Here is a 56,642-nt window from a genome sequence, read left to right as displayed (position 1 = left end):
CTCATTCGTGTCACTCAGCTTGTAGTAATTGACTCCAAAAGCTGCGTCATTCAGAAACCCGTCATGGGGGACAAACGCCTTCATGCCCACCTGGTACTGCACAGACTTTTGCGGCTGAAGTGACGAGGCAAGCAGATGTGCATACGTTCCCGTGGCCCCGGCCGGCGCCTTGTAAGCTGTCGAGTAATTGGCGTACAAAGCGATGCCTTTAGCCACCCTCCAATTTATCCCTATGGACGGCTCTACTTCTCTAAACGTTGTTGAGGAATTTGGCTGATTATTGCCCCCTTTTCCGTCACCATTCGTGCCAATTTGGTCGGCCACGTTAATCGGGAACAGTGTCGAGGCGTTATTGACGAAGTTAGTTTGGAAACTCACGAACCTGATGCCTGGGGTGACCCGTATCGACCGGATAGGCTGAATATTATCTTGAATGAAAGCCGCCAGATTGGTCATGTAAAGATAGGAATCATGGTAGTGACTGGGCAATGCCAAGCTATAATTGACTGGCTGCCCGTTGATGGTCGCATTGTTGCCCGCGTTCGGGCCGTACGCATATTGCGCAGGTAACCCAAGATTATAAAATTCCAATAAACTGGCGTACTTGCTATTGAGATAATATGCGCCGACAGACACATCGTTGAATGGCAGACGAATGCCAAAGTACATCTTGTCGCCGTAGGTTGAACTTGTGGTGTAGTAGTACTGGTTTAAGACATTGGCTTCGTAGCCAATGTTGTCATAATGCAGGTGCTGACGATGCCCGTAGCGATACCAGACCAAATTATGCAACGTCACGTTTCGAGAAATTTGGTTGACAAAGTTTGAATACAGAAGATTAGTATCAACAACAGATTGTTTCGAATATAGCGAGTAGGGCAGTGTAGTATAAAATCCAGTCGTCTGCTGGCTATACAAAGGGCCCGGGTTGGGAGTTAAGGTATTGGGATTCGTCCCATTAACTGTGACGTTGGCATTCGGTGTGACAGGGATCGGCACCGGTCTATACGCATATGCACTCTCACTGTACGCCCCGAAACTTACGTGACCACCATTGAATAGTTTTATTAACTTGCCATAGTATGCGTAATCTTTTGATGGATTATTGGCGCCGTAACCATGCAAGTAATTGCTGCTGCTTTGGGTAACGCCACCCGCCAAGATGCCGGACCATCCATCACCTATGTCGCCGGTGCGCACATTAAAATTTTCACCATGGGTGCCGAAGCTACCGATAAACGTGCCAATACTCCCGCCCGCCTTTGCAGTCGGCTGCAAAGGTATGAAGTTGATGGCGCCACCAATGTTATTGTACCAACGGTTGATGGCATAGCCTGGTCCGTACGTTACGGATATTCCTTTAATCATGGATAATTGGGGAACTTCGGACCCGTGCCATACTCCATAGGCAGGATCTGCCATCGGAACTCCGTCAAAAGTTACCATCACAGTTCCATCGTTGGCGTTGCCAGCAATGTTTCCCCAGCCGGTCTTCATACCATTAATACTGATAGACGCTCTCGGAGCACCAGTCTGGCCTTCGGTCATGATATTGACGCCGGGAGCGACCGCCAAGGCCTGGGCTGCACCGCCCGCAGGGCCAGCAACCGCCATCTGCTTTTTACCGATGACCTTCACAGATTGGGTCGATTCAAAGACATGTTTCTTGGAGGGCAGTTCGGTTAGAGTGTTGAGCGGCTTCGCCGTCACAGAAACTACGCCAAGAGTGACGACGGAACTAGCAGACGCGAGCCCGCTGGACGGTGGCGCGCCCTGCGCCAAAACCACAATAGGGACACAAGTCAGCACCAGCAATACCGCGATGGTGATGCGCCTCGGGGAACCCAGCGCATACTCATGGCGCCTGTTGGCAACGGAACCTCGATGCTGATTCATATTTGAATACAGGTTGCGCGGGATTTTTCCTCTTTGTTGAATGCTGAACTGTCGAGACATAGCCTTCTCACAGAAGTGGAGTGCTTGGCTACGGTGCGCCCGACATGTTTACGAATTGTTGCGCTCTCCAAGCAGTTACATATCTCTGCCCTTACTTTTCGGTAAGGCTAAAATGTGAGAGAGATCCTGCGGCGCGATTATCCATGTTGCCGTCGCCAAGGCGCGGCATAATGCCTACGTGCAAGAGGATACGTAGCATGACCACCGAGCGCATCACGATTGAACCCGGCAAGCGGGGTGGCCGGCCTTGCATCCGCGGGCTGCGCATCAGCGTGTACGACGTCCTGTCGCAATTCGCCAGCGGCGCGATGGAGCGGGATGTGCTCGACGACTTCCCCGGGTTGCGGCACGCGGACGTCCTGGCGTGCTTTGCGTTCGCGGCCAAGCGCGAACACGGCAGCGCTCGCATTGCTTGTTGAATTTGCGAACGATTATTGACGCCCCGCGCCGCATCCTTGTCACGCGCAACGCCTCGCTCTGCCCGCACTCACTCCCCACTGGACACTGTCACGCACGCCCTCGCGCATATCGCTGCTGGCAAGGTGCAGTGGGAGGTTGGCGTCATCACGCATGCACCCCCGAAGTAAACGCCCACAGCACGATGATGCACATGATCACCACGTAGATGCGCAGCACCCAGAACACACCCTGTTGCCAGGGCTTGAGCTGCTGCCGGTGCACCGGCGCCAGCGGTATATCCCAGCCCTCGTCGGCGAGCAGGGCCTTGAGTTCATCGGGGCTGTATTGATCGAGATCTTTCATGGCTCAGGCTCCAAACAGGGCGGGAAACACGGTGACCAGGCCGTACAGGACATTGCACAGGATCAGCGCCAGCATGATGGCGATCGACACGCCGTTGCGCAGCGGGCCGTTGACGTAATCGCCCATCAGTTCCTTGTCGTTGAGCAGCATCAGCAGGAACAGCATCGCCGCCGGCATGAACACGGTGGCGATCACCTGCACGCTGAGGTTGAGAAAGCCCAGCGGCAGGTTGGGAAACAACACCACGCCGGCGGCCAGCACCGTGCCCATCACCGCGGGCGCGTAAAAGCGCCAGGCCTGCGCCGGCTTGGCGTTGAGCGAGCGCGGCAAATCGAGTGCTTCGCCGATGGCCCAGGCGGTGCTGGCGGTGATCACCACGGCGGCGATCAGCCCGGCCTCGATCAGCCCCAGCGCGAACAGCTTCATCGCCGTGTCGCCCAGGTGCAGGCGCAACGCATGCAGCACCGCGCCGGCGGTCATGTCGCGGGCATCGGGCAAGCCGGACAGCACCACCGCGCCGATGATGATCACCGCCATCGCCACCACCACCATGCCCAGCACACCCAGCATCAGGTCGCGGCGGCTGGCCGGGATGTCCTTGGGCAGCAGACCCTTGTCGACCACGCAGGACTGCTGGAAAAACAACTGCCACGGCGCGATGCTGGTGCCGATGTTGGCCGACAGCAGGATCAGGAACGTGGCCGAGAGCAGGCCACCCGGCAGCACCCAACCACCGCCGGAAAAGGCCTGCGCCACCTCGCTCCAGTCGGGCTTGGCCATCAGCACCAGCGGCACGAACACCAGATTGAACGCGGCGATCACCAGCGCCACGCGCTCCCACGCCCAGTAGCGCAGGAACACCAGCGTCGCCACCACGAAGGCCAGGGTCAGCGGCACCGTCACCACATAGGAAATGCCGAACGCCAGCCCACCGACGCGAATGCCGATGAACTCGGTCACCAGCGTCAGGATGTTGGCCAGCACCAGGTCGACCAGCGAGAACAGGCCCCAGAACGGCCCGTAGCGTTTCCAGATCAACTCGGCGTGGCCGCGGCGCGTCACCGCGCCCAGGCGGATAGTCATCTCCTGCACGATGTAGGCGACGAAACCCAGCACCAGCATCATCGGCAGAAAAATGCCGAGGCCGTAGGCGGCGCCGGTCTGCGCGTAGGTGAGCACGCCGCCGGCATCGTTGTCGCCCAGCATCACCAACAGGCCGGGGCCGACCAGGGCCAGCACCAGCAGCAGGCGATTGCTCGGCGTGCGTGGTCGCGCGCGCAGATCGGCGATGTACAGGCGATCGCGCAGGCGCTGGTTGAAGCCGGCGCGCGTGCCTTGATCGAGATTCGGGTCGTGCGCTGCGTGCGGATGGGCGCTCATGATCGTGGCTCGTGGCTGGGTTGCGGGTGGAAGTAGAACGTCGTGGGTCGGGGTGAATGGCGCATCAGATCGCGACGTGCACGCGCACGCCGATCACGCGCGCCGGGCCGCGCGTGCGGTTGTAGCCGGGGTTGGCGATCCATTGCAGGTCGGGACTCACTCGCAGGTACCGCGCCAATTGCGCGCGGTAATAAGCCTCGATGACGCGCTCGTGGCCATCGTCCAGCGCGCCATCGCAGAGCATGAAGCCGCAGCCGCCGGCCGCCGCCGCGGCGCGCGCACGGCACCGCCAGCCAACACGGAAAGATCGAACAACAGCATGGCTCACCTCCAGTCCACAGACCGGAGGCGAGCGGGACGTTACGAGTGCCCGCCCGCGCTCGCGGCGCGGTCTGTCTTCAGGGCAGCGAGACACGCGTGGAGCACGCTCGCTGCGGGGGTACTCGGATAACTGTCCATGGTCTTCTTGCGAAAACAGGGAAGCGCCTCGGGGCGACCCGCGAGGCGCGCGCACTGTAGGCGCGGCGAAAGACCGCGTCAACACGAATTTGCCGCGTTGCGCAGCGCGCGCTCAGCACCCGGCGAAGTGCGCCTGGCGCCGCACGAGAACGCGCGCGTGCCCTCGCGCACTCGCTGCCCTCGATCACGCTGGCGAGACGGATGCCTTGTTGGAGTAGGGGAGGTGCTCTGCGTCAAGCGTGGACGCTGGCTTGTATTGATGCCGCAACAGTCGGTGCCGGCCATTGGCCCGAACAACACGCCACGCTGTACGCCCGCGGCGCGAATGTTAAACGGCGGGGAACCTTTGCGCCGCGCGCGACTCTACGCTCCGACCGGCCCCGCCGGTCTCGTATTCACCTTCAGCCGAGAGATACGCATGCGCAAGCTTGCCCCGATGGCCGTGCTGGCCCTGATTTCCTTCCTGCCGCTGGTCGTGGCGGCGCAGCAAACGCCGGCCCCGGCCAATGGCGCGTCCGTGCCCGCGGCGGCGCCGGTTCCGATCAATCGCGATCAACTGTCCTACGCGATCGGCTTCGAGGTCGGCAGCAACCTCGCCGGCAACAAGGTCGATGTCGACATCAAGCGCGTGATGCAGGGCCTGCAGGATGCTTACGCCAAGGAGACGCCCGCGGTGCCGGTGGCCGACATGCGTGCGCAGTTGGCCGGTCTGCAACAGCGCCTGCGCGCGCAGGCGCTGGCCAACTACAAGAAGGTGGCCGCCAACAATTTGCAGCAAAGCGAAGCCTTCATGGCCGCCAACAAGGCCAAGCCGGGCGTGATCACGCTGCCGGACGGCATCGAGTACCGCGTGCTGGAGTCGGGTACCGGCACGCAGCATCCCATCGGTACCTCGAAGGTCACCCTGCATTACCGGGCCTCGCTGCCCAACGGCAGCGAGTTCGCCAGCTCGTATGCCACCGGCAAGCCGATCACCTTCCAGGTGGACAAGATGATCCGCGGCTGGCAGGCGATCCTGCCGAGGATGGTGGTGGGTGATCGCTGGCAGGTGTTCGTGCCGCCGCAACTGGCCTTTGGCCCGGTCGGCCAGCCGCCGCGCGTCGGCCCCAACATGGCCGTGGTGTTCGAGCTGAAGCTGCTGAAGATCGACAACAGCGGCAAGTAGGCGCGGCTGCAAATGCAAGGGTGTGGCCTGGCCGCGCCCTTGCTGCGCTGCATTGCGGCGCGAAGTTTCGCTGCAACGATGCCACGCGCGGAAGTAGCCGATTCGTGATGTTTCCGCTTTGGTCGCCCGGGCACCCGCGATGCTGCCCTGCAAAATAAAGTGTTGACAAGCGTGCACGCCGCGTTTTAGTTTCGGCCCATGTTCACGCGCACCGCCTCCCATGCCCACGTCCGCAGCGCTCAAGCCGCTGCCGTGCGCGTGCTGTCCGCGCCGCGCATCACGTCCGCTGATTTTGCCCGCGCCGCGAGCCTGCTCGCGCCGGCGCTTTACCTTCTCGCGATTCTTCTCATTAGCCACGGAGCAGCGGGATAGGTCGCGCGTCGCATAACAAGCAGACGAACCACCAGAACCCCGCTCCCTGACCAGAGCGGGGTTTTTTTTCGCCCCCGGTTCGCCTGCCGCCGCAGCACCAGCACTTGCAATCCAGCGGAGCAGACATGAGCACCAGCCTCCACACACCAGCATGCAACGATCCCGCGCACGCCGCGCCGCCCGCGCGCGAGCGCGTGCTGATCTTCGACACCACCCTGCGCGATGGCGAGCAGGCACCGGGCTGCAGCATGACGCGCGTGCAAAAGCTGCGCATGGCGCGCGTGCTCGAGGAACTCGGCGTGGACATCATCGAGGCCGGCTTCCCCGCCGCCTCCGAGGTGGATGCCGCGGCGGTGGCCGCGGTCGCCGCCACCATGCGCCGCGCGCGTATCGGCGCGCTGGCGCGCTGCCAGGTGGGCGACATCGTGACGGCCGCGCGCGCGCTGGAATCTGCTACGCAGGCGCGCATCCATTTGTTCCTGGCCACCAGTCCCATCCATCGCGAGCACAAGCTGCACATGAGCAAGGCGCAGGTGCTGGATACCGCCGTGGCCGCCGTGCGCCGCGCCTGCGCGCTGTGCGGCGACGTTGAATTCTCGGCCGAGGACGCGCTGCGCACCGAGCCCGAGTTTCTGATCGAGGTGTTCAACGCGGTCATCGCCGCCGGCGCGCGCACCATCAACGTGCCTGACACCGTGGGCTACACCACGCCGGCCGAGATCGCGGCGCTGTTCGCGCGTCTGCGCCGCGAGGTGGTGGGCATCGAGCGCGCGGTGCTGAGCACGCACTGCCACGATGATCTGGGCATGGGCGTGGCCAACAGTCTGGCCGCGATCGAGGCCGGCGCGCGTCAGGTCGAATGCACCGTCAACGGCATCGGCGAGCGCGCCGGCAACGCCGCGCTGGAGGAAGTGGTGATGGCGCTGCGCACGCGCGCCGATCGTTACGCGCTGGACACCGGCATCGACAGCACGCGCCTGTACGCGGCCTCGCGCGCGCTGAGCGGCACCATCGGTCTGGAGGTGGCGCGCAACAAGGCCATCGTCGGCGACAACGCTTTCGCGCACGAGGCCGGCATCCACCAGCACGGCATGCTGGCCAACCGCGCCACCTACGAAATCATGCGCCCCGAGGACGTGGGTTTCCCGCACACGCGTCTGGTGCTGGGCCGCCACAGCGGCCGTCACGCGCTGCGCGAGCGCATCAGCACGCTGGGCCTGGGCATCGATGACGCGCGTTTCGAGACCGTGTTCAGCGAGTTCAAGACGCTGGCCGAGAGCAAGCGTGAAGTGCTCGATGCCGACGTCGAGGCACTGGTGCTGGGCGCCGCCGTGCACGCGCGCGGGCCGTGGATGCTGGCCGCGCTGCACGTCGGCACCTACGTCGGCGGCGCCTCGATCGCATCCCTGCACCTGCGCCACGTTGATGGCCGCGAGGCGCGTGAAACCGCCACCGGCAGCGGCCCGGTGCACGCCGTCACCGCGGCGCTGGTGCGCGCCTCCGGGTTGGCGCTGGAGATCATCGAGCTGCGCGTGCGCAGCATCGGCCTCGGTGCCGGCGCGCAGGGCGAGGCGGTGCTGCGTGTGCAGCACGACGCGCAGGAACTGCGTGGCCGCGGCACCAGCACCGATATCGTCGAGGCCGCCGCGCTGGCCATGCTGGAAGTCGTCAATCGCATCGAGCGCACGCAGTCGCGCGCGCGCGCCAATCCCACCCATCCCCACGACGGAAATTCACACCATGACGATGAAGCCCGGCACGTATCTGTGGCATGACGGCCGCATCAAACCCTGGCACGAGGCCACCGTTCACGTCGGCGCGCACGTGCTGCATTACGGCTCCTCGGTGTTCGAGGGCGAGCGCGTGTACGCCACGCCGGATGGTCCGCGTTATTTCCGTCTGGCCGAGCACACCGCGCGCCTGTTCCGCTCGGCGCGCATCCACGATCTGCACATCCGCCATACCCCGGCCGAGATCGATCAGGCCTGCGCCGATGTGGTGCTGGCCAACGGTCTGGACAGCGCCTACGTGCGCCCGCTGGCGTACCGCGCCGGCTTCACCTTCAGCCTCGCGCCCGATCCCGAGGTGCCGGTGGAAGTGGCGATCATGGCGCTGCCGTGGGGCAATCTGCACGGCGCCGACGGCGTGCGCGAGGGCATCGATGTGTGCGTGTCCTCGTGGCACCGGCCCGCGCCCAACACCCTGCCCAGTGGCGCCAAGGCCGGTGGTAATTATCTGTCCAGCCAGTTGATCGCGCAGGAAGCCAAGCGCGGCGGTTATGCCGAGGGCATCGCGTTGGCGCCCAATGGTCTGCTCAGCGAAGGCGCCGGCGAGAATCTGTTTCTGCTGCAACGCGGACGCCTGTACACGCCGCCAGTCGCCGCCGGCATTCTGGCCGGCATCACCCGCGACAGCGTGCTGACCCTAGCCGCCGAGCTCGGCATCGAAGTGGTCGAATGCGATCTGCCGCGCGAGCTGCTGTATGTCGCCGACGAGGTATTTCTCACCGGCACCGCGGCCGAGATCACGCCGGTGCGCTCGGTCGATCGCAAGCAGGTCGGCACCGGTCGCCCCGGGCCGATCACGCGCGCGCTGCAGGATGCGTTCTTCGGTCTGTTCGACGGACGCCACGCCGACCGCCACGGTTGGCTGACGCCGCTGCGCGCCAGCACCGCAGCGGCACCCGCGCCCGCGGCGCAGCGCAGCGCGCGCGAGGTGGCGTGATGGCGCCGCGCACGCTGCTCGACAAACTCTGGGACGCGCATCAGGTCACCGCGGAAACGCCGGACACACCGGCGATTCTGTATGTCGACCTGCATCTGCTGCACGAGGTGACCTCGCCGCAGGCCTTCAGCGAGTTGCGCGCGCGCGGATTGCGCGTACGCCGCCCCGCGCGCACCCTGGCCACGCTGGATCACTCCACGCCGACGCTGCCGGCCGACGCCGCCGGTAGTCTGCCGTTCGTGACGCCGGCGGCGGCGGCGCAGGTGGACATGCTGCGCGGCAACTGCCGCGAGTTCGGCATCGAACTGCTGGATCTGGCGCATGCGCAGCGCGGCATCGTGCATGTGATCGGCCCCGAGCTGGGCGCCACCCAGCCGGGCATGACCATCGTCTGCGGCGACAGCCACACCAGCACGCACGGCGCGTTCGGCGCGCTGGCCTTCGGCATCGGCACCAGCGAGGTCGGTCATGTGCTGGCCAGCCAGTGCCTGCTGCAGCGCAAGCCGCGCGCCATGGCCATCGAGGTGCGCGGGCATTTGCAGCCCGGCGTCACGGCCAAGGATCTGGTGTTGCACATCATCGGCCACATCGGCGTCGACGGCGGTACCGGCTGCGTCATCGAGTACCGTGGCGAGGCCATCCGCGCGCTGTCCATGGACGAGCGCATGACCGTGTGCAACATGTCGATCGAGGCCGGCGCGCGCGCCGGCATGATCGCGCCGGATGAGGTCACTTTCGCCTGGCTGCACGGACGCCCGCGCGCGCCGCAGGGCGCCGCCTGGGAGCGCGCCGTGGCGCACTGGAAAACGCTGCGCAGCGATCCCGATGCGCGGTTCGAGCGCAGCGTCAGCATCGACGCCAGCGCGATCCGTCCGACGCTGAGTTACGGCACGCATCCGGGCATGGTGCTGGACATCGATGCCGTGGTGCCGACACCAACCGATGCGCAAACGCAGCGCGCGCTGGACTACATGGGCTTGCGCACCGGCGCGCGCTTGGCCGGCACGCCGGTGGACGTGGTGTTCGTCGGCAGTTGCACCAACGGACGCCTGTCGGATCTGCGCGCCGCGGCCACGGTGCTGCGCGGGCGCCGCGTCGCCAGCAGCGTGCGCATGCTGGTGGTGCCGGGCTCGGCGGCGGTCAAGCGCGCCGCCGAGCAGGAAGGTCTGGACGCGGTATTCCGCGCCGCTGGCGCCGAGTGGCGCGAGCCGGGCTGCTCGATGTGCATCGCCATGAATGGCGACGTGGTGGCGCCGGGGCAGCTCGCGGTGAGTACCAGCAATCGCAACTTCGAGGGCCGTCAGGGGCCGGGCGCGCGCACCGTGCTGGCCAGCCCGGCCAGCGCCGCCGCGGCCGCGGTGGCCGGGTGCATCGCCGACCCGCGCGCGTATCGGGTCGAGGAGGCCGTGGCATGAATCCGATCCGGCAATTGCATGCGCGCACCGTGGTGCTGGCGCACGAGAACATCGATACCGACCGCATCATTCCGGCGCGCTTTCTTACCACCACCGCGCGCAGCGGTCTCGGGCGCCACGCGTTTCAGGACTGGCGCTATCGCAGCGACGGCACGCCCGATCCGGCGTTCGTGCTCAACCAGCCCGAGGCGCAGGGCTGCGAAATCCTGGTCGCGGGGCGCAACTTCGGCTGCGGCTCCTCGCGCGAGCACGCGCCGTGGGCGTTGCTCGATGCCGGCCTGCGCGCGGTGATCAGCAGCGAGATCGCGGACATCTTCCGCAGCAACGCGCTCAAGAACGGCCTGCTGGCGATCACCGTCGACGCCGCCGCGCACCGCTATCTGCTGCGCCATCCCGGCATCGAACTGCACATCGATGTGGTCGCCGGACACATCACCCTGCCCGATGGCGGGCGCTTCGATTTCGCGCTGGACGCCTTCGCGCGTCATTGCCTGATCGAGGGCATCGACCAACTCGGCTTCCTGCTGCGCGAGGACGCCGCCATCCGTCACTACGAGGAGCAGCACGCCGCATGAATACTCATCACGCATCCACGCATATCGCGCTGCTACCCGGCGACGGCATCGGCCCCGAGGTCACCGCCGCGGCGGTGAGCTGCCTCGAAGCCGTGGCCGAAATCCACGGCTACCAGTTCCACTTCAGTGAGCACGCCATTGGCGGCGGTGCCATCGACGCCTGCGGCACGGCACTGCCGGAGACCACGCGCGCGGCCTGCCTGGCTAGCGATGCGGTGCTGCTGGGCGCGGTCGGCGGGCCGAAGTGGTCCGATCCGCGCATGCCGGTGCGCCCCGAGCAGGGCCTGCTGGCGCTGCGCGCGGCGTTGGGCGTGTACGCCAACCTGCGCCCGGTGCAAGTGCATCCGCGCGCGGCGCAGCTCTCGCCGCTACGCACGGAAAAACTGCGCAACGTCGATCTGCTGTTCGTGCGCGAGCTGACCGGCGGCATTTACTTCGGCACCAAGACACGTGACGCCGCCGGCGCATCGGACCTGTGCAGCTACAGCGTGGTCGAGATCGAACGCGTGCTGCGTCGCGGCTTCGTGCTGGCGCGCGCGCGCCGGCGCAAGCTGACCTCGGTGGACAAGGCCAACGTCATGGAAACCTCGCGGTTGTGGCGCGAGACCGCGCAGCGCCTCGCCGCCGAATATCCCGACGTGCAGCTCGAACACCAACTGGTCGATTCCATGGCCATGCTGCTGCTGACGCGCCCGGCCGATTTCGACGTGATCGTCAGCGAGAACCTGTTCGGCGACATCCTTACCGACGAGGCCGCGGCGCTGGCCGGATCCTTGGGTCTGCTGCCCTCGGCGTCGCTGGGCGACGGCCCGCGCGGGCTGTACGAACCGATCCACGGTTCGGCGCCGGACATCGCCGGGCGCGGCATCGCCAACCCGGCTGGCGCCATCGCCAGCGCCGCGCTGCTGCTGCGTCATTCGCTCGGTTTCGAGGCCGCGGCCGGCGCGCTGGAAAGCGCGCTGTGGCTGGCCCTGGACGAAGGCGTGCTGACCCCCGATCTGGGCGGTCATCACGGCACCGCCGCGCGCACCGATGCGGTGATCGGCCACCTGTGGTCGCAATCGGCGGTGGATGCCGCCGTGGTGGCGCGCGCATGAGCGGCGCATGCAAACCCCTGCGCAGCGACGCGATCAAGACCGGCCCCGATCGTGCCCCGGCGCGCGCCATGCTGCGCGCCACCGGGCTCGACGACGCGGCGCTGGCGCGGCCGCTGGTGGCGGTGGTGCACACCTGGTCGAACGTGTCGCCGTGCAACCTCAATCTGCGCGATCTGGCCACCGCCGCCGCCGAGGGCATCCGCGCCGCGGGCGGCACGCCGGTCGAGTTCAACACCATCGCCGTGACCGACGGCATCGCCATGGGCAGCAGCGGCATGCGCGCCTCGCTGGTGTCGCGCGAGGTGATCACCGATTCCATCGAGTTGGTGGTCGAGGGCCATTGCCTGGACGCGGCGCTGATCCTGTGCGGCTGCGACAAGACCATCCCGGCCGCGGCCATGGCGCTGGCGCGCATGAATCTTCCCGGTCTGGTGTTGTACGGCGGCAGCATCGCGCATGGCGTGCTCGGCGGGCGCCACCTCACCGTGCAGGACGTGTTCGAGGCGGTCGGCGCGCACGGTGCCGGCAAGCTGGACGATGCCGGCTTGCGCGCGGTCGAAACCCACGCCTGTCCCGGTGCCGGTGCCTGCGGCGGTCAGTTCACCGCCAACACCATGGCCATGGTGCTGACCGCGCTGGGTCTGTCGCTGTTGGGGACGAACGACGTGCCGGCCACCGATCCGGCCAAACTCGACGCCGCGCGTCGCTGCGGCGCGCAGTTGATGCAACTGCTGGCGCACGGGCCGCTGCCGCGTGAGGTGCTGACCGCGGCCGCGTTCCGCAACGCCGCGCGCATGGTCGCGGCCACCGCCGGATCGACCAACGCCGTGCTGCACATGCTGGCGATCGCGCACGAGGCCGAGGTGCCGTTCACGCTGGAGGACTTCGAGGAGGCCTCGCGCAGCACGCCGGTGATCGCCGATCTCAAGCCCGCCGGCCGTTACACCGCGGTCGAACTGGCGGCGGCGGGCGGCACCACCACGGTGGCGCAGGCGCTGCACGTGGCTGGCATGCTGGAGGACGCGCCCACGGTCAGCGGCCGCCACCTGTTCGCCGAACTCGCCGCCGCGCCCGCGGCGCCGGCCGGGCAGAACGTGGTGCACCCGGTCGGCGCGCCGCTGAAAGCACGCGGCGGTTTCACCATCCTCTACGGCAACCTCGCCCCCGAGGGCTGCATCCTCAAGCTGGCCGGCGAAGGGCGCACGCATTTCAGCGGACCGGCGCGCGTGTTCGAGAACGAAATCGAAGCCTTCGCCGCGGTGCAGGCCGGCGCCATCCACGCCGGCGACGTGGTGGTGATCCGCAACGAAGGGCCGGCCGGTGGCCCCGGCATGCGCGAGATGCTGGCGGTGACCGCGGCCCTGGTCGGGCGTGGTCTGGGCGGCGCGGTGGCGCTGATCACCGATGGCCGTTTCAGCGGCGCCACGCACGGCGTCATGGTCGGCCACATCGCCCCGGAAGCCGCGCGCGGCGGACCCATTGCCTTGCTGCGCGAAGGCGACGCGGTGCTGATCGACGGCGACGCGCGGCGCATCGACGGCCCCGAGGATCTGGAATCACGCCGCGTCGCGTGGGTGCCGCGCGATCCACCAGTCAAGCGCGGCGCGCTGGCCAAGTACGCGCACATGGTCGGCTCGGCCGCGCGTGGCGCCATCACCGAATCGTTTTGAGCCCATCCCTTTCCGCCCCACTTTCCAACGGAGACACGCACCATGAACCCCACCCAGGAAGCCAACATCGACGCCCTGAAGAGCCAGCGCATCGGCGTGCTCGGCTACGGCAGTCAAGGCCGCGCGCACGCGCTCAATCTGCGCGATTCCGGGCTCGATGTGCGCATCGGCCTGCGCCCCGGCGGCGCCACCACGGCGCAGGCGCGCGCCGATGGTTTCGCGGTCGCCGCGCCGGCCGAGGTGGTCGGCAGCAGCGATCTGGTCGCCGTGCTCACCCCGGACATGGTGCAGCCGCAGTTGTACCGCGAGGCCATCGCCCCACATCTGCGCCGCCACGGCGCGTTGCTGTTCGCGCACGGGCTCAACGTGCACTACGGCATGATCGAGCCGCGCGCCGATATCGACGTGATCCTGGTCGCGCCGAAAGGCCCCGGCGCGCTGGTGCGCCGCGAATTCGAACGCGGTGCCGGCGTGCCGTGCCTGTTCGCGGTGCAACAGGACGCCAGCGGCCACGCGCGGCAGCGCGTGCTGGCCTACGCGGCCGGCATCGGTGGCGCGCGCACGCAGCTCATCGAAACCTCGTTTCGCGAGGAAACCGAAACCGATTTGTTCGGCGAGCAGGCGGTGTTGTGCGGCGGCGCCACCGAACTCGTCGTGCAGGGCTTCGAGACCCTGGTCGAGGCCGGCTACCAGCCCGAGGTGGCGTATTACGAGTGCATGCACGAGCTGAAACTCATCGTCGATCTGCTGTACGAGGGCGGCCTCGCGCAAATGCACAAGTACGTTTCGGAAACCGCGCAGTACGGCGATCTGACCCGCGGTCCGCGCGTGATCAACAGCGAGACCCGCGCGCGCATGCGCGAGGTGCTGGCCGAGATCCAGGACGGCCGCTTCGCGCGCGAGTGGGTGGCCGAGTACGCCGCCGGCAATCCCCACTATCGCGCGCTCAAGCAGCGCGATCTGGATCATCCGATCGAGAAAGTCGGCGCCGCGCTGCGCGCGCAAATGGGCTGGCTGCAAGCGCCCAAGCCAGTGGCGAAGCGCGCGCCCAGAAGCCCCATCAAGAGCACCGGCACCGGGGGTTGAGATGGCCGATACCGGAGCAATCCAGAGCACCGTGCGCAGCGGCGCGCAGTGGCTGGTGGCGGCGCTGGAAGCCGAAGGCATCGACATCCTCTTCGGCTATCCCGGCGGCGCCATCATGCCGGTGTACGACGCGCTGGTGGACAGCAAACTGCGCCACATTCTGGTGCGCCACGAGCAGGGCGCGGCACTGGCCGCCGACGGCTACGCCCGCGCCAGCGGACGCATCGGCGTGTGTCTGGCCACCTCGGGCCCGGGCGCGACCAACCTGCTCACCGGCATCGCCAACGCGTATCTGGATTCGGTGCCGATGCTGGCCATCACCGGGCAGGTCGCCAGCGGGCTGATGGGCACCGACGCGTTCCAGGAAGTCGATATCTTCGGCATGAGCCTGCCGGTGGTGAAGCACAGCTTCATCGTGCGCCGCGCCGAGGACGTGGCCGCGACCGTGCACCAGGCCTGCGCCATCGCGCGCAGCGGGCGGCCGGGACCGGTGCTGATCGATCTGCCCAAGGACATCGCGCTGGCGCGCGCGGCCGCGCGCGCGGCGCAGCCGCATCCCGCACTCGTGCCGCTGGCCCCAAACGCCGCCGCGCTGGCCGCCGCGCACGCGCTGTTGACGCACAGCGAGCGCCCGTTGCTGTATGTCGGCGGCGGCGTTGGCATGGCGCGCGCCGAGGCCGCGTTGCGCGCCTTCGCGGCCACCACCGGCATACCCTCGGTATGCACGCTCAAGGGGCTGGGCGCGATCGATCCCGATGCGCCCGGACACCTCGGCATGCTCGGCATGCACGGCAGCCCGGCGGCCAATCACGCGGTGCAGTCCTGCGATCTGCTGCTGGTGGTCGGCGCGCGTTTCGATGATCGCGCCACCGGCAAGCTGGATACCTTCGCGCCCGGTGCGCGCGTGGTGCACATCGACGTCGATGCCGCCGAGATCGGCAAGCTGCGCAGCGCGCAGATCGCACTGGCCGGCTCCATGCCGCTGGCGCTGGCGGCACTGGCGCAGCCGCTGCCGATCGCGCCGTGGCGCGAGCACTGCGCGGCGCTGCGCGCGCTGTACGCCAACCGCTACGATGCGCCGGGCGCCGACATCTACGCGCCGGCGCTGCTGCGCGATCTTTCACTGGCCGCAGGCGATCAGGCCATCGTCAGTTGCGATGTCGGCCAGCACCAGATGTGGGTGGCGCAGCACTGGCACATCCATTCACCGCACGCGCACCTGACCAGCGGTGGCCTCGGCGCCATGGGCTACGGACTGCCCGCGGCGCTGGGCGCGCAGTTGGCCCAGCCCGAGGCGCGCGTGATCTGCGTGACCGGCGACGGCTCGATCATGATGAACATCCAGGAGCTGGCCACCGCGCGCCGCTACGGCATCCCGGTGAAGATCGTGCTGCTCGACAACGCCTGTCTGGGCATGGTGCGGCAGTGGCAGGAACTGTTTTTCGAGGAGCGCTACAGCGAGGTCGATCTGTCCGACAACCCCGACTTCGTGGCGCTGGCGCAGGCCTTCGGCATCGAGGCCTTCGGCATCGACACGCGCGCGCAGGTGCCCGGCGCGATCCAGCGCCTGCTCGCCGCGCGCGGCCCGATCCTGTGCCACGTGCGCATCGACCCGCGCGCCAACGTCTGGCCGCTGGTGCCGCCGGGCAAGTCCAACGGTGAAATGATGGATTCCGCCGCATGATCCAGCGCCTGCACGTCACCCTGCTGGATGTCGAGGGCGCGCTGCAGCGCCTGCTGGGCACCGCCGAACGCCGCGGCTTCCACGTGCTGCAACTGCGCGCCGAGGTGGGTGCCGGCGCCGTGTGCACGGTGACGCTGACGCTCGAGGGCACGCGCGACGCCGAGCTGCTGCGGCGCCAGCTTGAGCGCCTGCACGAGGTGCGCGAGGTGAGCCTCGCAGCGGGCTGAGGCGACTGTCCCTGCGCGGCCGCGTGGCGTGCGCATGATCACTTGCTTGTTTCCCCTCTCCACGCGGGAGTGGGCGATGGGTGATGGTTCGCGCTTGCGCGATTGCACGCCGTGCATGAACGACCGCTCCTGCCTTGGGCTTGGCGAGGTTCCCTTGTTCCGTGCCGCTGCCGCGGCGCGGGTTCCTTTCTTTGATCGGCAAAGAAAGGAAGCAAAGAAAGCCGACCCCGACGGCAGCGCCCGCTGCGCGGGTGCGCGTGCCTGCGCGGGGCGCGCCGATGGCCATCCCTGGCCTGCGGCGCGTGAGCGCGATCTCGGCCTGTGCATCCTGCACGGGCCGGATCGCCCGGCCCGCAACATCCCGATGCGGGTGTTCGGCAGCTTGAGCTGCCTCACCCCTCGCGCTCACACTTCGTGCTTTTCCCGCGCAGTCCCGCCGCTGCCGAAGGGGGATTGAAGATCAAGAGCACGCGCTGTTGCCTTTGACGTTGCCTTTGACGTTCGTAGCGTTGGCCAGCGCCGAGCAGCACAGGGCACCGTGCGCAGCACGGCGCAGGCCGCCGCGTGGATGGCTTTGGCTACTTTCCCCGAAAGGAAAGTAGCCCGCGCCGCGGCAGCGGCACGGAACAAGGGAACCTTGCGAGGCTCCACGCAAGAACAATCGCTCACGTGCGGTGTGCGGCGGCAGCTGCACGGAACAGAGCAACCTCGCCAAGCCCAATGCAAGAACCATCGTTCATGCACTACACGCGACGATGCAAGAGCGCATCTTCACTCGTCGCTGCGTGTCACCCTTCCGCAGTGAGTGGGGAAAGCGTGCGCGCCGTTCAAACGCGCCGGCATCAACGCCAAGTCAAGCCAAGCCAAAATCCACCGCGAAGACCAGTGCAAGCGCAGCGCGATCGTGCGTCAGCCCCTGGCAAGGTGCGCGCCGCGCGCCGGGACTAGACTGCACGAATGTCCGTGGAAACGCTGCCCGTTACCTCGACGCCGTGCATCGGCGTGTGTCGCCTCGATCGCGACAACCTGTGCATGGGTTGCCGGCGCACCTTGGGCGAGATCGCGGCGTGGTCGCGCCTCGATGAACACGAGCGCCTGCGCCTGATGCGCGAGGTGCTGCCGCTGCGCCGGATTCGCCATGTCCGCGCCTGACGCCGCCGCACTGCGCGCGCCCGAGTCCGCCTGCACGCTGGACGCCGAGTTGTGCGCGCCGCAGTCGCTTCTGCGCGCGGCGCTGCATCCACTGCATGCGCCACCGCGGGCACCGGGCTGGAACCGCGCCCAACTCAGCGACGTGATCGGCGCTGCCGTGCTGGCCCCGGCCGCCGTGCTGGTGCCGCTGTGCGCGCGCGCCGAAGGCCTCAACGTGCTGTTCACGCGCCGTGTCGCCGGCCTGCGCCAGCACGCCGGGCAGGTAAGTTTTCCCGGTGGGCGCAGCGATGCCGACGACCGCGACGCGCTGGCCACCGCGCTGCGCGAGAGCGCCGAGGAAATCGGCCTGCACGCCGCCAGTGCCGAGCCGCTGGGTTATCTGGATTGCTTCGACACCATCAGCGGCTACAGCGTGACGCCGGTGGTGGCGCGCATCGCCGGTGATTTCGTGGCACGGCCCAATCCCGATGAGGTGGCCGAGGTGTTCGAGATCCCGCTGGCCTGGCTCAGCGATCCGCTGAATCTGCACACGCGCCAAGTCGACTATCGCGGTCGCGCGCGCACCATTTACGAGTTCAAGCCCGCGGGCCACCTGATCTGGGGTGCCACCGCCGGCATTCTGGTCAACCTGCTGGCGCGCATGAGGACGTGATGACGATTCCCGAAACCTTGATTGATGCCGCCACGCTGGCGGCCTTGCCCGCGGGCGCGGTGCTGGTGGTCGATTGCCGCTTCGAGCTGGCCGATGTCGAGGCCGGCGCGCGCGCGTATCGCGCCGCTCACGTGCCCGGCGCGGTGTACGCGAATCTCGATCGCGACCTGTCCGATCAGTCGCGCACGGCGCAGGGCCTGGGCCGGCATCCGCTGCCGTCCGCCGCCGCGTTTCGCGCCACGCTGCTGCGCTGGGGCTGGCGCCGCGGCCTGCCGGTGGTGGCCTACGACGGCCACGCCGGCGCGATTGGCGCCGCGCGCCTGTGGTGGATGCTGCGCACGCTCGGCCAGCCCGCGGCGGTGCTCGATGGCGGCTGGCAGGCGTGGGTCGCGGCGGGCCTGCCGCAGGCATCGGGCGATGCGCCCGGCGCCGTGTTCTCGGATGCCGCAGCATCGGGCCGACATTTTGACGCTGCCGCGTCGGGTCAGGACTTCGACGCCGCCGCCATCGTCTACACCGATGCGCTGCAACGGCAACTGGCTGCGGGCAGCGTGTGCCTGATCGACGCGCGCGCCCCCGAGCGCTATCGCGGCGAGGTCGAGCCCCTCGACCCGGTGGCGGGCCACATTCCCGGCGCCGGCAACCGTCCCTATGCGCAGAATCTGCAGGCCGACGGCCGCTTCAAACCCGCTGATCAACTGCGCGCCGAATGGCTGGCGCTGCTCGGCGCGGCCACGTCGGCCAGCGTGGTGCATTCCTGCGGCTCCGGCGTCTCCGCCTGCCACAACCTGCTGGCCATGGAGCACGCCGGCCTGCGCGGCTCGCGCCTGTACGCGCCCTCGTGGAGCGGCTGGGTCAGCGATCCCAAGCGGCCGGTGGCGAAGGGGTGAGGTTGCCGTCGGCGACACAACAAGCCGGCCTTGCGTGGTGAAACCGGCGCGCCGAACGCTACTCGGTGCTTGCGGTATGCTGATTTGCAGTTGCTTCGGTGCGAATCAGGGGAGGTATAGAACATGACCCAGGCACTCACATCCGCTGTGGCAGAGGCCACGAAGCTTCCGCTCGACGAGCAAGACATTCTTGCCGCGATCCCGCTCGAGGAAATTGCTTCCGAGCAGCGCAGGTCGCGGCTGTTCGCCAAGTCAGAACATGTTCTCGAGGCCCTGGCCGCGGAAGCGCTGGCTGACTTCAAGGCGGGCAAGAACCAGCCACTCGACGACCTCCCATGAAGTCGGTTACTGCCCTACAACCGCAAAGTGGTGTCACCCATTTACGTTCTCGAATCGGCCTTGCTTCTGATTGTCGGTACCGTGTTGCTCACGTTCACGGGGATCGCGTTCGCGCTGTTCGATCGCTCGCTCGGCCTGGGCGGTTCCAGCCTGTTCCTGGAAGCAGTGCTTGTTGCAGGTGCGGTGTTCGCGGCCATGGGCGTGCGCAGGTTGTACCGCGTGCATCGGACCCTGTTGGGCAACGGCCCGACTTCCTCGCGTCACCGCGCGGCGGCCTAAAACCTGTCTCAACGCGCCCGCGCTCTACTTGCCTGCGCGCCGCCGCTGCACTGTGGCCTCGCCAATGCGGGGCTGAATCACATCGGCGATGACGGCGCTGCGTGCCCAGCTACAACGTCGCATCCCGAAAAGCTTTCAGGACAGCGTTCATGCGGGTCTGCCAGCCGCTGCCCTGCGCGCGATACCAGGCCAGTACTTCCTTGTCCACGCGCAGCGCAATCTGCTCTTTGCGATCTGCGGCTGTCTTGGCGGGTCGTCCGCGCTTGGCACGCAACTCGGCCAGGCCCTCGTGGGCGGTGGCGTCAGCCCAATAGGCCAGGGTTGCTGCCTTGCTGGCGCGGTCGTAGGGCACGTCAGGCTTGCGGGTGCGCGCGGAAGTACGCTTCTCGTTCATGGGCTGTGGCTACTCGGCAGGAAATCAATCGCGGACCATCCTCGCGGTCGGTCCACACCACGACAACGACACGCCCGTGGGTCCATCCCAGACTCACCAGTCGTTGCTCTGCGTAGGCTTCGCGGTCGTCTTCGCGGGTGGGCATGGGGCCGTCAAAAGCCGCCATGCAATCGGGCAGATCGATCTTGTGCTTGCGCAGGTTCTCTTGACGCTTGGCCGGGTCGTGGCTCATCCGCGATTTAATGTATATGCATGAAGTGCGCTGCGCAAGCCCAGTCAACCCGGGCTCTTGATGCGCAGATTTCCCGACTCGCGACGCGCCGGCGCATTTACGATTTCGCCAAGCGCGTCATGTAACGCGCTGTAACGCGAACCGCAGCGCGTGTCGGGGCCAGGTTTGAACAACGTTCCGATCTTCGCCAAGCCGGGGATGGCTTGCCGCACAAGCAAGCCCCAGTGCTTGTTGCAGGTTTCCCAGTGGCACACTGCGCGCGCCGCACGTCGCGGCTGCGGTCGAGCCAAGGGGCTGCTCATGTACGTGCTTATTCTTCCCGGCCTGTGGAACTCCGGCCCGCAGCACTGGCAAACGCAGTGGGAGGCCAGGCATGCGGAATGGAAGCGGGTGCTGCAGCGCGATTGGGCGACGCCGGATCGCGCGGAGTGGGTGGAAACGCTGCGTCTGAACATCGCCGCGTGCCGGCACCCGCCGGTTCTTGTCGCGCACAGCCTGGGCTGCGCGCTGGTTGCGCACTGGGCGTGCGCGGCCCATCGCGGCGCGATCGCGGGCGCTTTCCTGGTCGCCCCGAGCGATGTCGATGCGCCCAGTTATCCGCCGGGCACGACGGGTTTCATGCCCATGCCGATGCACCGGCTGCACTTTCCGTCGCGGGTCGTGGCCAGTCGCAACGACCCGTACTGTTCCGTGACGCGGGCCGCTGCGTTCAGTTCCGCCTGGGGCAGCGACATCGCCTGGGTGGACGAGGCCGGACACATCAACGCCGACGCCGGCTTCGGTCCGTGGCCTGAGGGCGAACGCATGCTGCTGGAATTCTGCGCCCGCGTGCAGGGCTGAGCGGTGCGGGGAAAGCGGGTTTTGCGCTAGCGCGCGACGCCGCACTCAACGCCGCGCACGCCGCTGCCACCAGCGCGCGCTGCGCTGCCGCTGACGCAGCGCGGCGCGCAGTTCGGCGTCGGGGTACCGCGCCAATTGCGCGCGCTGCGCGGGGGTGAGGGTGATGTCGGCGCCGAGGCCGGCGCGCAGCAGCAAGATGTCCATGCGCGGCAGGCGCGACGGTCGCGCGTGCGCGGCGTGGGTGATCAGCGCCGCGCCCAGCCACGCCAGCGTGCCGCGCGGCAGCGCGTGGTGGTCGCCGTAGATATCGGGCACGCCGCGCGCCAGCGCATTGCCGACGCGCAGCGTGCGCAGCGGCCACGCGGCGTGCGCGGCGAGCACGTCGCGACAGGCTTGCGCAAGATCGGCTTCGGGCAGCACCGCGCCGTGCAGCAGCGCGGGAATCAGCGCGGTGCGTGGCCGTTGCGCCCAGGCCACGCAGGCGGCGGCGGCGCGCAGCGCGGGATGTGTCTCGCGCCAGGCTTGCTGCCACGCCGCGGGCTGCGGGCATCGCCGCGCCTGCGCCAGACACAGCAACGCACGCACCGCGCCCAGCCGTGCGCGTGCGGTGTCGCGCTGCAGCCAGTCGGCCAGCGGCGCGCGCAGCGCATCGTCCAGCACCTCGGGCATGGCCAGCAGCGCAGTAGCCGCGGGCGCGCCCAGTACATCGTCATCCAGCGCGCGCGCCAGTGCCGGCGCCAGCGCATGCACGCGCTGCGTACCGGCGCAGTGCGTGGCCGCGGGCAGACGCGCGACGTTGAACGCCCATGCGATGTCGTCGGCGCGCTCGGGATAATCGCGCGCGGCCAGTGCCGTCAACGCCGCGGATTTGACCGCGCGCTCGGCTTCGGCCACCACCGGCGCAAGGCGATCCAGCGGCGGCTGGTACAGGGTTTCGCGCAGCGCCGAATGCGCGGCGTGCGCGTCGATGCGCGCCAGCATCTGCAGCGCGAACAATCGCGCGGCGTTGACCACCTCGGGCGGCTCGGCCAGCAGCGCGCGCAGGCCGGGGATGGCGGCGCTGCCGAGTGCGGCGATGCGCGGCTCGATGCTGGCGTGCTCGGCCAGATCGTGGCACCAGCGCGCGATCTGCGCGGCGTCGGTGTGCGTGCCGGGTAATGCCTGCGCCGCGCTGCGCACGGCGTGCGCCGGGTGCGCCAGCAGCGCGCTGCGTGCCGCCTCACGCTGTGCATCGGCCGGCATGCGCGCCAGCGCGCGCAGGATTTCCAGCGCTTGCACCACATCGCTGGGATGCGCCAGCGCGCACGCCGCCAGCGCCGACGCGGCGGCGGAATCGCCGCGCTTGCCCAGCGCGATGATCGCGCTCATGCGTGCCTCGGACAGCGGATGTTGCAAGGCCAGGATCAGGCGCTCGCCGTAAGGCCGCGCGGCCCAGATGTCGAAATCGGCGCCGCAATGCGGGCAGCGCGTGTCCTGCGCGCCGACCTCGGCGTGGCACTCGGGGCAGAACCAGGTGGGCTGCTCGCTCATGACGTCGTGGGTGAACTGCTGCCCAGCGCGGCGGCGAGGCGCGCGATGTCCTGTGCCAGTTGCGCGGGATCGGCGGCACCGGCGCTCTGACCGGCGCGCAACTGGCGCTGGCGCGCGGCGACGTGGACCTCCAGCCAGGCGTGCAGCGCCGCGGCATAAGCGCGGCAGGCTTGTTCCAGCGCCGGGCCGAACATCGATTGCAGACGCTGGTGTTGCCACGCGCGGCCCAGCGCGCCCAGCGCGCGCGGCGGCGATGCGGGCAGGGGCGTGGCCTGCCAGTCGAAGGCGGGCAGGGCGGCGTTGTCCTCGCTGGCATCCGGCGCCAGCACGGTGCGTGTCTGCTGCGCCAACTGGTGCGCGACGTCCGCCGCCAGCGTGCCCAGCGCGGCGGCATCCATGCGTGCCTGCGCGGCGCGCTGCAGCAGCGCGGCGGGCGCGCGTTCGGAAAACTCGGCGATGGCGCGATGCTGCGTGCGCGCGGCGGCGTCCAGCGCCAGCAGCGGCGCGCTGTCCAGCGTCGCGGTGCCACCCGGGTTTTGCTCGCGCGCGGCCAGACGCAAGCTGGACAACACCTGACGCGCCAGATTCAAACTGCGCGTCTGGCTGCGTGCGGCGGCATCCACATGCAGGCTGGCCAGCAGCGGCTGCAGTTCGCGCTCGCGCCACGCGCGCAGTGCGTCGCGCCGCGCCGGCACGCTGCTCAGCGCATCGATTTGCACCGTGGTGTTCAGCGCGGCGCCGAGCTGGCTGGTGAGGTAGTCGCACTGCTCGCGCACGGCTGCGCTGTCGACCAGATCGGATTTGGTCAGCAGCACGCGCAGCGCTGCCCCGCTGTCGAGCACGGCTTGCGCCAGATCGCGCTCCAGCTCGGTCAGCGTGGCGCTGGCGTCGATCAGCAACAAGCCCAGATCGCTGCGCGGCAGATAGTCCAGCGCGGCGGCGCGGGCGTGGCCCTGCAGCGCGCCGAGGCCAGGTGTGTCGGTGAACACCGCTTGCGCCGCCCACGGCAGCGCGCCGAGGCCGACGCGCACCTCGGCCAGACGCTCGCGATTGCCGGGATTACCCTGCTCGCTGATGTGCTGCGCCAGCTCTGCCAGCGGGCGCTGCTCGCGCCGGCCATCCAGATAACTCAGCTCCAGACTCTGTTCCGCATCAGCCAGCAGGCGCGTGGTGACGGCGGTGACCGGCACCACGCCCACCGGCAGCAGCGGGCGCTCGATCAGCGCATTCAGCAGCGAGGACTTGCCGCTGCTGACGCGACCAACCACGGCCACCTCGACGCGCCCGCTGCGTGCGGCCAGCGCGGCAACGCGCGCGCGGTACTCGCCGAGGCGATAGCGCTGCACCAGCTCCAGCAGCAGCGCGCCGAGCGCGTCGTCGGGTGCCGGCTGCGTAGGATTGTCCTGCATGCGCAGCCCGTCCTGCATGCCTTCGAGCAGGGCGCCGATTTCCGCGGCCAGCGCGCGGCAGGCGGCGGCGCCGTCCTCGTCCAGCGCGCCGAAGCCGGCCAGATGCGCGGGACGCAGTTCCAGCGCGACGTTGCGCAACAGGGTGATCTGCGTGTCCAGCGCCCAGCGCGGATCGAGCTCGCCGTGGCGCGGCGTGGCGATGTTCTGCGCGCGCATGAAGCGCCGCAGGCTGCCGCGCAGGCGTCGCAGCGCGGCCTGCAGCGCGGCGGCATCAGCCACGGGCAGCGGTGCCTGATAGCGCGGAAACACCTCGTCGCCGCGTGCTTGCGCGGTCAGCAGCAACGCGTCGGTCAGCGTCTGCTCGATGTGCGCCAGACTTTGCGCGAGGTGACGGTGTTGGTTGTCGCTGAGCACGAAAGCCTCCTGCGGCGTGCATCATCGCAGTCTTTGCGACCCTCGCGACGTAAACTTGCTGCTGCTTGCAGTCTCGGCAAGGCCCTGGGTTCCACGATTCTGCGTGCGCCGCACGCGCGATCGCCACACGCATCTTCCTCAGGAACGCGCATGCCCGGTTTGTATGTGTATCGCGCCAGCCGTCTCGAAGCGCTGGCCGACCAACTCGCGCAGCAACTTGCGGCGCAGCCGCCGGCCTCGGTGCTGACACCGCAGGCCGTGGTGGTGGCGCACCTGGGCATGAAGCGCTGGTTGCTGGGCACGCTGGCGCAGCGGCGCGGCAGTGATGGCAGCCCCGGCATCGCCGCCAATCTGCACTTGCTGCTGCCCGGCGAATGGTGGCTGCGACTGGGCGATGCGCTGCTGGGCAGTGATGGCAGCCCGGCGTGGCAGCGCGAGGTGCTGCGCTGGCGCATTCTCGATCTGCTCGATGCGCGCAGCGACGATGCCGCGCTGCGGCGCTTTCTCGACGCCGCGCCGCCGCGCCGGCGCTGGCAACTGGCCGAACATCTGGCGCGGCTGTACGGCGAGTATCAAATTTATCGCCCCGACTGGCTGCTGGCCTGGGTCGTGGGCAACAACACGCCGCGCGATGCCGACTGGCAGGCGGCATTGTGGCGCCGCCTGCTCGCCGGCAGCGCAACGCAACCGCGCGTGCAGCGCAGCCAGCGCGTGCTGGAACTGTTGGCGGCGGCGCGCGACACGCACGCCGAGCCGGTGCATGTGTTTGGCGTCAGCCATCTGCCGCCGGTGCTGCTGCAGGCGCTGCAATTGGCGGCGCGCACGCGCGCGGTGCATGTGTATTTTCCCGATCCCTGCCGCGAGCTGTGGGATTACCTGCGCAGCCAGCGCGCGCTGCTGCGCGCCGGCAACGAGGCCGCGGTGCAGCACTACGAGATTGGCCATCCGCTGCTGGCCAGCCTCGGCCGCATCGGCCAGGACTTCACCATGGCCCTGAACGCCGACGACAGCGCGCAGCACTGGCGCGATGCGGCCGACGACAGCGACGCCATTGATGCGCAGGCGCCGTTGCTGCAACGCGTGCAGGACAGCCTGCGCCGACTCGCGCCCGGGGTCGCTGCCGCGCCTCTGACCGCGCATGCGCGCCTTGATTCCAGCCTGCGCGTGCACGCCTGCCACGGCCGCCTGCGCGAGCTGGAAGTCCTGCGCGATGCGCTGCTGGCGCTGCGCGTGCAGCACGCCGATCTGGAGCCGCGCCAGATCGTGGTCATGGCGCCCGACATCCAGGCCTACGCGCCGCTGCTGCCGGCGGTGTTCGGCACGCCAGGGCAGTGGCACGACGCGGCTTTGCCGTGGCATCTCGCCGATGTGCCGCTGGCCGCCACGCACGCGGTGTACGCGGCATGGCGGCAACTGCTGCGCCTGGCGCAGGCGCGCTGCACACTGGCCGAGGTGCTGGACTTGCTCGATGTGCCGGCGTTGGCGCGGCGTTTCGGGTTGGATGGCACCGCGCGCGCACGCTTGGCACACTGGCTGCGCGAGGCGCACGTGGCGTGGGCGCTGGACGCGGCGATGAAGCCCGCGTTCGGCGCGCCGGCCGAGGACTTGCACAGCTTCGCCTTCGGTCTGGATCGGCTCATCGCCGGCTGGCTGCTGGGCAGCGACGAGCCGGGTCGTGTGCTGCACGCCGCGACCGCGACCGGGCAGGCGATCGTGCCGCTGCTTGCCGCCAGCGGCAGCGAGTTGCCGCTGCTGGCCGGGTTGGCGCAACTGCTGGATGAGCTGGTGCGCTGGCGCGCCGCGGCGCGGACGCAGTACGACGGTGCCGGCTGGAGCGCCTGGCTGGCGCAGCGCATCGAGGCGTGTTTCAGCGCCGATGACGAGGATGTCGCCGAGCAGGCCGCGCTCGAGCAACTGCGCCGGCTGGCGGCGCAGCCCGTAGCCGAACTGGCCGCGGCGGGCGTGGCACGCGCCCTCGCGTGGGAGGTGATCAGCGCGCAGCAGCGCGCGGCGCTGGACGAGATTCCCGCGCGCCAGCCCTTCGTCGCCAACGGCATCGCGTTTTGCGGCATGGTCCCGCAGCGCACGATTCCCTACCGCGTGGTCGCGGTGCTGGGATTGAACGAGGGCGCGTATCCGCGCAGCAGCCCGCCCTCGTCGCTGGACCTGATCCTGCGTTATCCGCGCGCGGGTGATCGCAGCGCGCTACAGGAAGACCGCTATCTGTTTCTGGAAGCGCTGATGGCCGCGCGCATCGCGCTGCATTTGAGCTATGTCGCCGAGGAGGCCGCGCAGGGCAGCGCGCGCAATCCCGCCGCGCCGCTGGCCGAGCTGCTGGCGTTTCTGGATGACGTGCATGGTCTGACGGGTAGTGAAGTGTCGCGTCCGTGGTACGTGCAACACGCGCTGCAACCGTTCGCCGCGGTGTACTTCGAGCAAGCCGATGCCACATGGCAACCCGATCCGGCGCTGCGCTCGTTCGCAGCGGCGTACGCCGAGATCGCCGGCGCCGGCCGCGCACCGCCCGGCGCGGCGCCGCTGCTGCCGCGCGCGGGATTGCCCGCGCCGGCGCTGGATGCGGATGCATCCAGCCTCGCGCAACTGCGCGCGTTTCTGCGCAAGCCGGCGCAGGCCACGGCGCGGCAGATGCTGGGCATCGCGCTGCCCGACAGCGACGACGATGTCGGCGCGGACGAACCGCTGGCGCCGCGCACTGAGCCACGTCAACGCGTGCCCGCGCAATTGTTGGACTACGCGCTGCTGCAGGGGCATGCCGCGCTGCCCGTGCACGCGCCGGACTGGCTGGCGCGCAGCGGCCTGCTGCCCGCGGGCGCGATCGGCGCGCTGGTCTGGCGCGATCTGCGCGCGTCGGTCGAAGCCGCGCTGGCCTTGCTGCACGCGCATCCCTGCGCGCGTGCGCCGGTCGTGGAAGTCGACTGCACGTTGTGGCTGGATGACGGCAGCGTGCTCAGCGGCAGCGTGGCGGCACGGCGCGATGCCGAGGATCGGCACTGGCTGCTGCGCGTGGAAACGCGCAAGACCCTCGACTTCAGCGTGCGCCTGCCATTGTGGCTGGACTGGGCCGCGCTGGCGCTGACCCTGCCTGCCGCGCAGCTTGGCGGCTGCGTGTTGCTGCATGTGCATGGCGACAGCGCGGACATCGACGCGATGGCGGCCAACGTCAGCACCGACGCGACAGCGCTGCGCGCCGGCGTGACGCAACTGTGCGCGCTGCGCGGCGAGGTGCTGCACGCGCGACGCTGGTATTTCCCGGCCACCGCGTGGGCCGTGGCCGAGTCCAGCCCAGAGTTGCGCGAGCTGCGCGCGCGTGGCGCATGGGAAAGTGGCTTTGAGCGCACAGGCGAGCGCGACTACGCGCCCGCCTACGCCGCGCTGCTGACGCGCGGTCGCGACTGGATCGACGAGCCGCAGGCGTGGCAGGACTTCGTGGCGCAAGCCTGCGCGCTGGCTGTGCTGGTGGGTGTATGCAACGCGGAGCAGGCCGATGCATAGGTCCGACGCGCCGATCGACGCCACGCCGCAGGCGCTGGACTGGATGCGCCTGCCGCTGCGCGCGCCGCGGCGCGTGCTGATCGAGGCCAGCGCCGGCACCGGCAAGACGTACACCCTCACCCTGCTGTATCTGCGTCTGCTGCTGGAGGCGCCGGACGATGCCGCGGCCGATGTGCGCGGCGTGCTGGTGAGCACCTTCACCGAGGCCGCCGCGGCGGAGCTGCGCCTGCGCCTGCGCGCGCGGCTGGGCGCGGCCGAACAACTGCTGCAAGCGCATTGCGCCGCTGCGCTGACGCTGGCATCCGATGAGCCCGCCGATAGCCTCGCGCGTTATGTGCGCGACCATCTGCCGCTGGAACCGCAGGCCGCGCTGCTGCGCGTGCGCCGCGCGCGTCAGGATATGGACTTGGCGCCGATCCTCACCCTGCACGGTTTCTGTGCGCGCGTGCTGGCCGAGTTGGCTTTTGACGGTCACGGCGATCTGACGCCGGGCGAGCACATCGACGAGCACGAGCTGCTCGACGAATGCTTGCGCGATTTCTGGCGCCAGCGCTACCAGCGTGCCGAGGTGGATGCCGACGAGCTGGCACTGGTCGTGCCGGGCGGGCCGGATGGGCTGCGCGGCGAACTGCGCGAGTACTTCGCCCTGTCCGCGCCGCATCGGTACGGCGGCGGCCGCGCGGCGCTGGCTGCGCTGCTGCCGGCGCTGCTCACGCCCGCACGCGTCGCCGAGCTGGGCGTGTTGGCGAACGATGCGACGCGTTACAAGCGCAAGGGCAGCAGGCTCGGCAATCGGCTGGCCGCGCTGCATGCCTGCGCGCGCAACCCGGGCGTTGGGTCGGCTGATTTGCAGCCGCTGGTCAAGGAGTTCGACGACGCGCTGGTCGCGGACGGACAAAACCCGAAAGCCGCGCCGCTGAGCGATGAACCGCTGGTCAAGGACTGGCTGCGCGCCGCCGCACTGCTGCGCGAGTGGCCGGCCATCGTGCGCGGCGAAGTGCTGGCGGCGGCCATTGCATTTTGCCGCGCCGCCATGGCGCAACGTTTGCTGGAACGCGGCGGCTTCACCTTCGGCGCGCTGATCGAGCGCGTGCACGCGCGCGTGGTCGATGACGCGAACTTCGCGCAGCGCCTGTTCGAGCGCTATCCGTGCGCGCTGATCGACGAGTTCCAGGACACCGATCAGCACCAGTACGCGATCTTCGATGCGTTGTACCGCGCGCGCGGCACGCTGCTGCTGGTCGGCGATCCCAAGCAGGCGATTTATGCGTTTCGTGGCGGCGACATCGCCACGTATCGGCGCGCCGAGCGCGGCGTGGACGCGCGCGTGTCGCTGGCGGTGAACTGGCGCTCGACGCGCGCGTATATCGATGCGCTCAACGGCTTGTACGCGCACACCGATGGCGACGCGATGGGCGCGGGCATCGCCTACCGCGCCGTGCAAGCCGGCGGCAAGGCTGATGCGCAGGCATTGATGCGCGCCGGCGCGCGCGCGCGCGCGCCGCTGATCCTGCGCCTGCCGCGACCTGACCAGGAACCGCCGCGCACGCTCGCCGACGCGGATGACTTCGCATTGCGCGCCTGCGCCGCCGATATCGCGCGCCTGCTGGCGTCCGGCGAAGCCACGCTGGGCGCGCGTAGCGTGGACCCTGGTGATATCGCTGTGTTGCTGCCCACGCACCGGCAGATCGCCGCGCTGCGCCAGCATCTGGCCGCGCGCGGCGTGCCTGCCGCGGGCGCGGGCAAGACTTCGGTGTTCGACACGGCGCAGGCGGACGATCTGGCGCTGATCCTGCGCGGTCTGCTCGAGGGCAGCGCCGCCGCGCTGCGCGCCGCGTGGCTCACCGACCTGTGGGGGCTGGATGCCGTGGCGCTGCGGGCGCTGGATGCCGACACGGCCGCGCTGCAGGCGCAGCTCGTGCGCAGCGCCGAGCTGACGCAGCACTGGCTGCGCCAGGGGCCGCTGGCGCTGCTGATGAGTCTGATCGAGCACGCTGCGTCGCGTCTGCTGACGCGTCAGGACGGCGAGCGTGCGCTGACCGATTTGCGCCATCTCGGCGAGTTGCTGCAGGCGCAGGCCGCGGCGGGATTTCCGGCGCACGCGCAACTGGCCTGGCTGCGGCGCCAGCAGGCCGACGCCGATGGCAGCATGGATGAGCACCAGCAACGCATCGACAGCGACCGTGCGCGCGTGCAATTGCGCACCCTGGCCAGCGCCAAGGGCCTGCAGTGGCCGCTGGTGTTTCTGCCGCTGGCGTGGCGCGCGGAGGGTGTCAGCCGCAAGCCACATCTGTTGCGCTTTCACGATGCCGGTGATCACCTCAGCGTGGATCTGGGCTCGCCTGCACGCGCGACACACCAGCAACTTGCCAGGCGCGAGGCGCAGGAAGAGCGCGCGCGCCTGCTGTACGTGGCGCTGACGCGCGCGCAGCAGGCGTGCTGGGTGTACTGGATCGGGATGGCTGGCAAGAACACGCACGCGCAGACGCCGTTGGCCGCGCTGCTCGAGCGCGCCAGCGCCGATGCGCCCGGCGCGGCGCTGGATGATCGCCTGCACGCATTGCCGTGCCGTGTGCCGCAGATCGCCGTCGACGATGCCGCGCTCGATCACGATGCAAGCTATCGCCCCGCGGCCGCGGGCGAACGCGCGCGCGCGGCGCAAACGCCGCCGTCCGCTGCGCAACCATGGCAGCAATGGAGTTTCACCGCGTTGACGCGCCATGCCACCGGCGAACCGCGCGCCGCCGCCGATGAAGGCGATGACGTCGATCCGAATCTCGACGCCGAGGCCTGGCCCGAGGCCGCCGCGCATGTCGAGCTCGAAGCCCTGCAATCGCTGCGTGGGCCGGCCTTTGGCGATGCCGTGCACGCCATGTTCGAGCATGCCGCGCCGGGCGTCCCGATGACGCAGCAACAGATGCTGATCACGCGCGCGCTGACCGACAGCGGCGTGCAGTTGCCAGCATCCGAGGCCGCGCCGCTGCGCGCGTGTCTGGCCGCGCGCATCGATGCCTGCATGCGTGCCGATCTCGGCGACGGCCTGTGTCTGCAGGCGCTGGCTGCTGACGCGCAAATCGCCGAGATGGAGTTTCTGCTGCCGCTGGCTGCCGTGCCGTTGCCGGCGCTGCGCGCGTTGTTGCATCGGCACGGCGCCGCCGCGCTACTGCCCGAGGCGCTGGGCCACGGCACGCTGCGCGGCATGCTCGGCGGCTATATCGACAAGATCGTCTGCTGGCAAGGGCGTTATCACGTGATCGACTACAAGACCAACTGGCTGGGCGCGCGCGTGGACGATTATCAGGGCGTCGCGCTCGCGGCGGCGATGCGCGATCACCACTATCCGCTGCAGGCGCTGCTGTACACGCTGGCGCTGCATCGCCTGCTGCGCCAGCGCCTGCGCGGCTACGATTACGCGCGGCACATGGGCGCCGCGTTGTACCTGTTCGTGCGTGCGCTGGATCTGGCGCCGCAGGCTGGCGTGTGGCGGCATCGCTTCGACGCGGCGCTGGTGCAGGCGCTGGATGAGCTCTGCGATGGAGCGCGCGCATGAATTCCGCCACCGACATGCAGGCGCCCGAGCTGGCAGTGCACGCCTGGGTGCTGCGGCATACGGGTGATGCACTGCTGGCGCGCGCCGCCGCCAGCGCCGCGCGCGCCGAACGCGCGGGTCACGCCTGCGCGTGGCTGGGCGAGGAGGGCTTCGACGTCGCGCAACTCGCGGCCTTGCGCGCCGCGCCGTGGGTCGGCACCGAAGTCGCCGACGCGCCGTTCGTGCTGGACGCCGCCGGGCGTTTTTATCTGCGCCGCAACGCCGCCGCCGAGCAGGCCGTGGCCGCGGCGGTGCAGGCACGCGCGATGGTGCCGCGCGTCGCGGTGCAGGGGCAGGCGGCGGCGCTGGAAACCCTGTTGCCCGGCGCGGCATCGGCCGAGCAGCGCCACGCGCTGGCCGCGGCGTTCGGGCGCAAGCTGTTCGTGCTCACCGGCGGGCCGGGTACTGGCAAGACCACGTCCCTGCTGGCGCTGTTGCTGGGCCTGCTGCGCCTGCATCGCGAGTGCGGCTGGCCCGGGTTGCCGCGCATCGCGCTGGCCGCGCCCACCGGCAAGGCCGCGGCGCGGCTGCAACAGGCGCTGCGCCTGGGTCTCGAGCAGGTGCGCGCGCGGCTGGGCGGTGCTGCCGAATGGCAGGCGACGCAACTGCACATGCCGCCACTGGTCGCGAGCACGCTGCATCGGTTGCTCGGCGCACGCCTGCACCGGCACGGCACCACGCTGCCCGCCGATATCGTCGCCGTGGACGAAGCCTCGATGGTCGATCTGGGCCTGATGCACGCGCTGCTGCAAGCGCTGCGCCCGGGCAGCCTGCTGATCCTGTTGGGCGACCCCGATCAGCTTGCTTCGGTGGAAGCCGGCAGCGTGCTCGCCGATATCGTCGCGGCGGCCACGCCCGGCAGCGCGCTGGCGGGCTGCATTGGGCATCTGACGCACTCGCATCGCGCCCAGGCCGGGCTGCTGCCGCTGCTCGCGGCGGCGCGCGTGGGTGACGCGGATGCGCTGCTCGATGCGGCTGTCGTCGCGGATGCCACGGCATCTCCATCCGACGCCGCGCCGCTGTTCCTGCGCCGCGCACCGCAGCATGCCGCCGGCCTGCGCGCCGCGCTGCACGCCTGGCTGCAGCGTCATGCCGATGTGTATCTGCGCCTGCTGCAGCCGGACGTGATCCCTGCCGAGGCGCTGCACTTGCTGGGACGCGCGCAACTGCTGTGCGCCTTGCGCAGCGGCCCGTTCGGACAGGTCGCCATCAATCGCGCGGTGGAGGCGTGGCTGCGTCAGCAGCACGCGCTGCCGGCCGGCTTCTGGTATCCCGGGCGCGTGGTGATGATCACGCGCAACGATGCCGACACGGGCCTTGCCAATGGCGACGTGGGCGTGGCCTTGCACGGCCGCGACGGATTCGAAGTGTGGTTCGACGCGCAGGACGCCGCCGGCCTGCCGGCGCCACGCGCGCTGCCGCCGCAATACTTGCCCGAGCACGAGCCGGCCAGCGCGATCACCATCCACAAGAGTCAGGGCTCCGAGTACGACCACGTCGCGGTGCTGTTGCCGGCGGATGCCGACAGCCCGATCCTCAGCCGCGAGTTGCTGTACACCGCGCTGTCGCGCGCGCGTCGCAGCGTCGAGCTGTGGGCCGGCGAGGATGCACTGCGCGCCGCGCTGGCGCGCCCGGTGCGTCGCGCCGGCGGCTTGCGCGAGCGTTTGCGTGGCCGCTAGCCGGGACTTGGGACGAGCACATTGCGATTTTGCTTTCGTCATCCCGGCCGCGCGCGGCCATCTGGCCTCGTCATGCCAGACGGCGCGCGGCCATACGACATCGTCATGCTGGACGGCGAACAGCCATCTGACCTCGTCATCCCAGACGGCGCGCAGCGCCGAGCCGGGATCCAGACAAGCTTGCCGCAAGCTCACCTGGATGACCCGCTACGCTGTTGGGGAACGCTTCCCGCTTGTGCGTGGATGACGAGAAGTGGGAGTGCGGGGATGACTCTGACGCAGGGCCGGCTCCCGATTACCGGCTACCCGTTACCGATTTCCAACTCCCCACTCCCGGCTCTCAATACGCCCGGCCATCGCGATGCGTGAAACCGCCGCCACCGCCGGGCAGATCGAGGTCGATATCGGGGTAGTGCGCGGCGTCGCCGACCGGGTTGCGCGTGCCGACCTCCAGAATCACCGCCTCGCGCGCGCCGCGATTCTGCAAATGGTGCGCGTCGGCCATGCCGGCCTGAAAGCCGGCGCAGTCACCGCGGTGCAGCACCTCTTCGCCGGCGTCGCTGACCAGCACCACTTCGCCTTCCAGCACGTAGATGAATTCGTCCTCGGTTTCGTGCCAGTGGCGCTGGCTGGACCAACTGCCCGCGGGCAGGCGCAGCAGATTCACGCCGAACTGGCTCAGGCTGGCGGCATCGCCCAGACGCCAGCGCTGACGCGCGCGGCAGGGCTGGTCAAACGGCTCCGGATAGCCGGTGCCGAAGCGGGTGGGTGCGTGGGCCGCATCGATCCTGGGCACGGTGCTGCTCCGTGGCGACGCCGCATGCGTCACCATGGATGTTACGCCGCGCGTGGTTCAGCCGAACAGCCGCTTGGCCAACTCGGCCACGTGTCTGCCCTGGTACTCGGCGACCGCCAGTTCGTTGCTGCTCGGCATGCGGCTGCCGTCGCCCTTGCTGAGCGTGCTGGCGCCGTAGGGCGAGCCGCCGCTGACCTCGTCCATGTACAGCAGGCCCTCGCAGGCGTAGGGCACGCCCACCACCACCATGCCGTGATGCAGCAGCGTGCTGTGGAAGGAAGTGATGGTGGTTTCCTGTCCACCGTGCTGGGTGGCGGTGCTGACGAACACGCTGCCGATCTTGCCCACCAGCTTGCCCTGCTGCCACAGCGCACCGGTCTGATCAAGGAAGTTGCGCATCTGCCCGCACATGTTGCCGAAGCGCGTGGGCGTGCCGAATACGATGGCGTCGTAGTCGGCCAGTTCATCGGGCCTGGCGACGGGTGCGGCCTGGTCGGCCTTGGCGTGGATGGCGGCCGCGGTTTCGGGCGGCATGGTTTCGGGCACGCGCTTGAGCGTCACTTGTGCGCCGGCGACGCCGCGCGCGCCGCGCGCCACCGCCTCCGCCATCTGCTCCACGTGGCCCCAGGTGCTGTAGTACAAAACGAGAACTTTGGCCATGGTTGGCTCCGCTGCGAAAGAGAACGCCAGCATGCCGCGCAGGACAGCGCTTGCGGCGCAGGTTCTGGAAACACAGCGTTGCTGCGCACGGCGCCGATACGTGCGTGACGATTCCAGGTCTGAAATGGCTGTTTGCGTGGCGCGCGAACACGCGCCAGTGTCTCGAGCGTTGTCCTGTCCCGACGACCTGTCCACCGCGGCTTGCGGTTTCGTATGCAGGTGCAAGCGACTTCGGTGCTGTCGCTACCCCGCCCCATGCCCGCGCAGCAGCGGCGCCAGTGCCAGCGCCAGCACGCTGGCGTTGTACAGCGCGTGCGCGGCGTAGCCGGGCAGCAGCGATCCCGAACGCAGGCGCAGCCAGGTCAGACCCAGCGCCAGCGCGATCAAGCCGGGCAGCACCTGCCAGTGGTCGCCGGTGTCGGGCAGGTGCAGCAGCGCGAACAGCAGCACGCTCAGCGTCACCGCCCAGCGCAGCCGCATGCGCTCGCTGAGGCCGGCCAGCAGCACGCCGCGGAACAGGACTTCCTCGACGAAGGGCGCCAGCAGCACGATCATCAGCGTCAGCAGCACGCGCATCCACAGGTGCGCCTGGTCGAAGATCACCAGCACCGATTGCGTCACGCCTTGCTTGGGGAACAGCGCCGCGTTGAGGCCCAGCACCAGTGGCAGCAGCAGCGCGGCCAGCAGCAGCCCGCCCAGAATCCAGCGCTGGCCGGGCCAGCGCAGACCGAGGCCGGGCAGCGCCGCGGCGCGCCAGCGCGTCGGCCAGCGCAGGCGCACCAGCAGCAGCGTGGGCAGCGCGGCCAGCAGCAGCACCGCGGTCAGCATCAGGCTGCCGTGCGCGGCCAGCAATTCTGCGACGGGGCGATGCTCGATGTGCGCGGTTACGTGCGCGCCCAGGTTCCACAGCAGCGCAATCACGATCTGCAGCGCGAAATACAGCGTCACCACCGCGAGCGCGCGCCACGGGCCGAGACGCGCCGGGCTGGGTTGGTCCACACCGGTGGATTCGAGAGGAATGCTGGTTGTGCTCACGTGAAGTAGCCCGATCGCGGCGATGTGCGGGGTGCGTGTCGTTGTCGTGGTGCGGATGATTTCACGGCTTGCGCATATCGAGGTGGTAATGCCAGCAGGATTCCGCCGCGCGCCGTGCATCCTCGATGTCGCCCGCGCTCAGGCGTGCCTCCAATGCGCGCATCGCAGGCACCAGACAGGTCATGCGCGGGTCTTGCGCGGGCAGCGCGGCCTTGGCCAGGACTTGCCAGAAATACGCCAAGGCAGATTCCGGCCCAAGCCCGGCGCACCGTGATCCAGCAGGTTGCCCAGCGCCAGTTGCGCCGGCACGAAGCCCTGCTCGGCGGCGCGCTTGAACCACACCGCGGCGAGGCTGGGCGCCTGCGCTACGCCGCGCCCGCGCGCGAACATCACGCCGAGGTTGAACTGCGCGGCAGCGTAGCCTTGTTGTATAGCCAACTCGAACCAGTGCGCGGCGTTGCGGTAACTCAGCGGCACGCCGTGGCCCTCGGCATGCAGCACGCCCAAGTCATTGATGGCGCGTACACCGCCCTGCGCGGCGGCGATCTGGAACCACTGCGCGGCGGCGGCATCGTTTTGGCTGAAGCCGATGCCCAGCGCATCGCGCACGCCCGGCTCGTACTGCGCCGCGCGATTGCCGTGATTGGCGCGCAGCGTCAGCCCGTGCAGGCTGACCCAGCGCGAGCCGTCGTTCAACAGGTTGGTCACGCCATTGCCGACACCGGAAATATCGAGCAAGTCATTCGCGCCGCTGCGCTTGGCAGGCGCGGACGCTGGGCGCGCATAAGTCAGTGCGTAGGCAAGCGGCGCCACGCAGTTGGTCACCATCGTCGCGCGCGCGGCCAGCGAACCAAGCATGAGCACAGCGGCGAACAGCACGGGGCGCGGCAGTGGAGCACGAAAGAAAGTGGGGCGCATGCGTCGGATGGGCGTAGGCAAACCAGGCCGCCTGCTTGGACAACGCTGCGCGCGGAAACGCTCCGCGGTTTCTGGCGCGCGGATGGGCGACGTACAGGCACTGCTCAAGGCGCGGGAGGCGGTAATTCGCGCACCGGCAGCGGCACGTTGCACACGCCGATCTTGCCGGCCGGGCGCACGAACCACGGGTTGCGGCGGCTACGCCGCGCCGCGATCAACGCGGTGAAGGTGGGGGTGTCGGTGCGCAGCGCTTGCAGGCGCGGTTGCTCAGTGGCGGGCACGGTGTTGGCCAGGCGCATGGACAGAATGCGCGTGCGGTGCGCGGCATCACGATAAAAGCCCAGCGGTCCGTGGCCGCGCGGCAGCGCCGACAGCAGATCCATGCCCTGCACCACGCGCCCGACCATGGCGATGTTGCGATCGAGCTGGCGCGGTGCCTGTCCGATCACCACATACAGCTCGGCGCCGTTGCCGGTGTCCGGCGGATTGTCGCGGCCCACGCCGACCATGCCGTAGCAGTGCAGCAGCCAGGCGTGCTGCGTGCGTGGATTCTCGCCCACCGGAAAGCCGTGCACGAAACCGACCTCGGGCGCGTATACGTCGCCATCGGGCAGGCGCGTGAAATCCAGTCCGGCCGCGGCGCGTTCGTACTCGGCCGGCAGCGTGCGCGGCAGGTTCGCGGGCAGGGCGCGGCGTTGCGCCGTGTCGGCGTTCGGATCGCCCCATTGGGTGACGAAATCATCCTGCACGCGGGTGATGGCGAGGCCGTTCCAGTAGTGCGCGCGCGCCAGCGTTTCGATGTTGGCCACGTGCGCCGGCGCGAACCGCGGCGCCAGTTCGATGACCACGCGCCCCTGCGGCAACCGCATCACCAGCAGATGCGCGGGATCGAGCTTGCGCCACGCCGAAGCCGGAGCCGCGGCGAGGATTTGTTCCATGCCACGCGGCGCAGGCGCCGCCTGCGCGGCCAGCGCCGCGCCCAGCGCGAGGACACTCCACAAGCAACGATGGCGTAGCGGCATGACGACAATTCCGTGGGCGAGATGGCAAGCCTAATCGCGCGGCGGGGCGCTGTGTCGCTTCGCTATTGCGCCCTTTCGTCCATGCCTACACGCACGAGCACGCCGCTGGACCAGCGCCGAGGAGAGATCCTGCGCGCAGCTCAGAATGACAAAGCGCAGCACCCACGCGATCCCCCGCGCGATGAGAGGGCGCAAGCCACTCGCGCGAACGCGTTACTTCGACGCGCGCGTGAACACGTCGCGACCGAAGGGCTTCACCTCCGGCCCCGCGGCGTAGCCCAGATGCGACAAGCCGAAGAAATCCTCGACCGTGCGCAGGAATGCGTAGTGGTTGTAGGGCATGTTCGAGACCGTGCCCGGCTTGATGAAGGGCGACAGCGCCACCGCGCCGATGCGGCCGCCGCCGGGGCCGAACTTGCCGGGCAGCGGGCCACCGGGCTGGGGCCGCTCGCCGCAGCAGGACTCGCCGGTGGTGCCCTCATCGAAGGTGATCAGCAGCAAGCCATTCTTCTTGAACGCGGGCGAGGCGGTGATGATCGGCACCCACTTTTCAAGAAACGCATTGGCCGAGATCAATCCGCCCGGCTGGCCGTTGGCGCAGGGTGCGTCGTGGCCGTCGTCGCACAGGTCGGGCACGATGAAGTTGTAGTTGGGCGTGGTCGTGACGCTGGCGAGATCGTGTTCGAGGTGATCGAGATTGACCACGTGCGCATCGCAACGCGGCTTGTTGTCCACGATCGCGGCGAAGTACACGAACGGATTGTGCTTGGCGGCGTACTGGTCCTTGGCGGTGGCCAGTTCGGTCCAGTCCTTGGCGCCCAGCGGCACGTGCGCGCAGGTGGCGGCTTCGCGCGCCGCATCCTTGCCCATGTCCTGGAAGTAGCCCTTCCAGGTGAGGTGCGCGGCTTCGAGTTGATCCGGCAGCGACTGCACCCAGGACGGGTACACGCAGCCAGTGCCCAGCGCCTGACCGTGCGGACCACGCGTGCCTGGCAGCACCGGCACGTACTTGTGGCAATCGTGCTGCGTATCGGGATTGGGCGCCTGGCCGCTGATCAGGGCGATGTAATTGTCGAGGCTGTCGTGGCCGGTGGCGTAGTACTGCGTCAGCAGCGCGCCTTCGGTGGGCAGGGTGTGCGCCAGATACGGCGCCAGCGACTGCGCGCCGAACGCCACTTGATAGGGCTCGTTCTCCAGCACGATCACGAACACGTGGCGCACCGGCGCCACGGCCTTGGCCTGCGCGATCACCGGCAGCAGCGCGCCGCAGGCGGAAATCAGCAGCGCCGCCAGCGCAGCGAGAGAGTAGCGGGTCTTCATGGGTTTTCCTTGGCAGGCAAAAGATGAGCCTGGGATGGGCTTGCGACAGGCGCAGGCCAGAAAGGTTCAATTTGCTTCACGACCGAGCGCATCGACGGCGTATGACTTGTGGCATGTTCACTAGATCAAACTTGGTAGTAGTATTCACTTCAACTTAGCGAACCCTTTGGCACGCCGCCATGCCTGCAGACCCGCGCAAACCCGCAGCGCCATTGTCCGATGCTGATGTGCGGGATCTGGAAGCTTTCGTGCGCAAGTTCGACAAGGAGCTGGCCGCCGGCATCACCGCGCTGACGCTGCTCGGCGTGCTTGGCGAGGGCGCGCCGCTGTATGGCTATCAGATCGCCAAGCGCCTGGAGCGCGACGCCGGCGGCGTGCTCGCCGGCAAGCAGAGTGCGCTGTATCCGGTGCTGCGTGGACTGGAGGCGGCGGCCTTGCTGCGCAGCGAGGTGCAGCCCTCGCTGAGTGGACCACCGCGCCGCTATTACCAGATCACGCCGCTGGGCCGCGAGGCGCTGGCGCAGTGCACCACGCGCTGGCGCGCAACGCAGCGCATCGTCGACGACATTCTCGGAGGGGCTCAAGCATGACCACGCCACACACCATCGCCGAATACCTGCAGCAACTGCGCGCGGCGCTGAAGGGCGCCGACCCGGCCATGATCCAAGACGCGCTGTTCGACGCCGAGGAACATCTGCGCAGCGAACTGGCCGAACATCCAGAGGAAACCGAGGCCGCGATGCTGGCGCGCGTGGCCGGCAGCTATGGCGCGCCCGAGGAAGTGGCCGAGATTTACCGCGACACCGAGATCAAGGTGCAGCGCGCGTTGCGCTCGCCGCGACCGCACGCGGGGCGCGGGCCACTGGCGCGTTTCTTCGGCGTGATCGGCGACGCGCGCAGCTACGGCGCGCTGTTTTACATGGTGCTGGCGCTGGCCACCGGCATCTTTTATTTCACCTGGGCGGTGGCCGGGCTGAGCCTGTCTGCGGGCCTCGCGGTGCTGATCATCGGCATCCCCTTCATCGTGCTGTTTCTCGCCAGCGTGCGTCTGCTGGCGCTGGTCGAGGGGCGTCTGGTCGAGGTGATGCTGGGCGTGCGCATGCCGCGGCGACCGGCCTCGGCGGTGCGCGAGCTGCCGCTGCTCAAGCGCATCGGCGCCATGTTCACCGATCCGCGCACCTGGGGCACGCTGTTCTACATGCTGCTGATGCTGCCGCTGGGCATCATTTATTTCACCGTGGTGGTCACCGGCATGACGCTGAGTCTGGTATTCGTCGCAGCGCCGGTCGCGCAACTGTTCGGTTTCGCTCCCACCACCATCAACGACGTGAAGTACTTCTGGCCGCTGTGGACGTTGCCGCTATCCATGCTGGGCGGCGTGCTGCTGTTCTTCGTCATGCTGCACATCGCCCGCGGCGTGGGCTGGATGCACGGGCATGTGGCCAAGCACTTGCTGGTGCGCACGGCGGGGTATTGATGGAGCGGGAAATCGGGAACCGCTAATCGGTAGCAGGAAAAAGGAAGTGGGGAGTAGGGAGTAGGAAGTAGGTTGCCGTGCTGACGAAATCAACCGCGCATCCCGGCTACCGATTACCGGCTCCCGGCCCCGCTCACGGATGCGCGGGCAAACTGGCCAGCAGCGTGGACACACCGCCCCAGGCGATCTGCGCGCCGATGCACAGCAGGATGAAGGAGATCAACTGCTGCACGCCGTTGAAGGCGCTGCGCGGCAGCATGCGCCCCAGCTTGGGCGCGTAGCGGTAGCACACGTACACCAGCGCGGCCAGCAGCGCGGCACCCAGCAGGATGCCGAGGTGCGCCAACAGCGTCGCCGGCCAGCCCGGTCGCGTGGCCTGCGCCGACAGCGTCAGCACCACGACGATGGTGCCGGGGCCGACGGTGAGTGGAAAAGTGTAGGGATAGAACGCGCGCTCCAGCACGGCCTCCTCGTCGCTGACGCCGGGGGTGGGCGCGGCCTCCTTGCCGCCGGAGCTGAGCATCTTCCAGCCCATCGCCGCCAGCGTCAGCCCGCCGCCGACTTGCACCACCGGCATCGAGATGCCGAAGAAGCGCAGGATCGTCTGGCCCAGCACCTCGGTGACCACGATGAACACCATCATCATGATGGTCACGCGCAGCGCGAGGCTCTTGAATACCGGCGCCGGCGCCTCGCCGACCATGCCGAGAATGATCAGCGCGGTGCCCACCGGATTGATCACCGGCAGCAGCGCGGCGAAGGCCAGCGGCAGCGTGGCCAGGTTGTGCGCGAGGGGGCCCATCACATCAGCGCGGCGCGCGCCAGCGCCACGAACACCTGTACCAGCAGCGCGACCTGCATCAGTGCGCCCAGCGTGAACGCGGGTCCGCGCTTGCTGGCATCACGCAGATAGGCAGCCAGATACCACGCGCGCGCCAGCAGCCAGATCGCGCCGAAGATGCTGGCCAGCAGCGGTTGCCCCAGCCACGCCGCCAGCGCCAGCGTGGGCAGAAACATCAGCGCGGCCTCCTGTGTGTTCATCTGCGCACGAAACGCGCGCTCGAAATCCGGGTGCCCGGTGGTGGCCGGCGCCTTGATTCCATAAAGCCCGCGCGCGCGTCCGACCACGATGCTGGAAACCAGCAGCAGCAGGACAGCAAGGGCGACGATCAGGGCAGGCAGCAGCATGGCGCGGTCATCCGGAGGAATGGTGCGTAGCATAACCGCCTGCCGCGCGCGGCGACGCTGCGGCGCGCACCACGCCGCGCGCGGAACCGTGGCCACGCGCCGCGGTCTGAACTCGGGACTCGGGACTCGGGACTCGGGACTCGGGACTCGGGACTCGGGACCCGGGACTCGGGACTCGTTGTTGTCATCCTGAGAGCAGCGAAGGATCTGTACGTCGAGCGAAAGCGCATCCTTCATCCATCCGGCGATGCGGGTGTCGCGCTGAGATCCTTCGCTACGCTCAGGATGACAACGAGGCTGTTGCGGCACGACTGCCGCACCACAACCGCACCATCTGCAGCACCACCACCAGCACCACCAGCACCCAGCCAGCGGGAGCACAGCATGTTCGGAATGACCACCGCGGCGTTGATGTGGAGCATGATCTTCGGCTCCATCGGCACCGGCTATTTCATCTACGGCAAACGCCAGGGCGAGGCGCTGTGGCTGATCGCCGGGCTGCTGCTGGGCGGGGTGATGTTCTTCGTTTACAGCTCCGGCTGGATCGTGGTGATCGGCGTGCTGCTGACGCTGCTGCCGTGGATCTGGCGACGTTTCATCTGATCCATCCGCGCCTGCCGCCGACGCTCAGGCCGCGTGCCGCGGCGTCGCGCGCAGCGCATCCAGCCAGCGCACGACGCGCGCGACCATGTGCGCATCGAGCACGTCACCGCGCTGCGGCATGACGCAGGCGATCGCCTTGCCCGCGCAGTGGATCAGGTCGTGGGTCATGTCCGGGAACCGCGTCAGCGTCGCCTGCGGCGCGGCGCGCGCGAGGCGCTGGCCATTGCCCGGCAACACCTGCACATCCTTGCCGCCCTGCGTGATCAGCATGGGCACATGGATGGCGCGTGCGAGTCGCGTCGGGTCGACGTCGAGTTCGCTGCGCAACAGGCCCGCGGCGGGGGCGAACAGCCGCGCGAACGGGTTGTGCGCCAGCGCGCCGCTCAGGCTCAGGCTGGCGCCGTGACCGTGTCGAATGGCAGTCAGTGTCGCGCGGATCTGCGTGCGTTCCTGCGCGATCCGCGCGGGGCTCGCGCCGCGCAGCCTGGCATCGGCGATGGCCTGGCTTTCGATGATCCGCGCCATGGGCTCGCCCGGACCTTCCAGCGAAATCACGCCGGCGATCTTCAAGCTGGGCGCTGCGGCCAGCGCGATCAGGCCGCCCTCGGAATGACCCATGAGGATGATCCGGTGCGGATCGATCGCAGGCTGCCGTGCCAGCCACGCCACCAGATCGCGTGTGTTCTGCACGTAGGTCGCCAGCGTCACGTCGTTGCCATGGCCGGTGCTCGGCGCCAGGCCCAGCTTGTTGTAGCGCAGGACGGCGTAGCCCTTGCAGGTCAGGTCATACGCCAACTGCTGATACATGGAATTGGCCAGCGCGCCGGGCGCATTGCCGTTTTCATCGACCGGCCCGGAACCCGGCAACAGCAGCACCGCCGCGAATGGGCCGGCTCCGCTGCGTGGCAGAGTGAGCGTGCCGTGCAACACCGCGCCGGTCGAATCCACCGCGACCGGCTGCGCACGCAGGCACGCGGCCTGCCGCGCCAGGCGCGCGGCGACGGCGCCGACGGGGCGCGACATCGCGCCGCCGGGCGGCGCCGGCACCAGGTGCAGCCCGGCCAACTCGCTCTGCGCGTTGTAGCTGAACAGCATGCCCAGCGTGGCGTGGCTGAAGCGTAGCGGCACGAGCACGCTGTGATACGGCGCCGGCGCCAACGCCGCGACGGCCGCGCCGTGGCCTTGATAGGCGCCATTCTGCTGCTGCAACTGTTGCCAAAGTTGCCGCAGTTTTTCGGGTGACAAGCCTTGACGCATGGCCGCATCGAAGCCGTGTGTCGTCGCGGCCCAGCGACCGGCCGCCAACGCATCGAGCGTGGCCAGCGCCGCGCGCGCATCGGGCGTTGCGCGCGCCGCTGCGATCGAGCTTGCCGGCGCGGGCTGTGCGGCGCGGGTGGGCGCGCCGAGCATCAGCGCCAATGCCACCGACAGACCGATCATCAAAGTGTGGTGTCGTTTCATCACGCACATCTCCTTGTGAATGGAATAACGCGCAAGTCGAAGTTCATGCCGGCGGCTTGCGCTTGCTGTGCGGCAGCCGCCCGGCCTGACGCAGCGCCTCGCGCAACACGTATTCGATTTGCGCGTTGAGGCTGCGCAGCTCGTCGTTGGACCAGCGCTGCATCGCGTTCAGCACCGCGGCGTTGATGCGCAGTGGATAGGCTTTTTTAGCGTCGCTCATGCTTGTCCGCGGTGGGCGCGGGATAGCGCTTGGCGTAGCGCAACACGCCCAGAATCATCACCACCACAACGGTGGTGATGGGAACCGTCACGGCCAATCCAAGCCACTCCGCGGCAGATCGTGGATTGGCGGCCAACCAAGCCGCACAACCCAACATCAGCAGTCCCATCAGGTAAGCCATCGCACCACCGAACGAGCTGGCCTTTTTCTTCCCCTCCTCGGACACGCGCGACCAGTCGACCACGCCGTGGACCAACCAAACCCCTTGTGCGCCGCGGCTACGCATCAGATGACCGGTCACGAAAAAGGGCACGCTGATGATCGCAAGCGGCAATGCCCGCACAACATCTTGCATATCCAACATGGCGTACTCCTCGGGTCCGCAGATCAACCGTTGTACAGCGTGCCGGTGTTGACCACCGGCTGCGTGGCGCGATCGCCGCACAGCACCACCAGCAGGTTGGCAACGATGGCTGCCTTGCGCTCCGGGTCCAGTTCCACCACGCCGTCGGCTTCAAGGCGCTTGAGCGCCATCTGCGCCATGCCCACCGCGCCCTCGACGATGCGCTCGCGCGCGGCGACGATGGCGTTGGCCTGCTGCCGCTGCAACATCACCTGCGCGATCTCCGGCGCGTAGGCGAGATGACTGATGCGCGCCTCGATCACCTTCAATCCGGCCTTGTTCAGGCGTTCCTGGACCTGATCGCGCAGGTGCGCGTTGACTTCCTCGCCGTGGCTGCGCAGCGAGGGCCGCTCGTCGTGCGAGTCGTAGGCGTAGTTCTGCGTCATCTGGCGCAGCGCCGATTCGGTCTGGATCTTGAGGAAACTCTCGTAGTCCTCGACCTCGAATATCGCCTCGTAGGACTCCACCACCTGCCACACCACCACCGCGGCGATTTCGATCGGGTTGCCGTCGGCGTCGTTGACCTTGAGCTTGTCCGAATCGAAATTGCGCACGCGCAGGCTCAGCGTGCGCTTGGAATACAGCGGATTGGTCCAGCGCAGGCCGGCATCGCGCACGCTGCCGGTGTAGCGCCCGAACAGTTGCAGCACACGCGCCTCGTTCGGCTGCACCTGGAAAAAACCGCTGAGCAAAAACAGCCACAGCACACCCAGCAAAATCGGCGGCACGGCGCCCACGGGATCGGCGACGGCCAGCGCTGTCACGATCCACCACGCCAGCAGCAGGCCGATGATCAGCAGTGCGATCAGCGTGGCGATGCCCGGTAGCGAAAACCCCTTGCGTTCGTTCATGGCATATCCCTCGTGTGTGGCAAAGTGATATCACAGAGATATCATAGTTGCAAGATGGAAGCCGGAAAACGTGGGCCAGGAGTTGGGAGTTTGGAGCTGGGAGCTGGGAGCTGGATTCTTTCGTTGTCGCTGAACGTCGCGAAGAATCCGATCTTGGCACTGGCGTGGTGGTGGCAGGCCCCCCAGCGGGAGGAGAGGAGCCTGTCCTGAGCTTGCCGAAGGATCGATCCCTCTCCCCTCGGGGTGAGGCTACGCGTTGATGATCTGCTGTGGGCAGATCATGCGTAGTCGAACGCCCGCGCGCTACGCGCGAGGGCCGGGGTGGGTGGCGCGCAGCGCCGGGTGAGGGTTCGCCTTGCGCAGTCGTATGTTGTGCTTGAACGCGTGTGTTGTGCTTGAACGATCGCTCTTGCGTGGCGCTTGGCAAGGTTCCCCGGTTCCGTGCCGCCGCCACCCGGGCCACTTTCTACTTCGGGCATCCTGCCCTTCGCCCCTGCGTGGCCCGCTGCGCGGTTCGCGCCGCTCCTGCGGCGCAGTGCTCCGCCAAAGTGGCCAAAGAAAGGCGGCCCGGACAAAAGTGATCGTGCACCCGCGCGCAAAGCCCGCGGCCAGTGCCCGGGCGAAATCCATCACCATCATCCAACCCCGCGTCAATGCCGCGCAGGCAAATCCACATGCAGCAGCGGTGCCTTGCGGCCTTCGCTGGAAACGGTGAAACCCTTGCCATCGGCGTCGAAGGCCAGCGCTTCGGGCTGGCGCAGGCGCGGCAACGGGATGAACACGGGCACGCTGGCAAAGGCCTGCCGCCAATCCTGCGCGGGTGCGCGGCGATACCAGTAGGCGCCCTGCGCGGTGAGCAGCAGCGCCTGCCGCGCGGCGCGGTCGAAATCGAGCGCGGTGACGCGGCCGGCGCGCGCGCAGGGTTTGCTGGCAACGCGGCAGGCTGCGCCCAGTTGCAGCGTGCCGACGGCTTGCGCGAGCACCGTGCCTTGAGCCTGCAGCGGCAGCCGGTACAGCGTCGGGTCGCCATCGGTTTTTTCCACCATCCAGAACTGCGCGCGTGCCGCGTCGGCGGCCAGCGCCTCGATGTCGCGCGCACCCGCGGGCAGATGCAAACGCAATGTCCACGCCGGACCCAGCACAAGACCATCGCTGGCGCGCTGCGGCGCCGGTTCGCGCACCACGACGATCTCCAGCACATCGCGCCAGCGCAGGTTGTCGCCCGTGTCGGCGATGGCCAGATAAGGCTTGCCGCGCAGCGTGAACGCGGCGATGTCTTCCCAGTCGAACGCCGTGGCGCCAGTGATGCGCACCTGTGCCAGCACATGACCGGCACGATCCAGCGCGAACAACTCGGCCGGGTTGCCGGAGTCGTTGTGCGCCCAGTAGCGCGTCGGGTCGCCGGGTGAAACGGCGAGGCCCGAGAGTTCGCTCAGGCGCGCGTCGTCCACCGTGCCTTGCGTCTGCGCGCGCGCCAGCGCGGTGCCGGGCGCGGCGAGCGCGAACGACGCAACGATCGTGAGCGTGCGGAAATGTCGAGTGACAAACATGCCGGCATTGTGCCAGCGCCTGCGCGCGCCGCCTTTACAATGCGCGGCAACGCACGCCCCCGCATCCGTCACTGCGACATCCCACACCAAGGAACCAGCATGCGCGCATTCGGCACGCCGCTCACCCCCACCGCCCGTCGCGTGCTGCTGCTGGGCGCGGGCGAGCTGGGCAAGGAACTGGTGATCGAACTGCAGCGCTACGCCTGCGAGGTGATCGCCGTGGATCGCTACGCGCACGCGCCGGCCATGCAGGTGGCGCACCGCAGCCATGTCATCGACATGCTCGATGGCGCCGCGCTCAGGCGTGTCATCGAAGCGGAAAAGCCCGAGCTGATCGTGCCGGAGATCGAGGCCATCCACACGCCGACGCTGCTGCAACTGGAAGCCGAGGGTTACACCGTGATCCCCACCGCGCGCGCCGCGCGCCTGACCATGGATCGCGAGGGCATCCGCCGCCTCGCCGCCGAGGAACTCAAGCTGCCGACCTCGCCGTATCGCTTCTGCGGCACGCGCGCCGAGTTCGATGCGGCGCTCGCGGCGCTGGGTTATCCGTGCGTGGTCAAGCCGGTGATGAGTTCATCCGGCAAGGGTCAGAGCGTGCTGCGCGGCGACGCCGATCGCGACCACGCCTGGGATTACGCGCAGCAGGGTGGACGCGCGGGGCAGGGGCGGGTGATCGTCGAGGGCTTCGTGGACTTCGACTTCGAGATCACCCTGCTCAGCGTGCGCCACGCCGGTGGCACGCTGTTCTGCGAGCCCATCGGCCACCGTCAGGAGGACGGCGACTACCGCGAGTCGTGGCAGCCGCAGGGCATGAGCATCGAGGCGCTGAGCGCCGCGCACGCGCAGGCCGGCGCCATCACCACCGCGCTCGGCGGGCACGGTGTGTTCGGCGTGGAGTTTTTCGTCTGCGGCGAGGACGTGATTTTTTCCGAGGTCAGCCCGCGCCCGCACGACACCGGTCTGGTCACGCTGATTTCGCAGGATTTGTCCGAGTTCGCCCTGCATGCGCGCGCGATTCTCGGCTTGCCGATTCCGATCCTGCGTCAACTTGGCCCCGCGGCCTCGTGCGCGGTGCTGGCCGCAGGCGACGGCCGCGCGCCGCGCTACCACGGCATCGACGCCGCGCTGCGCGAACCCGACACGCAGTTGCGCATCTTCGGCAAGCCCGAGGTGAAAGGCCGCCGGCGCATGGCGGTGACGCTGGCGCGCGGCGCCGACATCGACAGCGCCCGCGCCAAGGCACGCGCCGCCGCCGCGGTGCTGCGCGTGGAGTGCACCGCGCCACCGGCGTGATGTGATCGTGGCGGTGCGCGGGCGCACGTTGCAGCGCCGTCATGTCGATGCCCCTCGGTGCCTGCTAAGGTCAGCGCGAAAGCGGATGGAGCGCGGCATGCACGCGATGAACCGGATGGCGCTGTCGGCGCGGGCACCGCTCGCGGCGCGCGCGCGGCGCATGCCATGAGCGCGGCGGGCGAACTCGCGCATCCGCCGCGCCGCGCGCTGTGGGGCTGGGCCTCGTACTACGTCGGCAACCACGCCTTCACCACCGCGGTGATCACGGTATTTTTTCCGATCTTCTTCAAGGAAGTGTGGAGCAGCGGCGTCTCGGTGGAGTTGAGCACGCTGCGCCTGGGCATCGCCAATTCGGCGGCCAGCCTGCTGGTGGCGGTGACCGCGCCGTTGCTGGGCGCGATCGCCGATCGCGGCGGTCACGGCAAGGGCTTCATGCTGATCGCGGCCGGCCTCGGCGTGGCGCTGATGCTGGCGCTGGCGGCGATCCCCGCGGGCGCCTGGGGCTGGGCCGCGCTGTGCTATGTGCTGGCCTCGGCCGGCAATTTCTGGGGCAACGTGTTTGGCGATGCCATGGTGTTGCGCGTGGGCACGCCGGGGCGCATCGAGCGCACCTCGGCGATCGGTTATCTCGCCGGTTATGCCGGCGGCGGCGCGTATCTGGCCATCGCCGTGGCGCTGAGTCTGCGCCCGCACTGGTTCGGCCTGCCCGATGCCGGCGCCGCGGTGCGCTGGATCTTCGCGCTGGGCGCGTTGTGGTGGGCGGCGTTCACCCTGCCGCTGCTGCTGTGGGTGCCGGCCGCGCGCAGCGCCGCGTCGCGCCTGCCGCTGCGCCGCGCGCTGCGCGAAGGCGTGGTGCAGTTTCTCGCCACCGTGCGCCACGTGCGCGCCTACCGGCCGATCGCGCTGTTCCTGGTCGCGTACTGGCTGTACATCGATGGCGTCAACACCGTCATCCTGATGGCAGTGGATTACGGCAAGGCCATAGGCCTCGGCAACGGGCCGCTGATCCTGGCGGTGCTGATGGTGCAAGTCATCGGCATCCCGGCGGCGCTGCTGTTCGGACGCCTGGGCGAGCGCATCGGCCCCAAGCGCGGGATCCTGATCGGCCTCGGCGTGTACGTGGCGGCCAGTGCCTTCGCCGCGGGCATGCGCCACGCCTGGCAATTCTTCGTGCTGGCCGCGGCGGTGGGCATGGTGCAGGGCGGCGTGCAGTTGCTGTCGCGCGCCTACTTCGCGCGGCTGGTGCCAGGCGATCGCGCCGGCGAGTTCTTCGGCTTCTACAACATGCTTGGCGAATTCGCCGCGATCCTCGGCCCGCTGCTGATCGGTCTCACCAGTTACCTCACGCATGACCCGCGCGCGTCGATCCTCTCGGTGATCGTGCTGTTCGCCGTCGGCGGCGGGCTGCTGTTGCGCGTGCCCACGGTGCGCGCAGAAGCCTGAGTGTTGCCGTGCATGATGCGCAGCGTTCGGCGCAACGCCTTGGTTTGCGCGCGCGCCGAGCCGGCGGCGAGCCTGCATGAGCTGTGACCATTCCGACTTGACGCCACGCACACGCCACGCGAGGGTGCGCGGCAGGTTCGCCCCGTGCAGGAAATGTCCACGTCGATGCGGTTGACTCGCAACGCATGGCTGGTGAGCGCGCACGCTCTGGTCGTGTTGGCCGTGGTGGCCTGCGCGTTGGCCTTTGCCCTCTACCGCATCACCACCAACACCGGCATTCCCGGCGCCGATCCGCACGACCGCTACTGGGCATTGGGTTATGCACGGCCTACGGGTGTCAATTTCGGAACGGTCGGCAGTTGGACGGTCGATGACTTGCCGCCCTTGCTGCCGCATGGCTTCTCCATTGGCAGTGCTGACTCGGCAAGCTCGAGTTTTTCACTCAAACGCGGCGGCGCAACCCAGATCGTGGGCATTGAAGGGGTGCAAGGCAACTATCTGGCCGCGCTGCACCTGCATGTACTGGCAGGTCGGCTGTTGACCTTGGCTGACGTGTATCACGCGAGGTCCGTCGCGGTGATTTCTGAATCTGTCGCGCGAAAGCTGTTCGGCGGCGCGGCGGCGGCCATCGGCCGGCACCTCTATGGACCCAGTGGTTATGCCGTCACCATCGTCGGCGTTCTGCCTGCTGCATTTGCCGGCACGAATCGCGCGGATACCACGCAACTATGGATCCCCTTCGATCTGGCGAATGCGTGGTATGAGGGTCAAGTGGCGCATCCCAAGCCGGGTCAGCGTGCGGACCTGCTGGACCCCGTCTCGGGTATTGCACCACTGCTCAGCACGCCCGCCCATGCCTCCCGCGCCGAGGTCGACACCGTCTTGCAGCGGTTGATGACCAACCCCACGACACGCAAGCTATTCCCGCCCGATGTGACGGCACTGGTGCCGTCGCAACCCTACAGTCATTTCCCCGATGCCGAACGAGCAGCCGCGCGACGCGTGCGCCTGTTTCTCGGTCTGGCCCTCGCCACACTGGCGCTGGCCGTGGCCAATGTACTGGCCATCACCTGGTTGCAGTATTTGCGCCAGCGCCCCGTGCTGCGACTGGAGCGCATTCTGGGTGCGCAGCGCGCGCATTGGCTGCGCCGTGTCCTCGGGCGCGGCGCGCTGACCTTCCTGCTCTCCTTTGCCCTGGCGCTGCCGGTTTTCTGGCTCGCGGTGCATCTGCTCAAACGCGAGATCAAAGCGAGCTTTCTGGCGCAGTACCTTGCAGGTGCATCTGCTGTGGGCTTCCTTTGCAGCGGGGCTCGCATGGCTGCTGCTCGTGCTGTGGGTGATCGAGAGCCTGCCGTTCGTGTTGTTGTTGTGGCGCGAGCGCGTGGATGAAGGCCCGCGCGTCATCGGCAGCGCCAGGGACCGGCGCGTCGGGGCCGGATTGCAGGTGCTGGAAGTCCTGCTGGCGGCGACACTGAGTGTCACGGCGGCGTGGTCCATGCAGCAGGCCTGGCGCATCGCGCACGCACACCTCGGCTTTCTGGACCGACCAGCAACCCTGGTGACGATCACACCACGTGGTGTCCCAATCCCGCTGCCCCTGGAGACATCACAGCATGCCGCGTTGCTGATGCGCCAACTCGTGCAGGCGACCCGTGGCGTGTTGCCTGGCGCCGTCGCGGGGTTCGGGCCGCAAATTGGCGCCCACAACTTCGAATTGCGCTATCCCGAGACCGTCAGTGTCGGTACGCGAACCGGGGACGCCTGCCACATTTCCATGACACCCGACTGGGTGACGGCAACCGGCATGCATCTGCTCGCCGGCGAGAGCCTTGCACTCAGGCCGCAGGCGAACGGGATACTCATCGACGCGGATGTTGCCGATCGACTGTTCGGCTCGCCTGCGGCCGCCATCGGGCGGACCATCGACGACTCAGAGTTTCTGCCGAACTTCCAGGCAGTGGTGCGTGGGGTCGTGGCGCCGATCCAGTTGGCGGGTGCCGGGCAGCCGCAGTGTCCAAGCGTGTTTCCTGACAAGCGCGTCAGTGCCATCAATTTTCTCTACGCACCCAGCACCCTGGCCATTGCCAGCGTCACGACCGCAGCACAGCGCGAACACCTGCGTCAGGTTTTGAGTCGAGCGCTGGCACAGCAAGGCGCTGGGAAGTACTGGCGCGTCGAGCGCATCGAAGGCAGCGCGGCGATGCGTGCCCGGTTGGCGGCGCGCGTGGTGAGTCAGGCGCGCCACATGATGTGGCTGGCACTGTTTGCCTGGGCGATCGCATTGATCGGCATTCTGGCGCTGCTGCGCCTGTCGCTGGCACAACGCAAGCGGCTGCTGGCGATACGCAGTGCCCTGGGCGAGTGCCCGACGCACGTGTACCGCGATGTCGTGCTGGGTACGCTGCTGCTGGCCGGCCTCGGCATGGGTGTTTTGCTGTTCTTTCTGCCGTGGCTGGCCACGCAATACGCGCTGCTCGCCGGCGCGCAGGTGGCGTCCTACGGTGTGGCCACGTGGATCGCGTTGTCCGTGCTGCTGCTGGCGGTGTTCCTGGTGGCGCATTTCCCCGCGCGCCGCGCCGCGCGCGCCGAGCCGGCGGCGAGCCTGCATGAGCTGTAAGCACGCGCGCGCTGAACGCCCTGGCGGCAATTCCCGCTGCAGCCTGTTCGGCACCCACATACGCATACATTACGAATTCGCCAGGCGCGCGCGGCCACGCGGTTCGCGCCAGTTGCACGCAAGGCGCGGCCTGTCTGGCGTGGCGGCGCGCAGTTGCGACGTGCGGTGCGTGACACGGTGGCGTTTGCCTGGGGGCTGGCATTACGGCGTGTAGTCCGCGTGTAGGCGGCGGCGGAACCACGTGCTGCGCGCATCGGTCAGATACCCGGTTCGATGGCGTGCGCACCTGCCCGAGGCAGTCGCGGGCACGGCCATCGCGCGCTGCGCGTTTTGCCACCACGCGCCATCGTCAACGGATTTGCGTCTATCGCCTGATGAGGATCATCCGACCCATGAACCCGAAATCGCTGCATACCACTCTGGCCTGCGCCATCGCGCTGGCACTGATCGCCGGCACCGGCGTGGCCCGCGCCGCCGATACCAGCGGCGCCGATGTGCGCGTGCTCAGTTTTCATGCCGATGTGCATGTGCAGCCAGGCGGTGCCTATACCGATGCGCAGACGCAGGCGATCGAGGCGCTGACGCGCACCGGCGCGCAGTCGCTGAACCCGTACCAGGAGGAATTTTCCAAATCGATGTCGACGCTGAAGGTGGAGTCGGCCTACATCGTCAAGGCCGACGGCCAGCGCATCGACATCCCGGCCGCGGATATCGTCGTGCGTCCGGCGCCGGCGCCGCCGGGTTCGGACGGCTCGCCGATCTACGACAACAACATGATGCTGAGCGTGGCGCTGCCGAGCTTCAACAAGGGCGACACGCTGCATCTGCAAACGCTGAAGACGCAGACCAAGCCGTTTTTCCCCAAGCAGTTTTTCGATGTCTGGGGTCCGGCCGAAAACCAGTCCGCGCGCGATCAGAAGATCGTCGTGCACGGTCCGGCCGACATGCACTTGCGCGCCGCGCAGCGCGGCGGCTGGACGATCGCACGCAGCAGCGCCGGCGGCGTCGACACCTTCACCGCGACGCTGGCCGAGCATCACGCCGAGTTCCCCGGCACCGCGACGGTGGATGCCTCCGACTACAGCCCGGTGTTCGAGGTGAGCAGTTTCCCCACCTGGGCCGCGGTGGGCACGGCGTACTGGTCCACCGCGCAGGCCAAGGCGGCGGTGACGCCGCTGGTCAAACAGGTGGCTGATCAGGTCGCCGGCAAACTGCACGGCTGGGACGCGGTGAAGGCGCTGTACATGTGGGAGTCGCAGCACATCCACTACATCGGCCTGGAGCTGGGCGTGGGTGGTTACGTGCCGATCTCGGCCAACACCACGCTGAAGACCGGCTATGGCGACTGCAAGCAGCACTCGACCCTGCTCGAGGCGCTGCTGGCCGCGCGCGGCATCCAGGTCGATCCGGTGCTGATCAACTGGAGCAACGGCTTCAACCTGCTGCCGCTACCGGGGCTCGATTTCAACCACGCCATCGACTACGTGCCGAAGTACCACGTGTTCCTCGACGCCACCGGCGAGTTCGAGACGCCCGGACAACTGGCCATCGGCGAGCGCGACAAGCCGGTGGTGATCTCCGGCCCGCATCCGCGCCTGGCGCGCACGCCGGGTGCCGAGTCCGCGCACAACAAGCTGGTGTATGACGCGACCCTGCACCTGGCCGCCGACGGCACGCTCACCGGCACGGCGCGCATGACCACGCACGGCTGGTGGGCGTGGTTCAACCGCATGATCTTTTCCGAGGTGCCGCCGGGCGCCTACGGCCGCCTGATGAACATGCTGCTGACGCCCAGCGGCGGTGGCAGCGGCAGCTTCCAGCCGGGCAATCCGCAACTGCTCGACCAGCCCATGCAGGTCGCCGCGACATGGACCACGCCGGCTTATGCGTTGCCCGGCAAGACGCTGAGCGTGCCGCTGCCGGCCGGCCCCTACCTGGTGCCGAGCCTGGCCGGCACCTCCGACCCGGTCAGCGCGTTGACCGCGGTGATCGGCCCGGACAGCCGCCGCCACAGCGTGAGCACCTATTTCGGCGAGGTCGATTGGCACAGCACGCTGAGCCTGCCGGCTGGCTATGCGCCCACCTACCTGCCGCCGGACGAGAACCTGCGCAACGCCGCCGGCAGCTTCACCTACACCGTGAAAGACACCAACGGCACGGTGAGCGCGAGCTACCGGCTCAAGCTGGACCACATCGTGTACACGCCGGCGCAATACCCCGCGCTGCGCGCGCTGATGCTGGCGGACCTGCGCGCGCAGCGCGCCCCGCTGGTGTTCCACCACACTTGAAAGGACCTGCCATGAAGCTCACCAAGACCGCAATCGCCGCCGCGATTTCACTCGCTGGCCTGGTGCTGGCCGTGCAGGCCAATGCCGCGCCCGCCGCTCCGCAGGTCAACTACCAGATCCTCAAGCAATCCATTGCGCTGCACGTCAACGCGGACGGCAGCTACAGCGAAACCGTGTCGCGCGTGTCGCAGCCGCTGACCATCGCCGGCGTGTCGGCGGTGGGGCATGTGGAGATCGCCTACCCGGCCAACTTCGCCACCGTGAAAGTGCTCGATGCCTATACCGAGACCGTCACCCACCAGCGCGTCGACGTGGCGCCTTCGCAGATCTTCAACCAGTCCACGCCGACCGCGGTGCAGGCGCCGTTTCTCAGCGACGGCCACGTGATGAGCCTGCTGTTTTCGGCGGTGACGCCGGGCGCCGAGGTGCATCTGAAATACGTGGAGACCTTCAAGCGCCCGTACCTGCCCGGCGTGTACGCCATCTCCGAGGCGCTGGCGCCGGAGATTCCGGTGCAGGCCACCGACATCAGCATCACCGCGCCCACGCGCATGCACCTGCACTATCAGGCGCGCGGGCCGTGGCACGAGACGCGCACGCGCAGCGGCGACATGGAAACCCTCACCGCCAGCGCGGCCTCGCCCTCGGTGGATTTCCCGCCGATGAACACCGCCGCCATCACCCAGTACGCGCCGATGGCGGTACTCAGCACCGCCAATGGCTGGCCGGCGATCGCGCAGGCCTACGACCAGCTCGCCGGCAACGCGATGCAAGTGACGCCCGCGATCCGCGCGACGGCGCAGAAAGTCGCCGACGGCGCCGGCGGCGAGGTGGCGGTGGCGCGCATCTACCACTGGATGCAGCAGCACGTGCAGTCGGTGAATGTCGATTACCACCACGCCGGTTTCCAGCCGCCCGCCGCGCAAAGCACGCTCGCGCGCAGCATGGGCGACAGCAACGCCAACGTCGCCTTGCTGTGCGCGCTGCTGCGTGCGCAGGGCATCGCCGCGGTACCGGCGCTGATCTCGCCGGCGCAACGCTTCGTGCCGTATCCGGGCGCCGATCCGTTCGCGTTCAACCATTTCTTGGCCTATGTGCCGGCCTACCACCTGTTCCTCGATACCAGCGCGCGCTATGCAGGCGTCGAGGCCTTGCCCGCCGCCGACCAGGGCCGCCCGGTGCTGATCACCGGGCCCGCCCCGCAGTTCACGCGCACGCCGGGCCCGACACCTGGACTGGTCGAGGCGCGCGAAGTGCAGAACCTCACGCTGCTGCGCAATGGCGATATCGACGGCAGCAGCGTGGTCACCTCGGCCGGATGGCGCGCCATGCTGGTGCGCCAGGACGTGCTGGGTGATCGCAGCGGCCGGCGCCTGCAGCAGTTCATGCAGAACAACTTCTACCTCGGCGGCAAGGCCGGCACGATGCGCGTGGTCGCGGTGCGCAACCGCGATGATCTGGACAAGCCGGTGGAGATGACCCTGCAGTGGCATGACAGCGACGCGGCCATCCCCGGCAAGCAGATGGCGTTGCTGCTGCCCACCCCCGGCACCATCGCCGCGACGCTGGTTCCCTTTACCAGTCAGGCCACGCGGCGCGAGCCCAGCGTGCTGCAGCCGGTGACCATCCAGCAGGTCATGCACCTGCATCTGCCGGCCGGCATGACGCCCGAGGATCTGCCGCAAAACCAGAACCTGAGCACGCCCTTCGGCACCTACACGGTGAACTACCACTACGCCGGCGGTGTGCTCGACGTGGACAAGCGCCTGCAACTCACGCAGTTCGTGGTCAGCCCGCAGGAATATTCCGAGCTGCACAAGCTGGCGCTGATGGCCGTCAGCAGCGAGCGCAAGGCGATCGTGCTGCACGGCGCGGGGTGAGCCTGCGCGTTGATGATCGGCCGCGGGCCGATCATGCGCAGGCGAACGCCCGAGCGCTGCGCGCGAGGGCCGGGCAAGAGGCGCGTTGATGATCGGCCGCGGGCCGATCATGCGCAGGCGAACGCCCGAG

Annotated in this window: 50 protein-coding genes and 1 pseudogene (1 of these 51 running past the window's edge); 29 read left to right on the top strand and 22 right to left on the bottom strand. The window is 68.5% G+C overall.

The window, feature by feature from the left end:
* Nucleotides 1-1,956 carry the 5' portion of a TonB-dependent receptor gene (locus tag ACYDAT_RS04580; protein ID WP_461448657.1) on the bottom strand. 576 nt of this gene lie to the left of the window's left edge, so 1,956 of the gene's 2,532 nt are visible here — the first part of the coding sequence; it begins with the start codon at nt 1,954-1,956; its stop codon lies beyond the left edge, outside the window.
* 197 nt (nt 1,957-2,153) lie between these two features.
* Here ACYDAT_RS04580 and ACYDAT_RS04575 point away from each other — a divergent pair, with 197 nt between their 5' ends.
* A complete protein-coding gene (locus ACYDAT_RS04575) occupies nt 2,154-2,375 on the top strand; it encodes a DUF433 domain-containing protein (RefSeq protein WP_461448655.1) in 222 nt (73 codons plus the stop codon).
* Nucleotides 2,376-2,520: 145 nt separating this feature from the next.
* Here the strand turns inward: ACYDAT_RS04575 and ACYDAT_RS04570 are convergent, their stop codons facing one another.
* The 3 genes from ACYDAT_RS04570 to ACYDAT_RS04560 all read right to left on the bottom strand — a co-directional run bounded on the left by ACYDAT_RS04570 (nt 2,521) and on the right by ACYDAT_RS04560 (nt 4,342).
* Entirely contained in the window at nt 2,521-2,718 is a 198-nt protein-coding gene (locus ACYDAT_RS04570) for a hypothetical protein (RefSeq protein WP_461448653.1), read from the bottom strand.
* Nucleotides 2,719-2,721: 3 nt separating this feature from the next.
* On the bottom strand, nt 2,722-4,098 hold the full coding sequence (locus tag ACYDAT_RS04565) for an NRAMP family divalent metal transporter (RefSeq protein ID WP_461439821.1): 1,377 nt from the start codon (nt 4,096-4,098) through the stop codon (nt 2,722-2,724).
* 64 nt (nt 4,099-4,162) lie between these two features.
* Nucleotides 4,163-4,342 carry a carbohydrate porin gene (locus ACYDAT_RS04560; RefSeq protein WP_461448651.1) on the bottom strand — a complete coding sequence of 60 codons (180 nt, stop codon included), beginning with the start codon at nt 4,340-4,342 and terminating at the stop codon, nt 4,163-4,165.
* 633 nt (nt 4,343-4,975) lie between these two features.
* On the opposite strand from ACYDAT_RS04560, the gene ACYDAT_RS04555 reads away from it, so the two are divergent.
* The 15 genes and pseudogenes from ACYDAT_RS04555 to ACYDAT_RS04485 all read left to right on the top strand — a co-directional run bounded on the left by ACYDAT_RS04555 (nt 4,976) and on the right by ACYDAT_RS04485 (nt 19,884).
* Nucleotides 4,976-5,722, top strand: a complete 747-nt coding sequence (locus ACYDAT_RS04555) for an FKBP-type peptidyl-prolyl cis-trans isomerase N-terminal domain-containing protein (protein WP_461439823.1) — start codon at nt 4,976-4,978, stop codon at nt 5,720-5,722.
* 497 nt (nt 5,723-6,219) lie between these two features.
* A complete protein-coding gene (locus ACYDAT_RS04550; protein WP_461448649.1) occupies nt 6,220-7,869 on the top strand; it encodes a 2-isopropylmalate synthase in 1,650 nt (549 codons plus the stop codon).
* Nucleotides 7,841-8,818: a branched-chain amino acid transaminase gene (locus ACYDAT_RS04545; RefSeq protein ID WP_461439833.1), complete on the top strand. Its 978-nt coding sequence runs from the start codon at nt 7,841-7,843 to the stop codon at nt 8,816-8,818. The genes ACYDAT_RS04550 and ACYDAT_RS04545 overlap by 29 nt, the downstream gene beginning before the upstream one ends.
* A complete protein-coding gene (gene leuC / locus ACYDAT_RS04540) occupies nt 8,818-10,233 on the top strand; it encodes a 3-isopropylmalate dehydratase large subunit (RefSeq protein WP_461439826.1) in 1,416 nt (471 codons plus the stop codon). Before ACYDAT_RS04545 ends, leuC begins: the two co-directional genes overlap by 1 nt.
* Entirely contained in the window at nt 10,230-10,808 is a 579-nt protein-coding gene (gene leuD, locus ACYDAT_RS04535; protein WP_461439827.1) for a 3-isopropylmalate dehydratase small subunit, read from the top strand. The genes leuC and leuD overlap by 4 nt, the downstream gene beginning before the upstream one ends.
* On the top strand, nt 10,805-11,905 hold the full coding sequence (gene leuB / locus ACYDAT_RS04530; RefSeq protein ID WP_461448647.1) for a 3-isopropylmalate dehydrogenase: 1,101 nt from the start codon (nt 10,805-10,807) through the stop codon (nt 11,903-11,905). Before leuD ends, leuB begins: the two co-directional genes overlap by 4 nt.
* Nucleotides 11,902-13,575, top strand: a complete 1,674-nt coding sequence (gene ilvD, locus ACYDAT_RS04525) for a dihydroxy-acid dehydratase (protein WP_461439829.1) — start codon at nt 11,902-11,904, stop codon at nt 13,573-13,575. Before leuB ends, ilvD begins: the two co-directional genes overlap by 4 nt.
* A gap of 42 nt (nt 13,576-13,617) precedes the next feature.
* Nucleotides 13,618-14,661, top strand: a complete 1,044-nt coding sequence (gene ilvC, locus ACYDAT_RS04520) for a ketol-acid reductoisomerase (protein WP_461441979.1) — start codon at nt 13,618-13,620, stop codon at nt 14,659-14,661.
* Between the two features lies 1 nt (nt 14,662).
* Nucleotides 14,663-16,345: an acetolactate synthase 2 catalytic subunit gene (gene ilvG, locus ACYDAT_RS04515; protein ID WP_461439831.1), complete on the top strand. Its 1,683-nt coding sequence runs from the start codon at nt 14,663-14,665 to the stop codon at nt 16,343-16,345.
* Nucleotides 16,342-16,572 (top strand): ACT domain-containing protein, encoded by a 231-nt coding sequence (locus ACYDAT_RS04510; protein WP_297926314.1) that lies wholly within the window; start codon nt 16,342-16,344, stop codon nt 16,570-16,572. The genes ilvG and ACYDAT_RS04510 overlap by 4 nt, the downstream gene beginning before the upstream one ends.
* A 115-nt stretch (nt 16,573-16,687) precedes the next feature.
* Nucleotides 16,688-17,029, top strand: a complete 342-nt coding sequence (locus ACYDAT_RS04505; RefSeq protein WP_461441977.1) for a hypothetical protein — start codon at nt 16,688-16,690, stop codon at nt 17,027-17,029.
* A 500-nt stretch (nt 17,030-17,529) separates the two neighbouring features.
* Nucleotides 17,530-18,376, top strand: a pseudogene (locus tag ACYDAT_RS04500) (CoA pyrophosphatase).
* Entirely contained in the window at nt 18,376-19,266 is an 891-nt protein-coding gene (locus ACYDAT_RS04495) for a sulfurtransferase (protein ID WP_461448645.1), read from the top strand. The pseudogene ACYDAT_RS04500 and the gene ACYDAT_RS04495 overlap by 1 nt, the downstream one beginning before the upstream one ends.
* Nucleotides 19,267-19,389: 123 nt before the next feature.
* A complete protein-coding gene (locus tag ACYDAT_RS04490; protein ID WP_461448643.1) occupies nt 19,390-19,605 on the top strand; it encodes a hypothetical protein in 216 nt (71 codons plus the stop codon).
* 81 nt (nt 19,606-19,686) lie between these two features.
* Nucleotides 19,687-19,884, top strand: a complete 198-nt coding sequence (locus ACYDAT_RS04485) for a hypothetical protein (RefSeq protein WP_461442225.1) — start codon at nt 19,687-19,689, stop codon at nt 19,882-19,884.
* 109 nt (nt 19,885-19,993) lie between these two features.
* Here the strand turns inward: ACYDAT_RS04485 and ACYDAT_RS04480 are convergent, their stop codons facing one another.
* A complete protein-coding gene (locus tag ACYDAT_RS04480) occupies nt 19,994-20,278 on the bottom strand; it encodes a BrnA antitoxin family protein (RefSeq protein WP_461448641.1) in 285 nt (94 codons plus the stop codon).
* Nucleotides 20,238-20,510, bottom strand: a complete 273-nt coding sequence (locus tag ACYDAT_RS04475; protein WP_461448639.1) for a BrnT family toxin — start codon at nt 20,508-20,510, stop codon at nt 20,238-20,240. The genes ACYDAT_RS04480 and ACYDAT_RS04475 overlap by 41 nt, the downstream gene beginning before the upstream one ends.
* 165 nt (nt 20,511-20,675) lie before the next feature.
* On the opposite strand from ACYDAT_RS04475, the gene ACYDAT_RS04470 reads away from it, so the two are divergent.
* The gene (locus ACYDAT_RS04470) at nt 20,676-21,350 is read left to right on the top strand and encodes an RBBP9/YdeN family alpha/beta hydrolase (RefSeq protein ID WP_461442228.1); all 675 of its coding nucleotides are present in this window, start codon (nt 20,676-20,678) and stop codon (nt 21,348-21,350) included.
* 45 nt (nt 21,351-21,395) lie between these two features.
* Here the strand turns inward: ACYDAT_RS04470 and ACYDAT_RS04465 are convergent, their stop codons facing one another.
* Both ACYDAT_RS04465 and ACYDAT_RS04460 read right to left on the bottom strand, forming a co-directional pair.
* Entirely contained in the window at nt 21,396-22,880 is a 1,485-nt protein-coding gene (locus tag ACYDAT_RS04465) for a hypothetical protein (protein WP_461448637.1), read from the bottom strand.
* The gene (locus ACYDAT_RS04460; RefSeq protein WP_461448635.1) at nt 22,877-24,703 is read right to left on the bottom strand and encodes a dynamin family protein; all 1,827 of its coding nucleotides are present in this window, start codon (nt 24,701-24,703) and stop codon (nt 22,877-22,879) included. Before ACYDAT_RS04460 ends, ACYDAT_RS04465 begins: the two co-directional genes overlap by 4 nt.
* 150 nt (nt 24,704-24,853) lie before the next feature.
* Between ACYDAT_RS04460 and recC the strand changes: the two genes are divergently transcribed.
* Genes recC through recD form a run of 3 tightly spaced genes read left to right on the top strand, consistent with a single transcriptional unit; the run spans nt 24,854 to nt 33,484 of the window.
* Nucleotides 24,854-28,216, top strand: a complete 3,363-nt coding sequence (gene recC, locus ACYDAT_RS04455) for an exodeoxyribonuclease V subunit gamma (protein WP_461448633.1) — start codon at nt 24,854-24,856, stop codon at nt 28,214-28,216.
* The gene (locus ACYDAT_RS04450; RefSeq protein ID WP_461448631.1) at nt 28,209-31,766 is read left to right on the top strand and encodes a UvrD-helicase domain-containing protein; all 3,558 of its coding nucleotides are present in this window, start codon (nt 28,209-28,211) and stop codon (nt 31,764-31,766) included. The genes recC and ACYDAT_RS04450 overlap by 8 nt, the downstream gene beginning before the upstream one ends.
* Nucleotides 31,763-33,484, top strand: a complete 1,722-nt coding sequence (gene recD / locus ACYDAT_RS04445) for an exodeoxyribonuclease V subunit alpha (protein ID WP_461448629.1) — start codon at nt 31,763-31,765, stop codon at nt 33,482-33,484. The genes ACYDAT_RS04450 and recD overlap by 4 nt, the downstream gene beginning before the upstream one ends.
* A 340-nt stretch (nt 33,485-33,824) precedes the next feature.
* Here the strand turns inward: recD and ACYDAT_RS04440 are convergent, their stop codons facing one another.
* From ACYDAT_RS04440 to ACYDAT_RS04415, 6 genes are all read right to left on the bottom strand, one after another.
* Nucleotides 33,825-34,280 (bottom strand): cupin domain-containing protein, encoded by a 456-nt coding sequence (locus ACYDAT_RS04440; RefSeq protein WP_461448627.1) that lies wholly within the window; start codon nt 34,278-34,280, stop codon nt 33,825-33,827.
* 57 nt (nt 34,281-34,337) lie between these two features.
* Nucleotides 34,338-34,940, bottom strand: coding sequence for an NAD(P)H:quinone oxidoreductase (gene wrbA / locus ACYDAT_RS04435; RefSeq protein ID WP_461439977.1), 603 nt, complete (start codon nt 34,938-34,940; stop codon nt 34,338-34,340).
* Between the two features lie 243 nt (nt 34,941-35,183).
* Nucleotides 35,184-35,975 (bottom strand): lysostaphin resistance A-like protein, encoded by a 792-nt coding sequence (locus ACYDAT_RS04430; protein WP_461448625.1) that lies wholly within the window; start codon nt 35,973-35,975, stop codon nt 35,184-35,186.
* 180 nt (nt 35,976-36,155) lie between these two features.
* Nucleotides 36,156-36,893, bottom strand: coding sequence for a tetratricopeptide repeat protein (locus ACYDAT_RS04425; RefSeq protein WP_461448623.1), 738 nt, complete (start codon nt 36,891-36,893; stop codon nt 36,156-36,158).
* 104 nt (nt 36,894-36,997) lie between these two features.
* Nucleotides 36,998-37,915, bottom strand: coding sequence for a peptidylprolyl isomerase (locus ACYDAT_RS04420; protein ID WP_461448621.1), 918 nt, complete (start codon nt 37,913-37,915; stop codon nt 36,998-37,000).
* 213 nt (nt 37,916-38,128) lie between these two features.
* Complete coding sequence (locus ACYDAT_RS04415) at nt 38,129-39,235, bottom strand: alkaline phosphatase family protein (RefSeq protein WP_461448619.1); 1,107 nt, start codon at nt 39,233-39,235, stop codon at nt 38,129-38,131.
* Nucleotides 39,236-39,414: 179 nt separating this feature from the next.
* Between ACYDAT_RS04415 and ACYDAT_RS04410 the strand changes: the two genes are divergently transcribed.
* Complete coding sequence (locus tag ACYDAT_RS04410; RefSeq protein ID WP_461439983.1) at nt 39,415-39,825, top strand: PadR family transcriptional regulator; 411 nt, start codon at nt 39,415-39,417, stop codon at nt 39,823-39,825.
* Nucleotides 39,822-40,712, top strand: coding sequence for a sensor domain-containing protein (locus ACYDAT_RS04405; RefSeq protein WP_461439984.1), 891 nt, complete (start codon nt 39,822-39,824; stop codon nt 40,710-40,712). The genes ACYDAT_RS04410 and ACYDAT_RS04405 overlap by 4 nt, the downstream gene beginning before the upstream one ends.
* Nucleotides 40,713-40,845: 133 nt before the next feature.
* Here ACYDAT_RS04405 and ACYDAT_RS04400 read toward each other — a convergent pair whose 3' ends face one another.
* From ACYDAT_RS04400 to ACYDAT_RS04390, 3 genes are all read right to left on the bottom strand, one after another.
* On the bottom strand, nt 40,846-41,514 hold the full coding sequence (locus ACYDAT_RS04400; protein WP_461439985.1) for a MarC family protein: 669 nt from the start codon (nt 41,512-41,514) through the stop codon (nt 40,846-40,848).
* The gene (locus ACYDAT_RS04395) at nt 41,514-41,900 is read right to left on the bottom strand and encodes an MAPEG family protein (protein ID WP_297900761.1); all 387 of its coding nucleotides are present in this window, start codon (nt 41,898-41,900) and stop codon (nt 41,514-41,516) included. Before ACYDAT_RS04395 ends, ACYDAT_RS04400 begins: the two co-directional genes overlap by 1 nt.
* A gap of 233 nt (nt 41,901-42,133) precedes the next feature.
* Nucleotides 42,134-42,322 carry a hypothetical protein gene (locus ACYDAT_RS04390; RefSeq protein ID WP_461439986.1) on the bottom strand — a complete coding sequence of 63 codons (189 nt, stop codon included), beginning with the start codon at nt 42,320-42,322 and terminating at the stop codon, nt 42,134-42,136.
* Between ACYDAT_RS04390 and ACYDAT_RS04385 the strand changes: the two genes are divergently transcribed.
* Nucleotides 42,321-42,503 (top strand): hypothetical protein, encoded by a 183-nt coding sequence (locus ACYDAT_RS04385; RefSeq protein ID WP_461439987.1) that lies wholly within the window; start codon nt 42,321-42,323, stop codon nt 42,501-42,503. The two genes, ACYDAT_RS04390 and ACYDAT_RS04385, sit on opposite strands and share 2 nt — an antisense overlap.
* Nucleotides 42,504-42,527: 24 nt before the next feature.
* Here ACYDAT_RS04385 and ACYDAT_RS04380 read toward each other — a convergent pair whose 3' ends face one another.
* The 5 genes from ACYDAT_RS04380 to ACYDAT_RS04360 form a co-directional block, all read right to left on the bottom strand.
* Complete coding sequence (locus ACYDAT_RS04380) at nt 42,528-43,964, bottom strand: alpha/beta hydrolase family protein (protein ID WP_461448617.1); 1,437 nt, start codon at nt 43,962-43,964, stop codon at nt 42,528-42,530.
* A gap of 43 nt (nt 43,965-44,007) precedes the next feature.
* Nucleotides 44,008-44,184: a type II toxin-antitoxin system antitoxin gene (locus ACYDAT_RS04375; protein WP_461439989.1), complete on the bottom strand. Its 177-nt coding sequence runs from the start codon at nt 44,182-44,184 to the stop codon at nt 44,008-44,010.
* The gene (locus ACYDAT_RS04370) at nt 44,171-44,548 is read right to left on the bottom strand and encodes a hypothetical protein (protein WP_461448615.1); all 378 of its coding nucleotides are present in this window, start codon (nt 44,546-44,548) and stop codon (nt 44,171-44,173) included. The genes ACYDAT_RS04375 and ACYDAT_RS04370 overlap by 14 nt, the downstream gene beginning before the upstream one ends.
* Nucleotides 44,549-44,571: 23 nt before the next feature.
* Complete coding sequence (locus ACYDAT_RS04365; RefSeq protein ID WP_461448613.1) at nt 44,572-45,438, bottom strand: SPFH domain-containing protein; 867 nt, start codon at nt 45,436-45,438, stop codon at nt 44,572-44,574.
* Between the two features lie 650 nt (nt 45,439-46,088).
* A complete protein-coding gene (locus ACYDAT_RS04360) occupies nt 46,089-46,988 on the bottom strand; it encodes a hypothetical protein (protein WP_461448611.1) in 900 nt (299 codons plus the stop codon).
* A 99-nt stretch (nt 46,989-47,087) separates the two neighbouring features.
* Here ACYDAT_RS04360 and purT point away from each other — a divergent pair, with 99 nt between their 5' ends.
* The 6 genes from purT to ACYDAT_RS04330 all read left to right on the top strand — a co-directional run bounded on the left by purT (nt 47,088) and on the right by ACYDAT_RS04330 (nt 56,512).
* On the top strand, nt 47,088-48,284 hold the full coding sequence (purT, locus tag ACYDAT_RS04355) for a formate-dependent phosphoribosylglycinamide formyltransferase (RefSeq protein WP_461448609.1): 1,197 nt from the start codon (nt 47,088-47,090) through the stop codon (nt 48,282-48,284).
* A 165-nt stretch (nt 48,285-48,449) separates the two neighbouring features.
* Nucleotides 48,450-49,727: an MFS transporter gene (locus ACYDAT_RS04350; RefSeq protein WP_461441179.1), complete on the top strand. Its 1,278-nt coding sequence runs from the start codon at nt 48,450-48,452 to the stop codon at nt 49,725-49,727.
* A gap of 153 nt (nt 49,728-49,880) precedes the next feature.
* Entirely contained in the window at nt 49,881-51,116 is a 1,236-nt protein-coding gene (locus ACYDAT_RS04345; protein ID WP_461448695.1) for an ABC transporter permease, read from the top strand.
* Complete coding sequence (locus tag ACYDAT_RS04340; RefSeq protein ID WP_461448693.1) at nt 51,004-52,344, top strand: ABC transporter permease; 1,341 nt, start codon at nt 51,004-51,006, stop codon at nt 52,342-52,344. Before ACYDAT_RS04345 ends, ACYDAT_RS04340 begins: the two co-directional genes overlap by 113 nt.
* Nucleotides 52,345-52,736: 392 nt before the next feature.
* Nucleotides 52,737-54,632, top strand: a complete 1,896-nt coding sequence (locus ACYDAT_RS04335; protein WP_461441177.1) for a DUF3857 domain-containing protein — start codon at nt 52,737-52,739, stop codon at nt 54,630-54,632.
* An 11-nt stretch (nt 54,633-54,643) separates the two neighbouring features.
* On the top strand, nt 54,644-56,512 hold the full coding sequence (locus ACYDAT_RS04330; protein WP_461448607.1) for a DUF3857 domain-containing protein: 1,869 nt from the start codon (nt 54,644-54,646) through the stop codon (nt 56,510-56,512).
* Nucleotides 56,513-56,642: the final 130 nt, after the last annotated feature.

The sequence above is a fragment of the Metallibacterium sp. genome (genome assembly GCF_054637675.1).
The sequence above is the reverse complement of the archived record's forward strand: the minus strand, read 5'-3'. Positions and strand labels throughout refer to the sequence as shown.

Bases quoted from the DNA above. Each gene is read 5' to 3' on its own strand.
- ACYDAT_RS04350 (WP_461441179.1), top strand. From the start codon at position 48,450: ATGAGCGCGGCGGGCGAACTCGCGCATCCGCCGCGCCGCGCGCTGTGG.
- ACYDAT_RS04330 (WP_461448607.1), top strand. From the start codon at position 54,644: ATGAAGCTCACCAAGACCGCAATCGCCGCCGCGATTTCACTCGCTGGC.
- ACYDAT_RS04405 (WP_461439984.1), top strand. From the start codon at position 39,822: ATGACCACGCCACACACCATCGCCGAATACCTGCAGCAACTGCGCGCG.
- ACYDAT_RS04425 (WP_461448623.1), bottom strand. From the start codon at position 36,893: ATGCGCCCCACTTTCTTTCGTGCTCCACTGCCGCGCCCCGTGCTGTTC.
- ACYDAT_RS04420 (WP_461448621.1), bottom strand. From the start codon at position 37,915: ATGCCGCTACGCCATCGTTGCTTGTGGAGTGTCCTCGCGCTGGGCGCG.
- ACYDAT_RS04550 (WP_461448649.1), top strand. From the start codon at position 6,220: ATGAGCACCAGCCTCCACACACCAGCATGCAACGATCCCGCGCACGCC.
- ACYDAT_RS04410 (WP_461439983.1), top strand. From the start codon at position 39,415: ATGCCTGCAGACCCGCGCAAACCCGCAGCGCCATTGTCCGATGCTGAT.
- ACYDAT_RS04555 (WP_461439823.1), top strand. From the start codon at position 4,976: ATGCGCAAGCTTGCCCCGATGGCCGTGCTGGCCCTGATTTCCTTCCTG.
- recD (WP_461448629.1), top strand. From the start codon at position 31,763: ATGAATTCCGCCACCGACATGCAGGCGCCCGAGCTGGCAGTGCACGCC.
- ilvD (WP_461439829.1), top strand. From the start codon at position 11,902: ATGAGCGGCGCATGCAAACCCCTGCGCAGCGACGCGATCAAGACCGGC.
- ACYDAT_RS04565 (WP_461439821.1), bottom strand. From the start codon at position 4,098: ATGAGCGCCCATCCGCACGCAGCGCACGACCCGAATCTCGATCAAGGC.
- ACYDAT_RS04335 (WP_461441177.1), top strand. From the start codon at position 52,737: ATGAACCCGAAATCGCTGCATACCACTCTGGCCTGCGCCATCGCGCTG.
- ACYDAT_RS04575 (WP_461448655.1), top strand. From the start codon at position 2,154: ATGACCACCGAGCGCATCACGATTGAACCCGGCAAGCGGGGTGGCCGG.
- recC (WP_461448633.1), top strand. From the start codon at position 24,854: ATGCCCGGTTTGTATGTGTATCGCGCCAGCCGTCTCGAAGCGCTGGCC.
- ilvG (WP_461439831.1), top strand. From the start codon at position 14,663: ATGGCCGATACCGGAGCAATCCAGAGCACCGTGCGCAGCGGCGCGCAG.
- ACYDAT_RS04505 (WP_461441977.1), top strand. From the start codon at position 16,688: ATGAACGACCGCTCCTGCCTTGGGCTTGGCGAGGTTCCCTTGTTCCGT.
- wrbA (WP_461439977.1), bottom strand. From the start codon at position 34,940: ATGGCCAAAGTTCTCGTTTTGTACTACAGCACCTGGGGCCACGTGGAG.
- ilvC (WP_461441979.1), top strand. From the start codon at position 13,618: ATGAACCCCACCCAGGAAGCCAACATCGACGCCCTGAAGAGCCAGCGC.
- ACYDAT_RS04490 (WP_461448643.1), top strand. From the start codon at position 19,390: ATGACCCAGGCACTCACATCCGCTGTGGCAGAGGCCACGAAGCTTCCG.
- ACYDAT_RS04385 (WP_461439987.1), top strand. From the start codon at position 42,321: ATGATCTTCGGCTCCATCGGCACCGGCTATTTCATCTACGGCAAACGC.
- leuB (WP_461448647.1), top strand. From the start codon at position 10,805: ATGAATACTCATCACGCATCCACGCATATCGCGCTGCTACCCGGCGAC.
- ACYDAT_RS04480 (WP_461448641.1), bottom strand. From the start codon at position 20,278: ATGAACGAGAAGCGTACTTCCGCGCGCACCCGCAAGCCTGACGTGCCC.
- ACYDAT_RS04365 (WP_461448613.1), bottom strand. From the start codon at position 45,438: ATGAACGAACGCAAGGGGTTTTCGCTACCGGGCATCGCCACGCTGATC.
- ACYDAT_RS04375 (WP_461439989.1), bottom strand. From the start codon at position 44,184: ATGAGCGACGCTAAAAAAGCCTATCCACTGCGCATCAACGCCGCGGTG.
- leuC (WP_461439826.1), top strand. From the start codon at position 8,818: ATGGCGCCGCGCACGCTGCTCGACAAACTCTGGGACGCGCATCAGGTC.
- ACYDAT_RS04475 (WP_461448639.1), bottom strand. From the start codon at position 20,510: ATGAGCCACGACCCGGCCAAGCGTCAAGAGAACCTGCGCAAGCACAAG.
- ACYDAT_RS04360 (WP_461448611.1), bottom strand. From the start codon at position 46,988: ATGTTTGTCACTCGACATTTCCGCACGCTCACGATCGTTGCGTCGTTC.
- ACYDAT_RS04495 (WP_461448645.1), top strand. From the start codon at position 18,376: ATGACGATTCCCGAAACCTTGATTGATGCCGCCACGCTGGCGGCCTTG.
- ACYDAT_RS04415 (WP_461448619.1), bottom strand. From the start codon at position 39,235: ATGAAGACCCGCTACTCTCTCGCTGCGCTGGCGGCGCTGCTGATTTCC.
- ACYDAT_RS04560 (WP_461448651.1), bottom strand. From the start codon at position 4,342: ATGCTCTGCGATGGCGCGCTGGACGATGGCCACGAGCGCGTCATCGAG.
- ACYDAT_RS04395 (WP_297900761.1), bottom strand. From the start codon at position 41,900: ATGCTGCTGCCTGCCCTGATCGTCGCCCTTGCTGTCCTGCTGCTGCTG.
- ACYDAT_RS04370 (WP_461448615.1), bottom strand. From the start codon at position 44,548: ATGTTGGATATGCAAGATGTTGTGCGGGCATTGCCGCTTGCGATCATC.
- ACYDAT_RS04450 (WP_461448631.1), top strand. From the start codon at position 28,209: ATGCATAGGTCCGACGCGCCGATCGACGCCACGCCGCAGGCGCTGGAC.
- ACYDAT_RS04345 (WP_461448695.1), top strand. From the start codon at position 49,881: ATGTCCACGTCGATGCGGTTGACTCGCAACGCATGGCTGGTGAGCGCG.
- leuD (WP_461439827.1), top strand. From the start codon at position 10,230: ATGAATCCGATCCGGCAATTGCATGCGCGCACCGTGGTGCTGGCGCAC.
- ACYDAT_RS04545 (WP_461439833.1), top strand. From the start codon at position 7,841: ATGAAGCCCGGCACGTATCTGTGGCATGACGGCCGCATCAAACCCTGG.
- ACYDAT_RS04380 (WP_461448617.1), bottom strand. From the start codon at position 43,964: ATGAAACGACACCACACTTTGATGATCGGTCTGTCGGTGGCATTGGCG.
- ACYDAT_RS04400 (WP_461439985.1), bottom strand. From the start codon at position 41,514: ATGGGCCCCCTCGCGCACAACCTGGCCACGCTGCCGCTGGCCTTCGCC.
- purT (WP_461448609.1), top strand. From the start codon at position 47,088: ATGCGCGCATTCGGCACGCCGCTCACCCCCACCGCCCGTCGCGTGCTG.
- ACYDAT_RS04510 (WP_297926314.1), top strand. From the start codon at position 16,342: ATGATCCAGCGCCTGCACGTCACCCTGCTGGATGTCGAGGGCGCGCTG.
- ACYDAT_RS04570 (WP_461448653.1), bottom strand. From the start codon at position 2,718: ATGAAAGATCTCGATCAATACAGCCCCGATGAACTCAAGGCCCTGCTC.
- ACYDAT_RS04465 (WP_461448637.1), bottom strand. From the start codon at position 22,880: ATGAGCGAGCAGCCCACCTGGTTCTGCCCCGAGTGCCACGCCGAGGTC.
- ACYDAT_RS04390 (WP_461439986.1), bottom strand. From the start codon at position 42,322: ATGCTCCACATCAACGCCGCGGTGGTCATTCCGAACATGCTGTGCTCC.